This window comes from Marinobacter sp. OP 3.4, from assembly GCF_036224885.1.
Taxonomy (GTDB): Bacteria; Pseudomonadota; Gammaproteobacteria; order Pseudomonadales; family Oleiphilaceae; genus Marinobacter.
The window spans coordinates 1-56,592 of record NZ_JAVVLT010000077.1 but is presented as its reverse complement, the minus strand read 5'-3'; the positions used below and the strand labels follow the sequence as shown (position 1 = coordinate 56,592).

General features: G+C 62.0%; 55 protein-coding genes and 1 pseudogene (1 of these 56 only partly in view). 26 read left to right on the top strand and 30 right to left on the bottom strand.

Annotated elements, in window-relative coordinates:
• Both RO069_RS13305 and RO069_RS13300 read right to left on the bottom strand, forming a co-directional pair.
• A protein-coding gene (locus RO069_RS13305) for a MacB family efflux pump subunit (RefSeq protein ID WP_328188149.1) crosses the window boundary here: on the bottom strand, positions 1-825 show its 5' end (the start). Its footprint begins 1,110 nt before the window's first position; the window shows 825 of its 1,935 coding nt (coding positions 1-825); its start codon is at positions 823-825; its stop codon lies beyond the left edge, outside the window.
• 2 nt (positions 826-827) lie between these two features.
• A complete protein-coding gene (locus RO069_RS13300; protein WP_328188262.1) occupies positions 828-1,994 on the bottom strand; it encodes an efflux RND transporter periplasmic adaptor subunit in 1,167 nt (388 codons plus the stop codon).
• A 375-nt stretch (positions 1,995-2,369) separates the two neighbouring features.
• Between RO069_RS13300 and RO069_RS13295 the strand changes: the two genes are divergently transcribed.
• Complete coding sequence (locus RO069_RS13295; protein ID WP_328188147.1) at positions 2,370-3,818, top strand: catalase; 1,449 nt, start codon at positions 2,370-2,372, stop codon at positions 3,816-3,818.
• Positions 3,819-3,885: 67 nt separating this feature from the next.
• Here the strand turns inward: RO069_RS13295 and RO069_RS13290 are convergent, their stop codons facing one another.
• On the bottom strand, positions 3,886-4,998 hold the full coding sequence (locus tag RO069_RS13290; protein ID WP_328188146.1) for an NADH:flavin oxidoreductase: 1,113 nt from the start codon (positions 4,996-4,998) through the stop codon (positions 3,886-3,888).
• Between the two features lie 254 nt (positions 4,999-5,252).
• Here RO069_RS13290 and RO069_RS13285 point away from each other — a divergent pair, with 254 nt between their 5' ends.
• Together RO069_RS13285 and RO069_RS13280 are read left to right on the top strand one after the other, a co-directional pair.
• On the top strand, positions 5,253-5,729 hold the full coding sequence (locus tag RO069_RS13285) for a winged helix-turn-helix transcriptional regulator (protein ID WP_328188144.1): 477 nt from the start codon (positions 5,253-5,255) through the stop codon (positions 5,727-5,729).
• Between the two features lie 175 nt (positions 5,730-5,904).
• Positions 5,905-6,627: an OmpW/AlkL family protein gene (locus RO069_RS13280; protein WP_328188142.1), complete on the top strand. Its 723-nt coding sequence runs from the start codon at positions 5,905-5,907 to the stop codon at positions 6,625-6,627.
• A 152-nt stretch (positions 6,628-6,779) separates the two neighbouring features.
• Here the strand turns inward: RO069_RS13280 and RO069_RS13275 are convergent, their stop codons facing one another.
• A complete protein-coding gene (locus tag RO069_RS13275; RefSeq protein ID WP_328188141.1) occupies positions 6,780-8,108 on the bottom strand; it encodes a DEAD/DEAH box helicase in 1,329 nt (442 codons plus the stop codon).
• A gap of 331 nt (positions 8,109-8,439) precedes the next feature.
• Here RO069_RS13275 and proV point away from each other — a divergent pair, with 331 nt between their 5' ends.
• From proV to proX, 3 genes are read left to right on the top strand one after another with little or no spacing between them, the layout of a single operon-like run.
• On the top strand, positions 8,440-9,633 hold the full coding sequence (gene proV / locus RO069_RS13270) for a glycine betaine/L-proline ABC transporter ATP-binding protein ProV (protein ID WP_328188140.1): 1,194 nt from the start codon (positions 8,440-8,442) through the stop codon (positions 9,631-9,633).
• A complete protein-coding gene (gene proW / locus RO069_RS13265) occupies positions 9,630-10,778 on the top strand; it encodes a glycine betaine/L-proline ABC transporter permease ProW (RefSeq protein ID WP_328188138.1) in 1,149 nt (382 codons plus the stop codon). Before proV ends, proW begins: the two co-directional genes overlap by 4 nt.
• Positions 10,775-11,785, top strand: a complete 1,011-nt coding sequence (gene proX / locus RO069_RS13260; RefSeq protein ID WP_328188137.1) for a glycine betaine/L-proline ABC transporter substrate-binding protein ProX — start codon at positions 10,775-10,777, stop codon at positions 11,783-11,785. Before proW ends, proX begins: the two co-directional genes overlap by 4 nt.
• A gap of 69 nt (positions 11,786-11,854) precedes the next feature.
• On the opposite strand, the gene RO069_RS13255 is transcribed toward proX, so the two are convergent.
• From RO069_RS13255 to RO069_RS13230, 6 genes are all read right to left on the bottom strand, one after another.
• Positions 11,855-13,207, bottom strand: coding sequence for a hypothetical protein (locus tag RO069_RS13255; protein ID WP_328188136.1), 1,353 nt, complete (start codon positions 13,205-13,207; stop codon positions 11,855-11,857).
• A 73-nt stretch (positions 13,208-13,280) separates the two neighbouring features.
• On the bottom strand, positions 13,281-13,925 hold the full coding sequence (locus RO069_RS13250) for a 3-oxoacid CoA-transferase subunit B (RefSeq protein ID WP_328188134.1): 645 nt from the start codon (positions 13,923-13,925) through the stop codon (positions 13,281-13,283).
• Entirely contained in the window at positions 13,912-14,595 is a 684-nt protein-coding gene (locus RO069_RS13245) for a 3-oxoacid CoA-transferase subunit A (protein ID WP_328188132.1), read from the bottom strand. Before RO069_RS13245 ends, RO069_RS13250 begins: the two co-directional genes overlap by 14 nt.
• Positions 14,596-14,625: 30 nt before the next feature.
• Positions 14,626-16,572: a TRAP transporter permease gene (locus RO069_RS13240; protein WP_328188130.1), complete on the bottom strand. Its 1,947-nt coding sequence runs from the start codon at positions 16,570-16,572 to the stop codon at positions 14,626-14,628.
• Between the two features lie 68 nt (positions 16,573-16,640).
• A complete protein-coding gene (locus RO069_RS13235) occupies positions 16,641-17,783 on the bottom strand; it encodes a TAXI family TRAP transporter solute-binding subunit (RefSeq protein ID WP_328188128.1) in 1,143 nt (380 codons plus the stop codon).
• 150 nt (positions 17,784-17,933) lie between these two features.
• Entirely contained in the window at positions 17,934-18,737 is an 804-nt protein-coding gene (locus RO069_RS13230) for an IclR family transcriptional regulator (RefSeq protein WP_328188127.1), read from the bottom strand.
• Positions 18,738-18,812: 75 nt separating this feature from the next.
• Between RO069_RS13230 and RO069_RS13225 the strand changes: the two genes are divergently transcribed.
• The 10 genes from RO069_RS13225 to RO069_RS13180 all read left to right on the top strand — a co-directional run bounded on the left by RO069_RS13225 (position 18,813) and on the right by RO069_RS13180 (position 30,525).
• The gene (locus RO069_RS13225) at positions 18,813-20,591 is read left to right on the top strand and encodes a sensor histidine kinase (RefSeq protein WP_328188126.1); all 1,779 of its coding nucleotides are present in this window, start codon (positions 18,813-18,815) and stop codon (positions 20,589-20,591) included.
• Positions 20,557-21,912 (top strand): sigma-54-dependent transcriptional regulator, encoded by a 1,356-nt coding sequence (locus RO069_RS13220; RefSeq protein ID WP_328188125.1) that lies wholly within the window; start codon positions 20,557-20,559, stop codon positions 21,910-21,912. The genes RO069_RS13225 and RO069_RS13220 overlap by 35 nt, the downstream gene beginning before the upstream one ends.
• Before the next feature lie 203 nt (positions 21,913-22,115).
• Positions 22,116-23,474, top strand: coding sequence for an ABC transporter substrate-binding protein (locus RO069_RS13215; protein ID WP_328188123.1), 1,359 nt, complete (start codon positions 22,116-22,118; stop codon positions 23,472-23,474).
• 62 nt (positions 23,475-23,536) lie between these two features.
• Positions 23,537-24,844 carry an ABC transporter substrate-binding protein gene (locus tag RO069_RS13210; protein WP_328188121.1) on the top strand — a complete coding sequence of 436 codons (1,308 nt, stop codon included), beginning with the start codon at positions 23,537-23,539 and terminating at the stop codon, positions 24,842-24,844.
• Between the two features lie 68 nt (positions 24,845-24,912).
• Complete coding sequence (locus RO069_RS13205) at positions 24,913-25,812, top strand: branched-chain amino acid ABC transporter permease (protein WP_328188119.1); 900 nt, start codon at positions 24,913-24,915, stop codon at positions 25,810-25,812.
• Positions 25,812-26,753: a branched-chain amino acid ABC transporter permease gene (locus RO069_RS13200; protein WP_328188117.1), complete on the top strand. Its 942-nt coding sequence runs from the start codon at positions 25,812-25,814 to the stop codon at positions 26,751-26,753. Before RO069_RS13205 ends, RO069_RS13200 begins: the two co-directional genes overlap by 1 nt.
• A complete protein-coding gene (locus tag RO069_RS13195) occupies positions 26,750-27,526 on the top strand; it encodes an ABC transporter ATP-binding protein (RefSeq protein ID WP_328188115.1) in 777 nt (258 codons plus the stop codon). Before RO069_RS13200 ends, RO069_RS13195 begins: the two co-directional genes overlap by 4 nt.
• A gap of 1 nt (position 27,527) precedes the next feature.
• The gene (locus RO069_RS13190) at positions 27,528-28,205 is read left to right on the top strand and encodes an ATP-binding cassette domain-containing protein (RefSeq protein WP_328188114.1); all 678 of its coding nucleotides are present in this window, start codon (positions 27,528-27,530) and stop codon (positions 28,203-28,205) included.
• A gap of 25 nt (positions 28,206-28,230) precedes the next feature.
• Entirely contained in the window at positions 28,231-29,361 is a 1,131-nt protein-coding gene (locus RO069_RS13185) for a zinc-dependent alcohol dehydrogenase family protein (RefSeq protein WP_328188112.1), read from the top strand.
• A 126-nt stretch (positions 29,362-29,487) separates the two neighbouring features.
• Positions 29,488-30,525, top strand: coding sequence for a cyclase family protein (locus RO069_RS13180; RefSeq protein ID WP_328188111.1), 1,038 nt, complete (start codon positions 29,488-29,490; stop codon positions 30,523-30,525).
• A 58-nt stretch (positions 30,526-30,583) separates the two neighbouring features.
• Here the strand turns inward: RO069_RS13180 and RO069_RS13175 are convergent, their stop codons facing one another.
• From RO069_RS13175 to RO069_RS13155, 5 genes are all read right to left on the bottom strand, one after another.
• Positions 30,584-30,886 carry a hypothetical protein gene (locus RO069_RS13175; RefSeq protein WP_328188109.1) on the bottom strand — a complete coding sequence of 101 codons (303 nt, stop codon included), beginning with the start codon at positions 30,884-30,886 and terminating at the stop codon, positions 30,584-30,586.
• 153 nt (positions 30,887-31,039) lie between these two features.
• On the bottom strand, positions 31,040-31,393 hold the full coding sequence (locus tag RO069_RS13170) for a DUF1428 domain-containing protein (protein ID WP_328188107.1): 354 nt from the start codon (positions 31,391-31,393) through the stop codon (positions 31,040-31,042).
• 10 nt (positions 31,394-31,403) lie between these two features.
• The gene (locus RO069_RS13165) at positions 31,404-31,766 is read right to left on the bottom strand and encodes a YciI family protein (RefSeq protein WP_328188106.1); all 363 of its coding nucleotides are present in this window, start codon (positions 31,764-31,766) and stop codon (positions 31,404-31,406) included.
• Positions 31,763-32,212: a VOC family protein gene (locus RO069_RS13160; RefSeq protein WP_328188104.1), complete on the bottom strand. Its 450-nt coding sequence runs from the start codon at positions 32,210-32,212 to the stop codon at positions 31,763-31,765. Before RO069_RS13160 ends, RO069_RS13165 begins: the two co-directional genes overlap by 4 nt.
• A gap of 126 nt (positions 32,213-32,338) precedes the next feature.
• On the bottom strand, positions 32,339-33,553 hold the full coding sequence (locus RO069_RS13155) for an RNA polymerase sigma factor (RefSeq protein WP_328188103.1): 1,215 nt from the start codon (positions 33,551-33,553) through the stop codon (positions 32,339-32,341).
• A 210-nt stretch (positions 33,554-33,763) separates the two neighbouring features.
• Here RO069_RS13155 and RO069_RS13150 point away from each other — a divergent pair, with 210 nt between their 5' ends.
• Positions 33,764-34,852: a sensor domain-containing diguanylate cyclase gene (locus RO069_RS13150; protein ID WP_328188101.1), complete on the top strand. Its 1,089-nt coding sequence runs from the start codon at positions 33,764-33,766 to the stop codon at positions 34,850-34,852.
• A gap of 15 nt (positions 34,853-34,867) precedes the next feature.
• On the opposite strand, the gene RO069_RS13145 is transcribed toward RO069_RS13150, so the two are convergent.
• The 5 genes from RO069_RS13145 to RO069_RS13125 all read right to left on the bottom strand — a co-directional run bounded on the left by RO069_RS13145 (position 34,868) and on the right by RO069_RS13125 (position 39,673).
• Entirely contained in the window at positions 34,868-36,088 is a 1,221-nt protein-coding gene (locus RO069_RS13145) for an MFS transporter (protein ID WP_328188099.1), read from the bottom strand.
• Positions 36,089-36,177: 89 nt separating this feature from the next.
• Positions 36,178-36,708: an Mpo1 family 2-hydroxy fatty acid dioxygenase gene (locus RO069_RS13140; protein WP_328188098.1), complete on the bottom strand. Its 531-nt coding sequence runs from the start codon at positions 36,706-36,708 to the stop codon at positions 36,178-36,180.
• 103 nt (positions 36,709-36,811) lie between these two features.
• Positions 36,812-37,159 (bottom strand): YdbL family protein, encoded by a 348-nt coding sequence (locus tag RO069_RS13135; RefSeq protein ID WP_328188097.1) that lies wholly within the window; start codon positions 37,157-37,159, stop codon positions 36,812-36,814.
• 29 nt (positions 37,160-37,188) lie between these two features.
• A complete protein-coding gene (locus RO069_RS13130) occupies positions 37,189-37,386 on the bottom strand; it encodes a YnbE family lipoprotein (protein ID WP_328188095.1) in 198 nt (65 codons plus the stop codon).
• Positions 37,387-37,438: 52 nt separating this feature from the next.
• Positions 37,439-39,673, bottom strand: a complete 2,235-nt coding sequence (locus RO069_RS13125; protein ID WP_328188093.1) for a YdbH domain-containing protein — start codon at positions 39,671-39,673, stop codon at positions 37,439-37,441.
• Between the two features lie 109 nt (positions 39,674-39,782).
• Here RO069_RS13125 and RO069_RS13120 point away from each other — a divergent pair, with 109 nt between their 5' ends.
• Entirely contained in the window at positions 39,783-40,190 is a 408-nt protein-coding gene (locus RO069_RS13120; RefSeq protein ID WP_328188091.1) for a TM2 domain-containing protein, read from the top strand.
• A 40-nt stretch (positions 40,191-40,230) separates the two neighbouring features.
• Here RO069_RS13120 and RO069_RS13115 read toward each other — a convergent pair whose 3' ends face one another.
• Positions 40,231-41,169 carry a glutathione S-transferase family protein gene (locus RO069_RS13115; protein ID WP_328188090.1) on the bottom strand — a complete coding sequence of 313 codons (939 nt, stop codon included), beginning with the start codon at positions 41,167-41,169 and terminating at the stop codon, positions 40,231-40,233.
• A 296-nt stretch (positions 41,170-41,465) separates the two neighbouring features.
• Between RO069_RS13115 and RO069_RS13110 the strand changes: the two genes are divergently transcribed.
• On the top strand, positions 41,466-42,002 hold the full coding sequence (locus RO069_RS13110) for a fasciclin domain-containing protein (RefSeq protein ID WP_328188089.1): 537 nt from the start codon (positions 41,466-41,468) through the stop codon (positions 42,000-42,002).
• Between the two features lie 166 nt (positions 42,003-42,168).
• Here RO069_RS13110 and RO069_RS13105 read toward each other — a convergent pair whose 3' ends face one another.
• Positions 42,169-42,729 carry a TIGR00730 family Rossman fold protein gene (locus RO069_RS13105; RefSeq protein ID WP_328188087.1) on the bottom strand — a complete coding sequence of 187 codons (561 nt, stop codon included), beginning with the start codon at positions 42,727-42,729 and terminating at the stop codon, positions 42,169-42,171.
• 59 nt (positions 42,730-42,788) lie between these two features.
• Positions 42,789-44,216 (bottom strand): aminotransferase-like domain-containing protein, encoded by a 1,428-nt coding sequence (locus tag RO069_RS13100; RefSeq protein ID WP_328188085.1) that lies wholly within the window; start codon positions 44,214-44,216, stop codon positions 42,789-42,791.
• Between the two features lie 179 nt (positions 44,217-44,395).
• On the opposite strand from RO069_RS13100, the gene RO069_RS13095 reads away from it, so the two are divergent.
• Both RO069_RS13095 and RO069_RS13090 read left to right on the top strand, forming a co-directional pair.
• Positions 44,396-44,686, top strand: coding sequence for a hypothetical protein (locus tag RO069_RS13095; protein WP_328188083.1), 291 nt, complete (start codon positions 44,396-44,398; stop codon positions 44,684-44,686).
• Entirely contained in the window at positions 44,658-45,473 is an 816-nt protein-coding gene (locus tag RO069_RS13090; RefSeq protein WP_328188082.1) for a PhzF family phenazine biosynthesis protein, read from the top strand. The genes RO069_RS13095 and RO069_RS13090 overlap by 29 nt, the downstream gene beginning before the upstream one ends.
• Positions 45,474-45,629: 156 nt before the next feature.
• Here the strand turns inward: RO069_RS13090 and RO069_RS13085 are convergent, their stop codons facing one another.
• The 5 genes from RO069_RS13085 to RO069_RS13065 all read right to left on the bottom strand — a co-directional run bounded on the left by RO069_RS13085 (position 45,630) and on the right by RO069_RS13065 (position 48,727).
• Positions 45,630-46,247 carry a TPM domain-containing protein gene (locus tag RO069_RS13085; RefSeq protein ID WP_328188080.1) on the bottom strand — a complete coding sequence of 206 codons (618 nt, stop codon included), beginning with the start codon at positions 46,245-46,247 and terminating at the stop codon, positions 45,630-45,632.
• A gap of 39 nt (positions 46,248-46,286) precedes the next feature.
• Entirely contained in the window at positions 46,287-47,000 is a 714-nt protein-coding gene (locus tag RO069_RS13080) for a TPM domain-containing protein (protein WP_328188079.1), read from the bottom strand.
• Positions 47,001-47,044: 44 nt separating this feature from the next.
• Positions 47,045-47,662, bottom strand: a complete 618-nt coding sequence (locus RO069_RS13075) for a LemA family protein (RefSeq protein ID WP_328188078.1) — start codon at positions 47,660-47,662, stop codon at positions 47,045-47,047.
• 150 nt (positions 47,663-47,812) lie between these two features.
• A complete protein-coding gene (locus RO069_RS13070) occupies positions 47,813-48,028 on the bottom strand; it encodes an acetyltransferase (protein ID WP_328188076.1) in 216 nt (71 codons plus the stop codon).
• A gap of 84 nt (positions 48,029-48,112) precedes the next feature.
• A complete protein-coding gene (locus RO069_RS13065) occupies positions 48,113-48,727 on the bottom strand; it encodes a YgjV family protein (protein ID WP_328188075.1) in 615 nt (204 codons plus the stop codon).
• 227 nt (positions 48,728-48,954) lie between these two features.
• On the opposite strand from RO069_RS13065, the gene RO069_RS13060 reads away from it, so the two are divergent.
• Complete coding sequence (locus tag RO069_RS13060) at positions 48,955-49,317, top strand: DUF4398 domain-containing protein (RefSeq protein WP_328188074.1); 363 nt, start codon at positions 48,955-48,957, stop codon at positions 49,315-49,317.
• A 41-nt stretch (positions 49,318-49,358) separates the two neighbouring features.
• Entirely contained in the window at positions 49,359-50,168 is an 810-nt protein-coding gene (locus tag RO069_RS13055; RefSeq protein WP_328188072.1) for an OmpA family protein, read from the top strand.
• A gap of 66 nt (positions 50,169-50,234) precedes the next feature.
• Here RO069_RS13055 and ahpF read toward each other — a convergent pair whose 3' ends face one another.
• A complete protein-coding gene (gene ahpF, locus RO069_RS13050; protein ID WP_328188070.1) occupies positions 50,235-51,824 on the bottom strand; it encodes an alkyl hydroperoxide reductase subunit F in 1,590 nt (529 codons plus the stop codon).
• Between the two features lie 252 nt (positions 51,825-52,076).
• Complete coding sequence (ahpC, locus tag RO069_RS13045; protein WP_328188069.1) at positions 52,077-52,643, bottom strand: alkyl hydroperoxide reductase subunit C; 567 nt, start codon at positions 52,641-52,643, stop codon at positions 52,077-52,079.
• A 315-nt stretch (positions 52,644-52,958) separates the two neighbouring features.
• On the opposite strand from ahpC, the pseudogene RO069_RS13040 reads away from it, so the two are divergent.
• The 3 genes and pseudogenes from RO069_RS13040 to RO069_RS13030 form a co-directional block, all read left to right on the top strand.
• Positions 52,959-53,075, top strand: a pseudogene (locus tag RO069_RS13040) (radical SAM protein); the annotation flags it as partial.
• A 130-nt stretch (positions 53,076-53,205) separates the two neighbouring features.
• Positions 53,206-54,585 (top strand): gamma-mobile-trio recombinase GmtY, encoded by a 1,380-nt coding sequence (gene gmtY / locus RO069_RS13035; RefSeq protein WP_091854772.1) that lies wholly within the window; start codon positions 53,206-53,208, stop codon positions 54,583-54,585.
• Positions 54,575-56,557: a VPA1269 family protein gene (locus RO069_RS13030; RefSeq protein ID WP_328188067.1), complete on the top strand. Its 1,983-nt coding sequence runs from the start codon at positions 54,575-54,577 to the stop codon at positions 56,555-56,557. The genes gmtY and RO069_RS13030 overlap by 11 nt, the downstream gene beginning before the upstream one ends.
• The last annotated feature ends 35 nt before the right edge of the window (positions 56,558-56,592 follow it).

The window sequence follows — 56,592 nt, the reverse complement described above, 5'->3', positions numbered from 1 at the left end:
CAGCAGCGTGAGGGCGGTGCGGAACAGGTTGCCGGTCATCGACCGCAATGCCGTGCGCCAGCCCTGGAACAGCTCCCGGACCACCGACGGCGCATGGGTCAGCGGCTGCCGCTCCAGCGCACCGGGGCTCGCCGGTACCGACGGCCCCGGGTCGCTGACAATCCGACCATCAGCGATCTCGATTTGCCGGTGGGCGTGCTCCGCCACCTTGGCATCATGGGTGATCAGGATGATGGTGTAGCCTTCCTCCGACAGCGCCTGCAGCAGCTTCATCACCTCACGGCCGCTGTGGCTGTCCAGGGCCCCGGTGGGTTCGTCCGCCAGGATGATCTCGCCACCATTCATCAGCGCCCGGGCGATGGACACCCGCTGCTGCTGACCTCCCGAAAGCTGCCCGGGGCGGTGGTCCATGCGCTCCTCCAGGCCCAGCCGAGCCAGCAGGTCACGGGCCCGCTGCTGACGCTCCCGGGCCTTCAGGCTGGCGTAGCTGGCGGGCATCTCCACGTTTTCGCGGGCGGAAATGCCGGGCAACAGGTTGTAGCTCTGGAACACGAACCCGAAGGATTCCCGGCGCAGGCGGGCCAGGCTGTCGCTGTCGAAACGGGACACATCCTGGCCATCGAAGCGGTATTCACCGGTACTGGGGCGGTCCAGACAGCCGAGGATGTTCATCAGGGTGGACTTGCCGGACCCCGAGGCTCCCATGATGGCCACAAACTCGCCCCGGTGGATGGTCAGGTCGATACCCCGCAGCACGGGCACGGACAGCTCGCCGTTGTGGTAGGTGCGGGTGATGTTCCGCAGTTCGATCAGTGGCGGCGTCATGGTCAGAATCTCATGCCCACCATCGGACGACGACCGCCCTCGCCTGGCCCACCGGCGCGGGCCGGGCTGCTGACGATACGATCCCCCTCCTCGAGCCCTTCAATGATTTCCGCCTGAACCCGGTTGCTGACGCCCACGGTCACCTCCCGGGTATGCGGCAGGCCATTGCTGTCCACCAACTGGACGGTGGTGGTGTCACCGTTCCTTTGCAGTGCGGTCACCGGCACCAGCAGCGCGTCCCGGGCCTCGGCGTTGATGAAGAATACCTGGGCGGTCATCTGGGTCATCAGCCGGCCTTCCGGGTTGGGCACCTCAAATACAGCGTTGTAGAGCACCACGTTGTTCTCCACCACCGGGGTTGGCTCCAGCCGGTCCAGGGTGCTTTCCCAGCGCCGGTCCTGGTTGCCCAGGGTGGTGAAGTACACGGGCATGCCATGGCTCAGCTTGCCGATGTCCGCCTCGGACACCTGGGCTTCCACGGTCATGGTGGACAGGTCGGCGATGCGCATCAGCACCGGCGCCTGCTGGTTGGTGTTCAGGGTCTGGCCCTGGCGGGCGTCGATGGACACCACGGTGCCGTCCATCGGTGCATAGATTTTCGCATATGCGAGGTTGGCCTCTTCCGCCCGCAGGGTGGACTCGGTCTGCTGGATCTGGGCGCTGATGGCCTCGATCTGGGCCCGGGCGGAACGCAGGTTGGCTTCCGCCACCTGGGCGGATTCGCGACTGGTGGCTTCCTCCGCCAGCAGGTTCTGCTGACGCTGGTGCTGGATCTCCGCCAGGGTGAGCTGGGCTTCCCGTTCCATCAGTTGCGCTTTCTGGTTACGCAACTCGGCACGGGTGGCGTCCACACGGGCGAGATAAACGGTGGGGTCGATCTCCGCCAGCAGATCACCGGCCCTGACCTCATCGCCGGTTTCCACATGGATCACATCCAGCTGGCCGGACACCTGCGCGCCCACATCCACGTAGTCCCGTGGCTGCAGGGAGCCGGTAGCAGTCACCAGGTCCTCAAGGTCGTCCCGCTGTACCATGGTGGTTAGCAGGTCGGGGCGGGTGTCGCCCTGGCTTTGCGTCCACCAGCCCACGGACAGACCCGCCACCACAAGCACCAGTATCAGGAGCCCGCCAAATCGCCGGGAGGAAGCCCTTCTAGCCGGGGAAACCATGGTCACCTCATATCGAATCCATTGATGACAACCGCCGAGTTGCCGGCGATGGCAATGGATTATCGGTAATGCGGATGACGGGGAACAGACCCGTATGGCGGGTTTACACAGCTTTTACACCCTACTGACAGATGCCCTGCCGACCCGCAGCCGGAAACCCGGTCAGGATACGAAATTACCATGTCTTCACCCAGCGGCGATTCGCCGTCCTCACCTCTGGCAAGACACGTGACGATCTCCTATAGCTGAAGCTTGGTGTCCCAGACACCGGCTCACGCCCAGGTACCACGTTTCTACAACGACAACCTGCCGATACAACACGGGACGTGGCAGGTGGAGCAATTGAACACCCCCATCGAATGAGGAGACCAGACCATGGCAAACGACAAGCCGACCACGACGGATGCGGGCATTCCCGTCGCCAGCGATGAACATTCCCTGTCGGTGGGACCTGATGGCCCGCTGCTGTTGCACGACCACTACCTGATCGAACAGATGGCCCAGTTCAACCGGGAGCGCATCCCGGAACGCCAGCCCCACGCCAAGGGCGGTGGCGCCTTCGGTCACTTCGAGACCACCGAGGACATGAGCCCCTACACCAGGGCGGCCGTGTTCCAGAAGGGTACGAAGACGGACGTGGTCATCCGTTTTTCCACCGTGGCCGGGGAACGGGGCAGCCCGGATACCTGGCGCGACCCACGGGGGTTCGCCCTGAAGTTCTATACCAGCGAGGGCAACTACGACATGGTGGGCAACAATACCCCGGTGTTCTTCGTCCGTGACCCGATGAAGTTCCAGCACTTCATCCGTTCCCAGAAACGCCGGGCCGACAACGACCTGCGGGACCATGACATGCAGTGGGATTTCTGGACCCTGTCACCGGAATCCGCCCACCAGGTCACCTGGTTGATGGGGGACCGGGGCATTCCCAAGTCCTGGCGCCATATGAATGGCTACTCCAGTCATACCTACCTGTGGGTGAATGCCCAGGGAGAAAAATTCTGGGTGAAGTATCACTTCAAGACTGACCAGGGCATCGACTACCTGACTCAGGAAGAGTCGGACCGGATCGCCGGCACCGATGTGGACTACCATCGCCGGGACCTGTTCGACACCATTGCCAAGGGTGACCACCCCAGCTGGACCCTGTACATGCAGATCATGCCGTTCAGGGAAGCGGAAACCTACCGGCTCAATCCCTTCGACCTGACCAAGGTGTGGCCCCACGGCGACTATCCTCTGATCAAGGTGGGCAAGCTGACCCTGAACCGGAACCCCACCGACTTCCACACCGAGATCGAACAGGCCGCCTTCGAGCCCAATAACCTGGTGCCGGGCATCGGCATCAGTCCCGACAAGATGCTGATCAGCCGGGTGTTCTCCTACGCCGACGCCCACCGCGCACGGCTGGGGGTGAACTACAAGCAGATACCCGTGAATTCACCCAGGGCACCGGTCCACAGCTACAGCAAGGATGGCGCCATGCGGGTACAGAACGTGTCCGATCCGGTCTATGCCCCCAACTCCAAGGGTGGCCCCAGCGCCGACGGCGAACGCTACCCCACCGATTCCACCTGGGAGACCAGCGGCGATATGGTCCGGGCCGCGTACACGCTGCGCAGGGATGACGACGACTACGGCCAGGCCAATGACCTGATCAACAAGGTGATGGACGATGCCGCCCGCGACCGGCTGGTCAACAACGTGGTTGGCCACGTGAAAGGGGGCGTGAAGGAGCCGGTGCTGTCCCGGGTGTTCGAGTACTGGAAGAACATCGACCAGACCATCGGGGAACGCATCGAGAAAGGCGTCCGGGAAGGCTGACCGCTGCCGTAATGAAAAAGGCCGGTCGCCATCCGACGACCGGCCTTTTCAGATTACGCCGACTGGATCAGTAGAGTTCTTTCAGAGACGCCTTGGCAAAAGGCTGGAACTCACCGGTGCGGCCTTCCTTCACCTTCACCAGCCACTCCGGGTCCTGCAGCAGGGCACGACCCACGGCGATGAAATCGAACTCGTCGTTGTTCATGCGCTCAACCAGCTCATCGATACCAGACTGGTCAACGGCTTCCTGCTTGCTGGCGAAGGTGCCGCTGATGAAGTCCTCGGTCAGGCCGACACTGCCCACGGACATGGTGGGTACGCCGGTCAGCTTCTTCACCCAGCCCGCCAGGTTGAGGCTGGAACCCTCGAATTCCGGCTCCCAGAAGCGACGGGTGGAGGCATGGAAGATGTCCACCCCGGCGTCCGCCAAGGGCTTGAGGAAGGCTTCCAGCTCTTCCGGGGTCTGGCATAGCCTGGCGTCGTAGTCCTGCATCTTCCACTGGGAGAACCGTAGCATGATGGGGAAGTCCGGCCCCACCCGCTCGCGGATGGCCTGGATGATCTCGATGGCGAAGCGCTGGCGGTTGGCCATACTGCCGCCGTACTCATCGTCCCGCTGGTTGGTGCCCTCCCAGAAGAACTGATCGATCAGGTAGCCGTGGGCACCGTGTACCTCAACCCCGTCAAAACCGATGGCCTTGGCGTCCGCGGCGGCATCGGCGAAGGCCTTGACCACGTCCTGGATGTCCTGCTTTGTCATCACATGGCAGACCACCTTGCCCGGCCTGTTCATACCGGACGGGGCATAGCCCGGTACGCTCGGGTCCGGCTCCATGCCTTCCTTGCGAACCGCGCCCACATGCCAGAGCTGCGGGAAGATCTTGCCGCCGGCTCCATGCACCGCGTCCACCACCTTCTTCCAGCCCGCCAGGGCCTCTTCACCGTGGAAGAACGGCACATTCTCGTAACCGTTGGCCGCCGGGTGGTTCACCGTGGTGCCCTCGGTGATCAGCAGCCCGACGCCGCCTTCCGCCCGGCGCTTGTAGTACGCCACCACGTCATCGTTGGGCACATTGCCCGGCGAGAAGTTACGGGTCATGGGCGCCATGGCCACCCGGTTGGCGAGCTTTAGGGACTTCATCTCAAAGGGTTCGAAGATGGGGCCAAGGTTCATGGTCATCTGGGATTCTCCTGACGCATTCGTGTGTTCGGCGAGCGTCACGGCATGCCGGGTCGGCCTGACCGCAGGTTGGGGGTAACGTTTATGCTTGCCGAAATCTGGTTTCGTTACGAAACTCTATTGGATCGAATGGGTGGATGCAAGCCATAAAAGAGCGTTCGCTCTATTTTTGGGGCGGTCCGGAAATCACTACCGGCATCCCGGTTCCGGCATCTGCGTTTCCTTCGGCGGCCCACGTTGGGTACACTTTGACCATGGCCAGAAAACGTTTTGATGATTCAAGCTGTTCCGTTGCCCGGGCCCTGAACGAAGTCGGGGACTGGTGGTCGTTGCTGATCGTGCTCCAGGCCATGTACGGCACCCGCCGCTTTGTCGACTTCCAGCAGGAGCTGGGCATCGCCCGCAATATCCTGGGGGACCGCCTGTGCCGGCTGGTGGACAACGACGTACTGCGCAAGGTGGATGTGGGCGAACACGGCCCCCGTCACGAATACCGCCTGACCGACAAGGGTCGCGACCTGTTCCCGGTGGTGATTGCCCTGCGCCAGTGGGGCGACCGCTACAACCCCTGCCCCGACCAACCGACCCTGGACCTGCGCGACCGGCGCACCGGGCGACCGATCCGCCAGCTGGAAGTCCAGGACGCGGAAGGCAACCCGCTCTCCGTGCGGGATGTGTTCGTGCCGGAAGAATCCGACGATGAGGCCCCGCTGGACGAGCACCGGGCCTGACAGTATCGGACCGACTGCCGGCACCTGATCGGTCAGTATTGAACCTTTTGAGCTGAATCAATCCGGTGGTCATACCGCCATTACCGCCGGACCACCCTTGTCATGGATCAATTTCCCCTGCCACCACCGTTGTAGCCTTTAACCGTCAACAACGTGTGGTTAGGAGTTCTGATCTATGTCCTTGAAATTCAAACTGGGTGTACTGGCAATCGGTGTCATGGCGGCGACTTCCGCCCAGGCCTACCAGGCAGGCGATGTGATCGTCCGGGCCGGTGCCGTCACCGTGGACCCGAACGAATCCAGCGACCCTGTCGGCCTGGCCGGCACCAGCCTGGCCGATGAAGGCTGGGAAGTGGGGGTCGACTCCGACACCCAACTGGGCCTGGCGGGCACGTGGATGATGACGGATCACTTCGGTCTCAGCCTGCTGGCCGCCACCCCCTTCCAGCATGACCTCTACGGTGCAGGCAGCCTGCCCGGGGGGGCCGACCTGGGCAGCACCAGGCACCTGCCTCCCACGCTCACCCTGCAGTACTACCCACTGCACAGCGACGCCATGATCCAGCCTTACCTGGGCCTGGGTGTGAACTACACGATCTTCTTCGAGGAAAAGACCAGTGACACCCTGACCGGGGCTGTGGATAACTACCTGGGTGGTGGTGTGGTGAGTTCGACGGACATGGACCTGGATGACAGCTTCGGTGTCGCTGCTGAAATCGGTGTGGATATCCGTCTGGACGATCACTTCGGCATAAACGCCGGCATCTGGTGGGCCGACATCGATACCACCGCGGACATCAATGCCTACGATGCCGCCGGCAACAAGCTGGGCACCGCCAGGGTAGATGTGGAAATCGATCCCATGGTCTACATGGTGGGCTTCACCTATCGTTTCTGATATGGCCGTGCCTCGGACTGAAGGTGTCGGGGCACATCCTCCCTTGCGGGGCCCTCGGGTCCCGCTTTTTTGGAAGCGGCCCACAACGAAAAAACCGCCACCGGGATATCCGGAAGCGGTTCTTCTATCGCTGCGATGTTCGGCAGATTACATCAGGCAGACTGACGCTGCCCTGAACGACCCTGCCCGCGCCCACGTCCGCGACCGCCGCCAGGACTGGCCTGACTCCGGCCACCAGGACGGCCACCGCCGTTGCGTGGGTTACCACCATTACCACCATTACCACCACCGCCATTATGGCTCCTGGCACGGCTGGGATCAGCCTTGGCCTTCGGCTTCAGCGGCAGGTTGTTGGTTGGCTCGAAGCCTTCCACCTCTTCCCGCGGCAGCTGCTTCTTGATCAGCTTCTCGATACCCGCCAGCAACTTACCTTCGTCAGCGCTGACCAGCGACAGGGCATGGCCACTCTCACCGGCACGGCCAGTACGACCGATACGATGCACATAGTCCTCCGCAACTTGCGGCAGTTCGAAATTCACCACCTGGGGCAGTTGTTTGATGTCGAGCCCGCGGGCGGCGATGTCGGTGGCTACCAGCACCCGGATATCACCCTGCTTGAACTCGGCCAGCGCCCGGGTGCGGGCACCCTGCGACTTGTTGCCGTGGATAGCGGCGGCGGTAATGCCGTCACCTTCCAGCTTCTTGGTCAGCCGATTGGCACCGTGCTTGGTGCGGGTGAATACCAGCACCTGGTCCCAGTCGTTATCCCGCACCAGCTTGCTCAGCAGCGCGGTCTTGCGGCTCTGGTCCACCGGGTAGACGGTCTGTTCCACCCGCTCGGCAGTCTTGTTGCGGGCGGCCACTTCCACCAGTACCGGGTTGTCCAGCAGGCCCTGGGTCAGCTTGCGGATCTCATTAGAGAAGGTGGCGGAGAACAGCAGGTTCTGACGCTTCTCCGGCAGCAACGCCAGGATCTTGCGAATGTCACGGATAAAGCCCATGTCCAGCATGCGGTCAGCTTCGTCCAGCACCAGGATCTCAATCTCGTTGAACTTCACCGCGCCCTGCTGGTACAGATCCAGCAGACGGCCCGGTGTTGCCACCAGCACATCCAGCCCCCTGGCGAGTTTCTGCATCTGGGGATTGATCTTGACACCCCCAAACACCACCGCTGCCTTGGTGGGCACATACTTGCTGTAGAGGTTGACGCTGTCATGAACCTGCGCCGCCAGCTCCCGGGTAGGCGCCAGGATTAGGGCGCGGGGACCCTTGCCACTGCGTTTGCTGGCGCTCAGGCGCTGCAGCAGAGGCAGGGTAAAACCAGCGGTCTTACCGGTGCCGGTCTGCGCGGCGGCCATGACGTCCCGGCCGGACAGGACTGCGGGAATTGCCTGGGCCTGGATGGGGGACGGGGTGTCATAACCCTGGTCGGAAGTGGCACGCACCAGTTGCTCGGAAAGGCCGAGGGAAGAAAAACTCATAGATAATAACTCTTGATTGGTCTGCCTCCACGAACGCCGGAAAAACATCAGCGAAAGCGGGCAGGGTCCATGCACGGCATGGAAATAATGACGACTACGGTCGCTCACCGGTATCGGGAGGACGTCCTCTGGCGGGTCGTATGAAGTGTTCGCACGATGGCCCTGATGGCCGAAAACTGCGGATCCTTAGAGGCAGGACGCAGGCAAGATAACAGAGCACCTGCGAAATAGCCATAAGTGTTTACCATGGCCACTGGAATATTACGGGTTTGACATATATACCTGAAATAGGGAGCCTACAAAGGCGCTGAATAGCCATCGAGAGTCATACATGACCCCCAAACTATCGATCAAGAACGTATTCAAGATCTTCGGGGACTCCCCGGAAGATGCCTTTCGCTTCCTGGAGAAAGGCTACGAAAAGGATGTCATTTTCGAGAAAACCGGCCAGACCATCGGGGTGCACGACGCCTCCTTCGACATCCAGGAAGGCGAGATTTTCGTGATCATGGGCCTGTCCGGTTCCGGCAAGTCCACCATGGTGCGCCTGCTTAACCGCCTGATCGAGCCCACCTCGGGCCAGATCCTGTTCAACGGCAAGGACATCGCCCGCATGTCCGCCGAGGATCTGCGCGAGGTGCGCCGCAAACAGATCAGCATGGTATTCCAATCCTTCGCCCTGATGCCCCACATGACGGTCATGCAGAACGCCGCCTTCGGGTTGGAACTGGCCGGCCTGGAAGAGACCGACCGTGAACAGCGTGCCCGTGCCGCCCTGGCCCAGGTGGGGCTGGAGCATGTGGCCAACAGCTATCCGGATGAATTGTCCGGCGGCATGCAGCAACGGGTCGGTCTGGCCCGCGCCCTGGCCAACGACCCGGAAGTGATGCTGATGGACGAGGCCTTCTCCGCCCTGGACCCGCTGATTCGCGCCGAGATGCAGGACGAACTGCTCAAGCTGCAGGCGGAAGCCAAGCGCACCGTGGTGTTTATCTCCCATGACCTGGACGAGGCCATGCGCATCGGTGACCGCATTGCTATCATGGAGGGCGGCAAGGTGGTCCAGGTGGGTGCTCCGGACGAAATCCTGAAGAACCCGGCCAACGACTACGTGAAGTCCTTCTTCCGCAACGTGGATGTGACCACCATTCTCACCGCCGGCGACATCGCCCGCAAGAAGACCGTCACCATGATTGAACGGGAAGGCGCCGGTCTGGCCTCCGCCCTGGAGCGCCTGCGCAGTAACGACGAGGATTACGGCTACGTGGTCACGTCCGATCAGCATTTCCGGGGCGTGGTGTCCATGGAGTCCCTGATCCGGACGGAGAAGCAAGGCGGTGGTATCAGTGATGCCTTTATCGATGCAACGCCGCTGAACGGCAACACACCGCTCAGTGAACTGATCGGCCAGGTGGCCGCATCGGGCTTCTACCTGCCCGTGGTGGATGACGACGGCCATTATCTGGGTGTCATCTCCAGAGCCATCCTCCTCCAGGCAATCGACAAAGACAGCGAGGCCGCATGACTGATTCATCCAACCCATGGGCCGACAACGGCTCCGACGCGCCGGAGAACGAATCCGGTTCTGGCGAGAGCGCCAATCCCTGGGGAAGCTCGGGCAGCACCGAAACCCAGGATGAATCCGGCAGTAACCCCTGGGGCGGTGGTTCCGGATCTTCCGAATCCACCGGCGGCGGCAGTGGCTGGCTGCAGAGCGGGGAACCGGTGCCGGAAGAGAGCTTTGACATATTCCACCCGTTTGCGGATGCCTGGATTCCCCTGGGAAGCTGGGTGGACACCGGCCTGGACTGGCTGGTGGGCAATTTCCGCCCCGTATTCCAGGCCATCCGCTGGCCGGTGGATGCGGTACTCACTGGTATGGAATCCGCCCTGCTGGCGGCCCCTTCCATCCTGGTGGTTATTATCTTCGGACTTATTGCCTGGCAGGTCGCCAGTCGCAAGCTGGCCATCGGCACCATTATCTCGTTGATCGTGGTGGGCGCCATCGGCGCCTGGGAAGAAGCCATGGTGACCCTGGCCCTTGTACTGACATCCGTATTTTTCTGTGTGCTGATCGGTCTGCCTACCGGGGTCTGGCTGGCCCGCAATGACCGCGTGGCCGCCACCATGCGCCCGGTGCTGGACGCCATGCAGACCACGCCGGCCTTTGTCTACCTGGTACCCATCGTGATGCTGTTCGGTATCGGCAACGTGCCGGGGGTGGTGGTCACCATCATCTTCGCCCTGCCACCACTGATCCGCCTCACCAACCTGGGTATACGACAGGTACCACCCGACCTGGTAGAGGCCTCGCGCTCCTTCGGCGCCAGCCCCCGCCAGTTGCTGTTCAAGGTACAACTCCCCCTGGCCATGCCCACCATCATGGCCGGGGTCAACCAGACCCTGATGCTGGCCCTGTCCATGGTGGTCATCGCCTCCATGATCGCCGTGGGCGGTCTGGGTCAGATGGTACTGCGGGGCATCGGACGCCTGGATATGGGCCTGGCCACCATCGGTGGGCTGGGCATTGTCCTGCTGGCCATTATCCTTGACCGCCTCACCCAGTCACTGGGCCAGGATTCACGCAGTCGCGGCACCCGTCGCTGGTATGACCACGGGCCCGCCGCACTTATCCGGAAAATCATCCCCAAAAGGAGAGAGTCGCAATGAAAACCTCCATAACGAAACGACTGGCAACGGCTGTCGCTGCCACCACCCTGACAGCGAGCTTTGCGCTGCAGGCCCAGGAAATGCCTGGCGAGGGTGTTGAGGTACAACCCCTGAAGAGTTCCATCGCCGAGGAAACCTTTCAGACCCTGCTGGTCTCCCGCGCCCTGGAAGAACTTGGCTATGAGGTCAAGGACATCAAGGAGATTGAATACGCGGCCGGCCACGTGGCGATCGCCAACGGTGATGGCACCTTCATGGCTGATCACTGGGACCCGCTGCACACCAACTTCTACAACCGCGCAGGCGGTGACGAAAAGATCTATCGTGAAGGTGTGTATTCCTCCGGCGCCCTGCAGGGTTACCTGATCGACAAGGAAACCGCCGAAGAGCACGACATCACCAACATCGAACAGTTCAAGGACCCGGAAATCGCGGCCCTGTTCGACACCAACGATGACGGCAAGGCCGACCTGACCGGTTGCACCCCGGGCTGGGGCTGCGAGGAAGTGATTGAGCATCATATGGACGCCTACGAGCTGCGGGACAGCATCACCCACAACCAGGGTTCCTACTCCGCCATCATCGCCGACACCATCGCCCGCTTTGAACAGGGCGACCCGGTGTTCTACTACACCTGGACCCCGTACTGGGTCAGCGGTGTGATGGTTCCCGGCGAAGACGTGGTTTGGCTGGAAGTGCCCTTCTCCTCCCTGCCCGGTGACCGGGAAGGTGTGGATACGTCGCTGGACGACGGCACCAACTACGGTTTCATGCCCAACGACCAGCGCATCATCGCCAACCAGGAGTTTGCCGATAACAACCCGGCGGCCGCCAAGCTGTTCTCCATCATGAAGCTGTCCGCCAACGACATCAGCGCCCAGAACCTGGCAATGCGTGATGGTGAAGACAGCGAGGAAGACATCGCGCGTCACACCGACCTGTGGATCGAAGCCAACCGCGACACCTTTGACGGCTGGCTGGAAGAAGCCCGCGCAGCGGCTGAATAAGCGTTAGCCTCCTGGCAGGTCCTGTTCATCCGTAGCAGGGCCTGCCGTTCTTTCCCCTCCCCCCTCAGATCAACTGGCCAGATACCAGGTCAGCGCCGCCGCCAGTATTCCCCCGACCAACAGGCTGACCACCGAGTGAGCCAGATTCCAGCGAAACGCCGCCACCTTGGCGGAATAGCCGGTAATCCGCTCCATCAACAGCGAATTGGCGGAATAGGGTGTACCTCCGGTGGTAATGCCCCACCCGGATACCATGCCGATACCCAGCCCCAGTACCGCCTCCGCAGGCCAGATCGGCCCCAGCACCCCGCCCGTCAGAGTGCCGATAACAATGGGGTTGAGCCCCACCATGCCACCGGCGAAGAACAGCCAGGGCACCAGCGCGGCCACCACCGGATAGCCCCACCCCGGCAGGCTGAAGCCGGCCCCCAGCCATTTCAGGGCAAAGCTGCTGATCAGTGCCCCGAGGAAGGCGGAACCACCGACAATCACCAGTTCGTTACTGACCGGGGCCATGGAGGGCAGTGGGTTACCTGTGCCCCGGGGTGGGCTGACCAGTCCGTGTGCGAACAGCACCACCACGGCACCCAGGCAACTGAGGGTCACGGCCTTGGAGTAGCTGAGCCCGCCGGGGCCGCTGAGCACGAACGCCCCCACGCAGATGGCCCCGATAATCGCCATGAATCGGAGCCACGGCAGGTATTTGCCCAGGCCGATATCAACCGCATCGCCCTGGGCAATTGCTTCGGTTTCCCGTTCCGTAAACAACAGGCCGCTGAGCAGGTACACCATGGCCAGCGGCAGGCTGACGGCAATCAGTTGCCAGCTGTGCAGTCCTGGCAGGAAGGTCACGGTCATGACCACCGAGATCGACAGCGGGGAACAGGTGGGTGAGGCGCCAAAACCCCGCAGGGTGCCTCGGGAGGCGTTGCGAGCCATGGCGGAATCCCCGTGCCGGCGTACCTGACCGGCAATCATCGACGAGACCACCCCCACCGAGCCGAAGTTCAGGGGCACCGACAGCACCGTGGTGCCGAAGGTAACGCTGAGGTAGCGTACGGTCGGACGGCCCGCGAACAGGGTGGCGGAAATCCGCTCCAGGTCGCTGGAGCGACCCAGCAGGGAGGACAGCAGCATGACCGTGAGGATCAGCGCCGTCAGCCGGGTCATGTTCACGGCCCCGTCCATCAGGGCCGAAGGCTCGTCCACCAGCGCCAGCAGCGACATGGCCACCAGCAGGCCGAAGATGATCCTGGCCACCAGGCGCAGGTCCCGCCACCCGAGCAGGATGGCGAGGACAATGGCGGAGGCCCCCACCACGGCCATGCCCGGAACCAGGGAAAGAACACCACAAAGCAATGCCAGGTAAGCCAGCGCCGACCGCGTCAGGGTCAGCGGACTGGAGGAGGAGGTCTGTGTCATCGAAGGCTCTTTGGAGGCCGGGGCGACCGCATGACCGCAGCGGCGACAGCCCGACTCACGATGTTGGTACGGGTCAGGATTCCGGGGGCAGCAGCCGGGCGCCGGTGACCGCCTGGACCTCTTCCAGGGTGTTGTCGCCCACCAGCTCCACCACCCGCAGGCCCTCATCGGTGACATCAAGCACCACCAGGTCGGTGTAGATCCGGTCTACCACGCCCTTACCGGTGAGCGGGTACTCACATTCGGGCAGGATCTTGGGGGCGCCGTCGCGGGTGCAATGCTTCATCAGCACGTAGAGCTTGCGGGCGCCCACCGCCAGGTCCATGGCACCACCCACGGCCGGTGGTTCACTGAGGTCATTGGTGGCCCAGCTGGCCAGGTCGCCGGTAGCCGACACCTGGAACGCGCCCAGTACGGCAATATCCAGATGGCCGCCCCGCATCATGGCGAAGGAATCCGCGTTGTCGAAGTAGCAGCCTCCGGGCAGCAGGGTCACGAACTGCTTGCCGGCGTTGATCAGGTCCGGGTTCTCTTCACCGGGTGCCGGTGCCGGCCCCACACCGAGGATGCCGTTCTCGCTATGGTATATCACATGCCGGTCGTCAGATACATAGTTTGCTACCTGCGTCGGCATGCCGATGCCCAGGTTTACGTAGGCGCCATCGGGAATATCCCGGGCGACACGACGGGCCATATCCTCTTTACTAAGCGATTGCATCGAGCAGCCCCTCCTGCAGTACCACGGAATCCACGAAAATGCCCGGTGTCACCACCGCCTCCGGGTCCAGGTCACCCACCTGGACGATCTGCTTCACCTCGGCGATGGTGGTTTTCGCCGCCATGGCCATGGACGGGTTGAAGTTACGACCGGCGGTGTTATAGGTCAGGTTGCCCCAGGCATCGCCCTTCTCGCCCCGGATCAGCGCCACATCCGCATGCAGGGCGGTTTCCAGCACATAGCCCTTGCCGTCGAACTCGCGAGTCTCCTTGCCCTCCGCCAGCAGCGTGCCGTAGGCGGTGGGGGTGTAGAAGGCGGCCAGGCCGGCGCCGGCAGCGCGGATCCGCTCGCCCAGGGTACCCTGGGGCACCAGTTCGAAATCGATGGAGCCTTCCTTGTAGCGCTTCTGCAGCCACACGGAGCCCTTGGAGCGGGGGAAGGAACACACCACCTTGCGCACCAGGTCATCCCGCAGCAGGGAGGCAATGCCCTCCTCCGCCACACCGGCATTGTTGGAAATAATGGTCAGATCCTTCGGCGCATGACGGCGCAGGGCCTCGATCAGTTCCAGCGGAATACCGGAACTGCCGAAGCCGCCGATCATCACGACATCGCCATCCTTGATCACGGAGACGGCCTCCGCCATGGAATTACAGACTTTGTTGATCACGATGCATTCACCAACTGCGTTGAAACGGGTTTATCGGGCGCCACCGACGGTGGCTGCCGGGAAGTTGAGGAACCGGCTGCTCAGGTAGATGGCGGCCACCAGGCCAAAGCCGATCAGGTCCGTCAGCAGATCCGGGTAGATCAGCACACCGCCGGCAACCAGCACCAGGATCCGCGCCGGCCAGGCCAGCACGCCGATGCGGTACAGGTAGCCCTCCATGGCGGAGGACAACAGCCAGATGGCCGTGATGGCCGTAAACGCCGAGGTCAGGATCTTGCTGATGTCACCCTGCAGGATCAGGGACGGATTGATTACGAACAGGAACGGCAGGATGAACAGGATGCCCCCCAGGCGCATGGCGTAGACACCGGTTCGCCCGGCCTTGGCACCGGCCACACCCGCGGCGGTGATGGCAGCCAGGGACACCGGCGGCGTAATGTACGACAGCATGCCCCAGTAGAGGATGAACAGGTGACTGGCCAGCGGGTTGAGGCCCGCGTTCACCAGCGCCGGCGCCAGCAGGATCGACAGGAAGATGTAGCAGGCACTCACGGTCATGCCCATGCCCAGAACGAAACTGGTGATGGCCCCGGCTGCCAGCATCAGCGGAATGCTGCCATCGGCGTAGAGCAGCAGCTCACGGGAGAAGGCGCCGGCCACCCCGGTATAGGACAGGCCACCGACCACCAGGCCGATACCGGCCAGGATGGCCACCAGGTTGGCGACGCTTGTGGTCAGGTCCTGCATGAAGGCCAGGGCCCGCTTCAGGTTCAGACGATGGTTGCGCTTGAACATCGAAATGCCCAGCAGGACCACCGTGGCATAGTAGGGGGCATAGGCCTCCAGGCGCATCACCAGCAGCATGTAGATCAGCATGAACAGGGCCAGCAGGTACGGCCAGCCGTCCTTGAGGGTCTCCCACAGGTTCGGGATCTCCGATTCCGGCAGGCCTTTCAGGCCCCGTCGCGCGGCATAGATATCCACCTGGAAGATCAGCGCCAGGTAGAACAGCAGCGCCGGCAGGAACGCGGCGATCATGATCTCCGCGTAGGGCACCCCGAGGAAGGATGCCATGATGAAGGCCACCGCCCCCATCACCGGCGGCATCAGGGTGCCACCGGTGGACGCGCAGGCTTCCACCGCACCGGCGTAATGGGCCGGGTAGCCGGTCTTTTTCATGGTGGGAATGGTAATGGGGCCGGTGGTCAGGATATTGGAGATCACACTGCCGGACAGGCTCCCCATGATACCGCTGGACAACACCGACACCTTGGCCGGACCGCCCCGGCTCTTGCCCATCAGGGCGGTGGCGAACTGCATGAAGAATTCGCCACCGCCGGTGGCAGTGAGGGCCGCGCCGAACACCACAAAACCGATCACCAGCTGCGCCACCACCTGCATGGGGATGCCGATCACGCTTTCCACACCGATGACATGGGCACGGATGATTTCCGGCAGGGTGTACTGGTTGCCCCACAGGAAGCCGGGCATGGAATCGGCGTACAGTGGGTAGGTGCCGAAGAACAGCGCCACGAACAGCAACGGCCAGCCACCACAGCGGCGCACACCCTCGAGGATCAGCACCAGCAGGATGCCGGACAGTACAGTAGCCTCGGTGGGCGCCTGGTACTCCCAGCCCATGTTGATCATGGTCAGGCCGTGATAGCCCAGGTAACCGGCGCACACCAGCGCCGTCGCCGCCAGCGGCCAGTCATACCAGGAGACCTTGCCCGACGCCCCTTTCCAGGCCGGAAAGGCAATATAGGCCGCCGCCAGGAAGATACCGATCAGGTAGTAGAGATAGGCGTTGCCCAGGGGTTTGAAACCCAGCAGCTCCAGGTTGAAGGTCTGGTTGATGGCCATCAGCAGGCCCAGGGTACCGAGCAGGATAATCGACCAGTACCCGGCACCCCGCAAACGACCGGAGGTCGGTTCAGCGGCGGGTGCCGCCTGCTCGGCGGACGTGGAAGCACTCATGACGTGGTTACTCCGAAAAGATCGACAGGCGCCCGGTCAGGCGCCTGTCATCACGGGGGTCTTGGATATCAGAGGGATTCCAGGGCCTGGGTGCGGTGGGCTTCCCAGATCTCCTCGAATTCCTCGTCACTCTTGCCTTCGCCTTCCGTCGTGGCTTCCTTCCAGGCGTCACGCAGGGCATTCAGGCGGGCCAGGCGCTGGTCGTTCCAGGCCTGATGCTCCTCGGTCCAGATACCCTTCTCCTCCAGGTAACGGATGGCGCCGGGATGGAAAGGAACATCGATAGGCGGTGTGCCGGCCTGTTCCAGATCCCAGCGACCCATGACCGCCGTGGCATCCTTGTACATGCCGTAGGTTTCATCCAGGGCCTTGATGTAGTTGTAGACAGCGTCCTCATCCATATCCGCACGTACCGTCAGCACCGGGTACCGGTAAGCAAAGATATCGACCGGGTTCTCTTCACTGATACCCGCCCCCTCTGTTTCCGTGTAGGGCTGGAAGAACGGCGCCACTTCACGCAGGCGCTCCCAGCCTTCTTCATCGTCCTTGGGTACGTTGAGCCAGCGGATGCCACGGGGGGATTCCGCCAGTTCGTAGACGTGGCTTGGCGTGGTGGTGGTGCAGGACGCGTCCGCCTCACCCCGGGCCAGGGAACTCATGGTATTGGCGTAGGTGGGGAACATAATGGCGTCAACATCGTCACGGGTCAGGCCCACAAACGCCAGGAAGGCATCACACTTCACGTTGATGGACGGGTTGCCGGCCACATAGGCGAAACGGGAGCCCTTCAGATCTTCCAGGGTTTTGATGTTGGCGTCCGCCGCCGTGAAGATACCGAACGAGGACGGGCGACCGGCCACGGCACGCAGGTCCTGCGGTCCCCAGCGACGGGTGGAGAAGTCATGGATGCCTTCCGCGGCGAAGAAGGTTTCGGTGGCCAGGAAAGCGTAGTCGGCACGGCCGCTGAGTAGCGGCTGCAGGCGACCGATGGCGGAACCGGAAGGCTGGATACGGATGCGGGTACCGTACTGCTTGCCGAAGGCGTCGGCGATGGCGGAGGCCTCGGCGTAACCGGCCGAACCGACATCGTAGGACGACCAGGTCATGGTGTCCGGCAGTTCCTGGGCGATCGCGGACCCGGCAAACAGCAGGGCCGTGCTGATGGCAGTGGCAGACAGGGTTCTGGTCAGGATATTGCTGGCATAGGGCATGGGAATCTCCAATCGCTTCTTATTGTTTGGTTAGATTTCAAACATAGTTCACATTTCAGATCCGGCGAACAAAGTAGCCCGAGGCGAATTCTTCGTCAAATTTTTTTCATTATGCTGAAAGCTTTTCTCGTATATTGATAAACTAATCCATCAAGCCTGCTCCAGGGACCATCGCCCGACCTCATCGCGGACAATCTCCAGCACCTTCCGGCGCCGCTCTTCGTTCATCCGCGACGCAACGGACGCCACGCTGATGGCGGCATGCTCACTGGAACCGGGCACCCGAAAGGCGATTCCGACCGCGGAAACTTCCGGTACGATGCGACCCTCGTTCACCGAATAGCCATGTTCCCGGGCCTGCTCCAGCCACTGCTCCACCTCGTCGCGGGTGATACCGGAATAACGGGGATAGCGGGGGGCATTCAGCTCCACCATGCGCCGGGCCTCCGGCTCCGGCAGCGCCGCCAGCAGGGCCATGGCGGCGGCCCCGATCCCCAGCGGACGGCGGGCGCCAGCCACCAGGGTGTTGGCGGTCACCGGGTAGGTCCCTTCGGCAACGTCAATACAGACGGCGTCGCGATTCGCACGGATACTCAGGTAGGTGTAATCTTCAGTACGGACGGCGATACGACCGAGCACCGGCTGCAGGGCGTGCCGCAACTGAAGATCCGGCGCCACCTCCTGGGCCGATTCCGCCATGCGCAGCAAGTCGAACCCCACATGGTAGGTCTTGGCATAGGGATCGAAGGTGAGCAGCCCCTCGCTGGCCAACCCGGTCAGCAGGCGGTGGGCGGTGGCGGTGTTCATGCCCACTTCACGGGCAATATGGGACAGGCTGCCACCGGTGGGGAAGACGGTGGCGACGGCCCGCAGCAGGGTGCAGGCCTTGGTGAGCGTGGTACTGCCGCCGGGGGATTTGCGGGATGTCGCCGGGGTATCTCCTGGGTTGGCCATGGATGCTTCCTTAGTGTTCTCGAAATGTAGGAAAATTTTATCGTATTTCAATAAAAATAACGACGAGACCCTTCCATGAACCCTCCCCTTAAACCCCGCTTCAGCCTGGTAGGACGATATTCGCTGTTGTCGCTGACCCTGATTGTCGGCGCCGTGGCCGTGCTCAGCAGTCTCTACGCCGCCGTGGCGGATTCCGTCACCGAGCGTCTGGCGGGGGAGCGCCTGGAGGCCCAGGTAGCCGGCACCGCCAACCGGCTGACCAACTTCATCGAAAACCGCATCTACCAGCTGGAAACCCTGTCCACCCACCCTTCCATGCCCCTGTACCTGAACTACACCGATGCGGTACCGGACGGGGTGCGGGAACTGGTGCGGGTGGAGGCGGATTCGCCGGACCTCTACGGCATCCTGTTCTTCAATGACGGCAACGAGCTGACCGAGGTGGTGCCGGGCCAGGCGGCCTCCGGCCAGCCCTACTGGGGCCGCAGCGGCTGGGGTATCCGGGGTCTGCCGCTGGTGATGATGGCCAACAGCGAGGTGATCGGCCCCCGCATTGGCGACGGTGCCAGCCCCGGCTGGCTGCTGATCCGACAGCCGCTGCGGGAGACGGGGGAACAGCCGGTGTCCGGGTCCATTGCCCTGCATGTGCGGCTGGCCTCCCTCACCGAGCTTATGCGCACCGAGAACCTGGCCGGCGTTCTGCGCCCCTACCTGAGGACGCCGGCGGGCGAACTGCTGGAACCCACGGGCAACCGCCTGGACACCGTTCCCGAGGAACTGCGCACGGGTCCGGAGGTGTTGCCGGGGTGGCGCATCGACTACCAGGTGGCCGCCAGCGATATCCTCAGCCCGCTGCGCAGTGCCCAGCTCGGCCTCTACGCCCTGGCCGGGGTGATGGCCCTGGGCACGGTGGCCCTGTTCTGGGCCCTGGCCCGCAGCCTGCGCCGCCGGGTAACCCGACTGGTGCAGGGGGCGGAAACCCTGGCCAGCGGTGACCTGAATTTCCGGCTGCAGGCGCCGAAGAACGACAAGGACGAGATCGACGTGCTGGCCCACGCCTTCAATGCCATGGCCGACCGCCTGCAGGAACTGATTGGCCGTACCGTGCAGGCGGAGAAGATGGCCGTGCTGGGGGAATTCGCCACCGGCGTGGCCCATGAGGTACGTAACCCCCTGGCCACCATCAAGCTGACGGTACAGGCCCTGGAAAAAGGGGAACCGGATGATGAACGGCGTGAACTGCTGGTGTCCGTGGAATCGGAAATCGACCGCCTGAACCGGGTGGTGGGGGACCTGCTGGACTACGGCCGGCCCGTGCCCGGTGAGCCCCAGCGAGTGGAGATCCGGCGGATCTTCCGTCATGCCACGGTGCTGACCTCCGGCCTGGCGGAACAGCGGCAGGTGACTGTGTCCGCCACCGGCGATTCCCGACTGGCCATCGTGGCCAGCCCCGACCAGGTCATCCAGTGCCTGGTGAACCTGCTGGCCAATGCCATCGAGGCCTGCGATGCGGGCGGCACGGTGCACCTGAGGGCCTTCCGCAATGGCGACCGCATCCACGTGGACATCACCGACAACGGCTGCGGCATGGAACCGGATACTCTGAGACAGGTCACCGAGCCCTTCTTCACCACCCGGCAGGAGGGCACCGGCCTGGGCCTGAGCATTACCCGCCAGCTGATCGAGCTGAACGGAGGTGACCTGCATATCCACAGCGTCGAGGGAGAAGGCACCACAGTGTCCGTCACCCTGCCCGCCGCAAACAGTGATAACCTAGACTCAACAACACCAGAACAACCACAAGAACCACTGCCTGACCATGACCGCCATGCGCTCACAGATCCTGATCGTTGACGACGAGAAGAGCTTTGTCCGCTCCATGGGCTTTGCCCTCAGCGAGGCCGGCTTCCGCACCCTCAACGCCCATACCGGTGAAGAGGCCCTGGAGTTGCTGGCGGAACACACCCCGGACCTGATGCTGCTGGACCTGCGCCTGCCGGGCATGGATGGCATGGACGTGCTGGCGGAATCCGTGCGTCTGCACCCGGACCTGCCGGTGGTGATGATCTCCGCCCATGGCGATACCCGGGCGGCGGTGCAGGCGGTCAAGGCCGGCGCCACCGACTACCTCACCAAGCCCTTCGCCCTGGATGAACTGCTGCACCTGATCCGCTCCATCACCGAACGCCGACAGATGCAGGACGAACTCACCTATCATCGCAGCCGCAGTGCCAACGCCTCCGGCCTGGTGGGGTCCAGCACCGCCATGAAGCGGCTGTGGGAGACCGTGCAGCGGGTGGCGGCCAGCAGTACCGGGCGCATCCTGCTACTGGGGGAATCCGGCACCGGCAAGGCGGTGGTGGCCCGGGCCATCCACCAGCAGAGCCCCCGGGCCGGGCGGGCCTTCGTGGAGATCAACTGCGCCGCCCTGCCGGAGCAACTGATCGAGGCCGAGCTGTTCGGTGCGGAGAAAGGGGCCTACACCGGCGCCCATCAGAAGCGGACCGGCCTGGTGAGCCTGGCCCACGGCGGCACCCTGTTCCTGGACGAGATCGGCGAGCTGCCTTTGGCCCTGCAGGCCAAGTTCCTGCATTTCCTGGAGAATGGCGACTACCGCCCGGTGGGGGCCACCACCAGCCAGACCTCGGACGTACGAGTGGTGGCGGCCACCAACCGCTCCCTGGAGGAGGAGGTCCGGGCGGGTCGCTTCCGGGAGGACCTGTTCTTCCGACTCAACGTGATCGAGCTGACCATTCCACCCCTGCGGGAACGGGGGGAAGACCTGGGGGAGCTGCTGGATGTGTTCATCGAGGCCCAGGCCCGGGAGGAAGGCTGTCGCCCCATCGCCGTGCCCCCGGAAACCCTGGAGCGTCTGTCCGCCTACAGCTGGCCCGGTAATGTGCGCGAGCTGCGCAACCTGGTGGAACGGCTGACCATCCTGCACCCGGGCCAGCGCATCCGCCCGGGCCAGCTTCCCGCCGAATTCCAGCCGGCCAGCGATGCCGCCCCGTCGCCCCGGGGGACCTCCCTGGAAGCACAACTCCAGGACACGGAGCGGGAGATGATCCAGCGGGCCCTGGAACAGACCGATGGCCACAAGGGCCGGGCCGCGGAACGGCTCGGCATGTCCCGCCACGCCTTCAAGCGCCGCCTGCAGCGACTGGGGCTCTCCTGACGCTCCTGAAATGAGCGATTTCCGCCCATAATCCATCACCATGTTGAGCGGATTCCGCTCATTCTGCGCCCCTGCGGATACCGATCAGCTCTTCGTCACCCGCGAAACGCCGGTGACAGGCGATCACCGGCGCGTTGGTCCCGGTTTTGCTACACATTCCCAGCGAAACAACAATAACCACCTGACCCGATCAGGAGACCGACGTGCGGAAACACCGAAGCCGTCATCGCCAGCCACATGCCATACAGCCACGGCCCCGTTCCGGTCGCCGGTTCCGGCGACTGTCCGTCGTCCTGTTGTATCTCTGCGTGGTGCCACTACTCCATGCCCTGCCAGACACCACACCGCCGGTAGGACGGGTGGAACTGGGCGCCGCCGAGGGCGAAGCCGACGCCACCATCGCCTGCATGTACCCCATGACCGGACGTTCCGCCAGCTATGGCCGCGACAGCATCGTGGGTATTCGCCTGGCGCTGGAGGAACTGGCGGCCACCCCGGATGCCCCCCGGCTGCGGGTGATCGTGGATGACTCCCGTTCCAAGGCCTCCTTTGCGGTGCGCATGGCCGAGGACTTCATCAGCCAGGATAACGCCAATATCCTCTGTGGCATGGTCAGCTCCGGCGTGGGCATGGCGGTAAGCCGGCTGGCCCGGGAAAAACAGGTCATCATGGTGGGCACCGACCATGCCTCGTCCCGGGCCACCCTGGAGGAAGGCCATGACTACTACTTCCGCGTGTCCAGCGATACCTGGACCTCCCACGCCGCCGGCGCCCGCTATCTCAAGGACCTGCAGGACGCCACTGGCTGGCGCAAGCTGGCCTTCCTGGGGCCGGACTACGAGTATGGCCGGGTGGCCTGGCGCGACCTGAAGCAGGCCCTGGCCCAGAACAATGTGAGCTTCGAGCAGACCGGCACCTACTGGCCCCGGCTGTATGAGCCGGACTACTCCCTCTATATCCAGTCGCTGCTGGAATCGCCGCCGGATGTGCTGGTGGTGGCCCTGTGGGGGGGCGACTTCACCGCCTTCCTGGAACAGGCCCGCACCACGAGGCTGTTCGACCAGATGCGAGTGGCCAACTTTGACACTGGGGGCGACTACGAGACCCTGGTGGCCCTGGGTGACAACCCGCCGCCGGGCCTGATCCTGTCCGCCCGTCATCATGTGAACTGGCCGGATACCGCGGCCAACCGGTCGTTCGTGGGGCGCTTCCACGAGCTGTCCGGCCGTTACCCCAGCTACTCCGCCCAGGGCGCCTATGCCGGCGTACTGGCCGTTGCCAACGCGATCCGCAAGGCCGGTGATGTCACTGACACCCCGGCCATGATCCACGCCCTGGAGGGCCTGGAGATCCCCCTGCCCAAGGACCCCTACGGCTTTACCTCCTATATCGACCCGGACACCCACCAGATTGTCCAGGCCCAGGCCATTGGCACACCGGTGGCCAGTGATCGCTTTCCGCCCGCCCGGATATTGCTGGGCAACTGGCGGATCTACGATGCCGAATCCCTCAAACCGTCCGCCGCCCTCATCCGGGAGCGACGCGGTGAAACCGGTGGCTGACCGCCACCCTGTCAATCCATGCAGCATCCGAACCGAGCACAACAACAAACAAGGAGCACGCCATGACAACCCAACAACCAAAAACACTGAAAAGAACCCTGCTGTCGGTGGCCCTGGCCTCCGTCGGCCTGATGGGCCTGGCCGGTAGCGCCAGTGCCCAGGACGACACCTTCAAGGTGGGCTTTGTCACCTTCCTGTCCGGCGGTGCCTCCGGGCCCTTCGGTGTTCCCGCCGCCCAGGGCGCGGAAATCGTGATCAAGGCCATCAACGAGGGTACCCTGCCGGCCCCCTACAACACCAAGGGGGTTAACGGCCTGACCCTGGAGTCCGTGGTGGTGGACGAGGCCGGCGGCCCCACCAAGCAGGTGGAGGAATACCGCAACCTGGTGCAGCGCCAGGACGTGAACGCGGTGATCGGCTACATCTCCTCCGGTGACTGCCTGGCGATCGGCCCGGTGGCGGAGGAAATGGAGATGTTCACCATCGCCTTCGACTGCGGCACGCCCCGCCTGTTCCAGGAAGTGGAGAACCCCACCTACCTGTTCCGTACCGGCCTGGACGCGGTGGCCGACAACGTGGGTGCGGCCCGCTACCTGGCGGAGACCCACCCCAATGCCAGTCGCATTGCCGGCATCCAGCAGAACTACGCCTGGGGCCAGGACTCCTGGCAGGACTTCACCCTGGCCATGGAACAGTTGATGCCGGAGGCGGAGATCGTCAATAACCAGACGCCGCAGATCTTCCAGGGCAGCTACGGCACCGAGATCTCGGCCCTGCAGACCCGCCGCCCGGATATCATCCACTCCTCCATGTGGGGCGGTGATATGGAATCCTTCGTGGCCCAGGCCAACGCCCGTGGCCTGCTGGCCCAGGCTACCGCCCTGCTGACCACCGGCGAATCCGGCCTGCACCGGTTCGAGGGCCAGGCGCCCAACGGCACCATCCTGGGTGGTCGTGGGCCCTTCGGCGGCTTCATGCCGGAGAATGAGCTGAGTGACTGGTTCAGCGAGGCCTACGAGGAAGAGCACGGCACCCCGCCCAGCTACCCGGCCTCCAAGGCGGCCCAGGCCATCCTGGCGCTGAAATACGCGGCGGACAATTCCGGGGCCGACGGAATACCCAGCCCGGAACAGCTGGCTGCCGCCCTCAAGGGGGCCGAGTTCCCGTCCGTCTCCGGTACCGTGCGCATGGCGCTGGCCGATGGCCATCAGGCACTCCAGCCCATGTACTACGGCGAATACCACTATGAAGACGGCGAGGCATCACTGCGCAATGTCCGCTCGTTCCCGGGTGAATGCGTCTCCGCCCCGGATGGCCAGAACCCCCAGGAATGGATCAAGGCCGGCTTCCCCGGCGCCGACTGCGACTGATCCATTCACCGACCTGACCGCCGGCGGCCCTGCGCCGCCGGCGCGTTCCAACCTGGGAGAAGTAACCGATGTTAACGGTCTGGGCGATCCTGATTGACGGATTTATCTATGCCTCCTGGCTGTTCCTGGTGGCGGCGGGGCTGACCGTCATCTACGGCGTCATGCGAATCCTGAACATGGCCCACGGCAGCCTCTATGCCCTGGGCGCCTACGCGGCGGCCTCGGCCCTGGGCTGGTACTACGCCGACGGTGGCGACCAGTTATGGATGGCCTTCGCGATCATTGCGGTGTCGGCCATCCTGATTGGCGCGGTCACCGGCCTGATTATCGAGCGGGGCCTGCTGCGGCTGATGTACGGTCGCGACGAAATCCTGATGCTGATCATCACCTTCGCGGTGCTGCTCATCCTCGAGGATGTGATGAAACTGATCTGGGGTACCACGCCCTATTTTGCCTACCAGCCCTATGCCGCCATGGGACGCATCAGCATTGATGTGCTCACGGTCTCCCTGTACGACATCTCATTGATGGGCCTGTCCGTGGTCATCGGCCTGGGACTCTGGTTCTGGCTCGAGCGTACCCACATGGGCAAGATCCTGCGATCCATCATCCATGATCGGGAGGTCTCCGAGGCCATGGGCGTGAACGTGCGCCGCATGTTCACCATCACCTTCATGATCGGCGCCACCCTCGGGGCCATTGCCGGCGGCGCCACCGCCCCGATCATCTCCGTGGTGCCCGGCATTGGTATCGAGGTGATCGTGCTGGCCTTCGCGGTGGTGGTCACCGGCGGCCTGGGCAGCATTACCGGGGCTGCTGTTGGCGCGGTGATCGTGGGGCTGGCCCGGGCCACCTCCATCCACACCATGCCGGAGCTGGAGCTGTTTATTATCTACGCGGTGATGGCCGCGGTGCTGATCTTCCGTCCCCATGGCCTCTTCGGCCAGGCTGTTGCGAGGAAAATCTGATGAAGCCGGAAAGAACCGAACTGTCACTGATCGGCGTTGCCATCGCCGTGGCTGTGCTGGCCCAGTTCAGTCCCAACTGGCTGGTGTTCACCCTGACCCTGGCCATTTCCACCGCGCTGGTGGTGATGGGTGTGGTTATGCTGATGCGGGCCGGCCTGGTGTCCTTCGGCCAGGGCCTGTTCTTCTGCCTGGGCGGCTATGCCGTGGGCCTGGGCGGTCGTTTCCTGGGCATTACCGATGCCCTGGTGCTGATCGGCCTGGGGGTAATGGTCACCGTCGGGGTCGCCATGGTCCTGGGGCTGCTGATGACCCGTTACCGGGAGATCTTCTTCGCCATGCTGTCGCTGGCCTTTTCCATGATCCTCTATGGCATCCTGGTGAAAAGCCATGGCCTGGGCAGCACCGACGGCTTCGGCGTGGTGGACTGGACCCTGCTGGGCATGGTGCCGGGTGAGGGCCAGACCAGCATCACCGCGCTGATGCTGGCCATTGTGCTGGCACTGGCGATTGCCCTGTTCCTCAACCGCTACTTCCGCTCCAGCATCGGCCTGGCCTGCGAAGCGATCCGGGAGAATGAGGTGCGGGTGGAGTACATGGGCATCTCCCACCGCAAGGTGCTGTATATCAATTACGTGCTGGCCGCCGCCGTGGGCTCGGTGGGTGGTTCCATGACCGCCCTCGCCGCCGGCCACGTGGACCCCACCATGGCCTACTGGACCGTGTCCGGGGAGTTCGTGTTCATCGCCATCCTCGGCGGTACCGGCCACGTGGCGGCGCCATTCATCGCCGCACTGATCTTCACCCTGGTGCGCACCTACGCCGTGGAACTGGCCCCGAATGCCTGGCAGATGATTCTGGGCATCGTACTGCTGCTCATTATCCTGTTCCTGCCCAAGGGCATCTGGAGTCTGTTCACCCGCAAGAAAGGGGCCGCCCAATGACCGAGATACTCAGGACCGAAGGGCTGTCCCGCTATTTCGGGGCGGTGACGGCCGCCGAAGACATCAACGTGACCATTTCCGAAGGGGAAATCGTTGGCGTGATCGGCTCCAACGGGGCCGGCAAGACCACCTTTATCAACATGGTCACCGGTTACCTGCCCCCGTCACAGGGCTCCATTGCCTTTGACGGAACGCCCATCAAGGGGCTGGGGCCCCGCAAGCTGATGCGCAAGGGCCTGACCCGATCGTTCCAGATTCCCCAGCTTTTCCTGGAGTTGCCGGTGATCGACAACCTGGCCATCGCCCTGGCGGCCGCCGAGCAGCGCCAGTTCCAGATGATTCGCCCGGTGCGGACACCGGAGCGCCTGAAAGCGGCGAATGACATCCTGGAACAGATGAACATCAGCCGCTACCGGGACGAGATGGTCACCGCCATGCCACAGGGGGCGCGCAAACTGCTGGACATTGCCATCGCCATGCTGGGCAACCCCCGCATGCTATTGCTGGACGAACCCACCAGCGGCGTCAGCATGGAGGAGAAATACACCCTGATGGACACGGTAATGGACGCCGTGCGCCAGCGGGGGCTCACCGTACTTTTCGTGGAACACGATATGGAGATCGTCCAGCGTTACGTGACGCGGGTACTGGCTTTTGCCAGCGGTGTCGTGATCAAGGACGGTCCGGTGGACGAGGTACTGGCCGATGCAAAAGTGCAGGAGCTGGTCACCGGCAAGCAACACAGGACACCAGAAAAAGAGGGAGATACCTGACATGAGCCTGGAAATCGCCAACCTGGATGTCTCCATTGAGGGCATCGGTATCCTCAGGGACGTGAACCTGACCATCCCCACCGGGGAGATGGCCGGCCTGATCGGCCTCAACGGTGCCGGCAAGACCACCCTGATCCGGGCCGTGATGGGGCTGCTGCCGTCAGACCGGGGCAGCATCGCCTTCAAGGGCGAGGACCTCACCCGCCAGCCTGCCTACCGCCGGGCGGACATGCGCATCAGCTACATGCCCGAGGACCGGCGGCTTATCCCGGAGCTGACGGTGACCGAAAACATGCTGATGCCCGCCTGGGCCAACAAGATCCGCGATGGCGAGCAGCGCCTGAAGTGGGTGTACGAGCTGATGCCGGAAATCGCCGACTTCGGCGAGCGCAAGGCCCTGCAACTGTCCGGCGGCCAGCAGAAGCTGGTGGCCCTAGGCCGGGCGCTGATTCCGGGCCGCGAAATGATCCTGCTGGACGAGCCCTTTGAAGGTGTCGCTCCGGTGCTGGCAAAGCGCCTGTCATCCGTGATCGGCGACCTGCGGGGCGAAGGCCTGACCGTACTGATCGCCGAATCCGACGACGCCCATTCCGCCGATCTGGTGGACAGCACCTGGCAGATCGAGCGGGGGGAAGTTTCACAGGGGCGCCGGGATCGTTCAGAATCATCCGATGACTGATCGATCCGCAACAAGGAGACTCACCATGAAAATCAGAGCCGCCGTATTACAGGCCATTGGCGCCGAACGGCCTTTTAACGAGACCCGGCCACTGGTCATCGAGGAACTGGAACTGGACCCGCCCGGGGACAACGAGGTGCTGGTGGAAATCAAGGCCGCCGGCCTGTGCCATTCCGACCTGTCGGTGATCGACGGCAACCGCCCGCGCCCGGTGCCCATGGCCCTGGGCCACGAAGCCGCCGGCATCGTCAAGGAAGTGGGCAACGGCGTTCGCGACCTCAAACCGGGTGACCATGTGGTGGCGGTATTCGTGCCCAGTTGCGGACACTGCGAACCCTGCGCCGAGGGCCGCCCTGCCCTCTGTGAGCCGGCCGCGAAAACCAACAACGCCGGTACCCTGGTGTGCGGCGAGCATCGCCTGCACCGGGCCGACGGCACTGCCGTCAACCATCACCTGGGCGTGTCCGCCTTTGCCGACCACGCGGTGGTGGCCCGGGATTCCCTGGTGAAAGTAGACCCGGAACTGCCCCTGCACCACGCCGCCCTGTTCGGCTGCGCGGTGCTGACCGGGGTCGGCGCCTCCATCAATTCCGCCGATATCAGGCCCGGCCAGACCGTGGCGGTGATCGGCCTGGGGGGCGTGGGTCTGAACAGCGTGCTGGGGGCCCTGGTGGCCGGCGCCGGCGAGGTGATCGCCGTGGACCTGGACGAGGGCAAGCTGGCCCTGGCGAAGGAACTGGGGGCCACCCATACTTTCAATTCCGCCGAGGAAGGCTGTGTCGACAAGATCAAGGCGCTGACCAACGGCGGCGTGCACTGCGCCATCGAGATGGCCGGTTCCGAGAAGGCCCTGGAGTTTGCCTACCAGATCACCCGTCGCGGCGGTACCACGGTGACCGGCGGCCTGGCCCATCCGGAGAAGAAGGTGGCCATCCAGCAGGTCAGCATCGTGGCGGAGGAACGCACCCTCAAGGGCAGCTATGTGGGTAGCTGCGTGCCGGTGCGGGATGTGGCCCGTTACGTCAGCCTGTTCCGCCAGGGCAAGCTGCCGGTGGACAAGCTACTCACCGACACTCTGACCCTGGACCAGATCAACGAAGGCTTTGAAAAACTCGCCGCCGGCAAGGCAGTCCGGCAGGTGATTCTGTTTGACTGAAGATTTGTAATTAAGGACTACACTTAGACCAGATTTTTTCTCCCTTGCACCACCCCACCGGCGTCGCGCCCGAGCGTCGCCGGTGATCGAACACAACAACAATCAATGCAAACAAGGAGAACAACCATGCCCTTCAAACCCTCTATCCTTGCCCTGTGCACCGGCACACTGATTGCCGGCCTCTCGGCCACCGCCATGGCCCAGCAAACCCCCATGGAAACCCTGCAGAGCGATGCCCCCACTAACTGGGGAAAATGGGGTGAGGACGACCAGGTGGGCGCCCTCAATTACCTGGGACAGACGGAAGTCCAGAACGGCGCCGCCGCCATCCAGAGCGGCAAGACCTTCACCCTGCAGATCCCCATGACCTCCGGCTCCGGGCCGGTGTTCCCGGGACGGGTACCAACGCAGCACTTCATGGCCACCGATGCCGGCGTGTACATGGCCGGCAAGGCCGAACCGGCGGCGGGGGGCATGAAGTACTCCGATGATGTGGCCTTCATGTACCTGCAGGGCACCACCCACGTGGATGGCCTGGCCCATGCCTGGTACGGCGACCAGATCTATGGCGGCAAGAGCGAGGCCACCTCGGTACACGGCCACACCCACGCGGACGTGGGCGAGATCGGGGAAAAAGGCATTGTTGGCCGTGCGGTGCTGCTGGACGTGGGCCGGCATATGGGCAGCGATGATCTGCACCGCCTGCCCACCAACACCTGCATCAACCTGGACGACCTGCAGGCCACCGCCGAGGCCCAGGGCACCACCATCAACAAGCGGGATATCCTGGTGATCCGCACCGGCTCCATCGCCCGTTTCTGGGAGGAGGAACCGGACGAGGAATGGAACGCCATGAACGAACCCGGTCTGTGCCACAGCCAGGAGCTCCTGAGCTGGCTTGACCAGATGGAAACGCCGATGATCGCCACCGACAATATCGCCGTGGAAAAGGTGGTACAGGAAATCGACGGGGAGACCTACATCATCCCGTTACACGGTGCACTGATGCGGGACATGGGTGTGGTGCTGTCGGAGATCTGGTGGCTGGATGACCTGGCGGCGGACAGCGCCGACGACGGTCAGTACAGCTTCCTGCTGGTGGCTGCACCACTGAAGGTGGAACAGGGCACCGGCTCACCGGTGAATCCGGTGGCCATCAAGTAATCCGCTCCGGGCCCTCCGTGGCCCGGCACATCAGCGAATTACCCAAACGGCACACCCGCTACTCCCGGTTGTCGTCGGCCGTCCCTTCGTCCCCATCGCCGGCGGCTTCCGGGTTCTCATACTCGTCCAGACTTTCCTGCTCGACATCCCGCTCAATGTCCTGCTGCTCCTCGCGGTAATCTCCCTTGAGGCGTTCCTCGTCCATCGGCAGGGGATCATTCGGCTGATTCGCCTGTTCCGTGGGCGACGGATCCGGCTGGTTGTCGCCCATGGGCCGGATGCCCTGACTTTCCGGCGTCGCCCAGGCCGCCGAGGTCACCAGAAGCATGGTGGTAATGGCAGCGGATAGTGACTTGTTCATGGCTCCTCCTTTGCTGTCAGAAACGGAGCCAGGCAGGGGGCGTGGGCACAATACAGCCCGCCTGCCCGGACAAACCTTTAAGTCAGTATATGGCGCCGGGCGGACGGGTTATAAAGGTCGTACAATTACCAATTCGACAGGGTCAGTGTCCGATCAGTGACGGACCACCACCTCAAAGCCGCCATAGATCAGCCGCTTGCCATCGAACGGCATGGGGTTTACATCCGGATGCAGGCGCGGGTCCTCCATCACCTGTTGCATGCCCCGGTCCCGGGTGTCCTTGTCCGGCCAGACAATCCAGGAAAACACCACGGTTTCGTCCGGCTGGCACTTCACCGCCATGGGGAAGGAGGTCACCTCCCCTTCCGGCACGTCGTCGCCCCAGCATTCCACGAACTCCGTGGCGCCATAGTCCCGGAACACCACCCCGGCATCACTGGCATGCTGGATGTACCTTTCACGGTTGGCGGTGGGTACCGCCGCCACAAATCCGTCGATATAGCTCATGGCTCTCTTCCTATTCGTCTTTGGGGGGCAGTTCCCGCACGGGCCGAACCTCGATGCTGCCCAGCCGGGCCGGTGGAATATGGCTGGCCAGTTGCAGGGCCTCGTTCAGGTCCCTGGCTTCAAGCAGATAGAAGCCGGCCAGTTGTTCCTTGGTCTCGGCGAAGGGGCCATCGGACAGCATCACCTCGCCGTCGCGAACCTTCAGGGTGGTGGCGCTTGCCACCGGCTCCAGCGCCTGGCCTGCCAGGAAATGATCGCCTTCGGTGAGTTTCTCGACACACCCCAGGCACTCCTGGTTCAGGTCGTGCCAGGCCTGTTCCGTCATATCGTTAACGGTGCTTTCCTGGTAATAGACCAGGGCGACATATTTCATGGGTTTATCTCCATTTCCGGTTTTCCGACGTTGATCATCCAGCCTATGCCAAAACGATCCACCACGACCCCAAAGCGCACCGCCCAGAACGTCTCCTCGAACGGCATCTGGATCGTGCCGCCGTCGGACAACTGCCGGAACACCTGCTCCGCCTGCTCGACTTCCTCGTACTCGAGTTGCACGCAGGCACCGGCGGGCGGTGTGTAGCACTCCGCGTTCATGTCACACCCCATGAGCCGACGATCCCGGATATTGACCACGCTGTGGGCGATCCGGTCCCGGGACTCCTCCGGTACCTCGGTGGCCACCGGGGTGTCCGAGAACGGGATCATCGCCTCCACCTCACCGCCCAGCAGGTCGGCGTAGAAGGTCATGGCTTCCCGGCACTGGCCCTTGAATACCAGATGAGTATTGACCTGCTTTGGCTGCCTGGCCATCAACGTCATAATCTATCCTCCCCGTTGTCGACTATGATTGAACCGGTTCAACTCCCTGGCCATCACACTCAGGGCTCCGGTTACACATCCAGGTCGGATAGCGACGGCGATATTCGACACCACGGGACATTTTTTTCAGGCGTCGGGCAGTTGATCCAGGCGTTTCTGCAGGAAGCGTCGCTCCGGCTCCTGGCGGGCCAGGGTCAGCGCCTGCTGGTAGGCGATCCTGGCCTGACTGTTGTCGCCATTGCGACGCAGGAGGTCGGCCCGGGCGGCGTGGTACAGATGGTAGCCCTGCAGGGCCTTTTCGCCGGCAAGCTCGTCCAGCAGTTCCAGCCCCCGGGCGGGCGAATCCCGCATGGCGATGGCCACCGCCCGGTTGAGGGCCACCACCGGGGTGGGCCACTGCTGGTAGAGCAGGCCATAGAGGGCGACAATGTCGTCCCAGTCCGTCGCCGCCGGATCGACGGGGTCGGCATGAGCTGCGGCGATGGCCGCCTGCAGGGTGTAGGGCCCCGGTCCGGGATGGGCCATGGCCCGCAACAGCCATTGTCGCCCCTGTGCGATCTGGTCCTGGTCCCAGCGGCTCCGGTCCTGCTCGTCCAGGGGGACCAGGTTGCCTTCGGCATCCTGGCGGGCCTCCCGGCGGGCATCATGCAGCAGCATCAGCGCCAGCAGGCCGAACACTTCCGGTTGGGGCAACAGCCGCGACAACAACGCCGCCAACCGGATGGCCTCGCTTGACAGGCTGACGTCCACCAGGACCTGTCCATCGCTGGCGCTGTAGCCTTCATTGAACATCAGGTACACCACCCGGAGCACCGGTGGCAGGCGCTCCGGCAGTTCCCGCTGCTCCGGGACCTCGTAGGGAATATCCGCCTCGCGGAGACTGCGCTTGGCCCGCACGATACGCTGGGCCACGGTGGCGGGTTTCTGCAGCAGGGCGCTGGCCACCTGCTCGGTGGTGAGACCACACATCTCCCGCAGGGTCAGGGCCAGTTGCGACTCCGGTGGCAGCAGGGGATGACAGCAGGTGAAAATCAGGCGAAGCAGGTCGTCCTCATAGACATCGACCTCCGCCGGCGCTGATCCTTCAGACTGCCACGCCAACTGGTGACTGTAGTCACGGGCGGTCTGGCGCCGGCGGATCTGGTCGATGGCCTTGTGGTGCCCGGTGCGCACCAGCCAGGCCACCGGGTTGTCCGGCACCGCCTGTTGCGGCCACTGGTGGAGCGCGGCGGCAAAGGCTTCCTGCAGGCACTCCTCGGCCAGCTCGAAGTCACCGGTCAGGCGTATCAGGCTGGCCAGGACCTGCCGTGAGTGCTGCTGGTAAAGGCGTTCCAGTTCCATGGTCTCTTTTCCTCGCCCACTTCAAGGGTAATTGTCGCCCCGGAATGGATATTTTTGCTCACAAAATCATCAGGGTTGGCCTATACTGTAGAGCTTCAGTACAGGCATCCACGGAACCCGATGTTATCGGGATTGTAAAGGAATCAGGCCAGAATACTCATGTCCGTCTCTCCTTCCAGACCCACGCCGCAACCCCACTGGGTTGTCCACATGAACCGGCGCAACCGGAGCTGGTCGTTTGTCGCCGTTTTCCTGACGCTGGCCAGCCATGTCTGGCTGGAGCAGCTGTCCCCGTGGCTCTACCCGGCCCTGGCCCTGAGTTTTCTGCTGTGGCCCCAGCTTGCCTACCTGCGGGCCCGCCAGTCGGAAAACTCCATGCATTCGGAGATCAATAACCTGGTCATCGATTCCGTGATCTTCGGACTGTGGATTGCCGGCCTGGGTTTCCCGGTGTGGATCACCTTTATCCTTGCCATCAGCACCACAATAAACCTGATGGTGTTCCGGGGACCACCGGGGGTGTTGCACGCCCTCGGGGGTCTGGTGGCAGGTATCGTATTCGGCGGCCTCTATGCCGGTTTCCGGTTCCTGCCGGATATCCACTGGTTCACCACCGTGCTGGCGGTAACCAGCATATCCCTGTATCTGTTGCTGGTGGGTTATGTCTCCTTCAGCCGCAACCAGGTGCTCTATCACGCCCGGGAACAACAACGTCTGACGGAACGGGAACTCAAGCAGCAGATTGAGGAAAACCGCCAGCTCCAGGAGAAGCTCCAGGACCAGGCCAACCGGGACCCGCTGACCGGCCTATACAACCGCCGTTACCTGGACGACAGTCTGCAGCGGGAAATCAGCCGCTGCCTGCGTCAGGGAGATCCGCTCAGCCTGGTGCTTATCGACCTGGACCACTTCAAGGCGGTCAATGACGACCATGGCCACAACGCCGGGGACCTGGTGATCAGCCAACTGGCCCTGGCGTTGACTACCCTGTCCCGGGCCAGCGACATTGTCTGCCGTTTCGGTGGCGAGGAGTTCCTGGTGGTGCTGCCGGGGACCGGACTGGAGGCCGCCGAGGCCCGGGCGGAGGAGTACCGACGCGTATTCGAGGGCACCCCGGTACCGGTGGATAATGCCAGCCTGTCGGTGACACTGTCGGCGGGAGTTGCCTGTAGCTACCGGGAAATCGCGCCGGACGAGCTGATCCGGTATGCGGACCAGGCCCTCTACCAGGCCAAGGAAACGGGCCGCAACCGAGTAGTCAGCCAGGCCCCCCTGACCGACGAACCCCAGATGGCCTGAAGACCGGGGCCCTGATCAGTCCCCCGGTGATTCACCCACCGCCCACTGTCTGGGAAAGCGCCGGATCCTAAGGGTCAGGAACACCCCCAGCAACAACACCAGGAAGGTGAACCCGAAGGCCACCCGGAAGCCGCCGCCCTCCTCGATCAGCCAGCCGGAGACCGCCGGGCCGATCAACTGCCCGGTGGCGAAGAACACCGTGACAAAACTGAAGGCGATGGGAATGTAGCGGGGCGCCACCTGATCCGTGGCACTGGCCTGAATCAGGGCGAACATGCCATTGACTGACAGGCCCATGACCAGAAAATGCAGGAAGAAGGTCACCAGGGACTGGTCCACCAGCGGCAGCCCCATGGCCAGGGTAACCAGCGCCAGGGAGCTGGTGAGTGCATTGCCCCGCCCCCAGTAATCCGACAGCCAGCCCCACAACGGACCCGCCGCAATGGACAGCAGGCCCATCATGGCCATGAAGGCGCCGGCCGTGGCCTCACTATGCCCTTCCGACACCATGAAACTGACCATGAAAATGGCCTGCACGATGTAGGTCACCCCGATGATGCCGTACACCGTGGCCACCGTGATCACCCGGCCATTGCGGTAGATCAGCCACTTGTCGGCGGAGGGGGGAGGCTCGGTGTCGCTGGTGGCCAGCCGTGGCGGGTCCTTGGCAAACACCGTGACCAGCACGGCTACAACCAGGGCCACAACGCCGAAGATGCCCCAGCTGACCCGCCAGCCGTTATTCCCGAACCAGTCGGTCATCAGTGGCACCAGGGCCCCGACCAGCAGCATGCCCAGGCCCACGCCACTGGTCATCAGGCCGATCACCAGGCCCCGCTTTTCCGGGAACCAGGTGGCCAGCAACGACACCATGGGTGCGAAGCTGAATGCGGTGCCAAACCCCAGCAGGGCCATCAGCGCCAGCAGCCAGCCATAGTGGGAGGCCAGCGTCAGCCCCGCGAAACCCACGGCAACGGTGACCAGGCCGAAGACGATGGTGAGCCTGGCGCCGAACCGGGCGGCGGCAATCCCGCCCGCCAGTACGAACGCCAGGTAGCCCAGGGCGGTAATGGTGCCAAGGATGCCCGCCTGCTGGTAGCTGAGGCCAAGATCCGCCTGCATCGGCGGCAGTATCAGGCCATAGGCCATGCGGGCAAAGGCGATCACCACGAGGCTGGTCAGCAGCCCGCAGATCACCATGATCAGCAGGTGGGGGCGTTCCGGGTTTGGAGACATCTGGACTTCCGTCGGCAAATTAGGGTGGGAGGCACCCCGCCATCACGGTGATGGGGCGCGGTGGATCAGCCATGGTTCCGGACGATTCGCTAGTGGCTGGCAGCCGTCCGGTCGTGACCGTTGTGCACTGGGCCGGCGCGGCGGTCGATGTCCTGTTGCAGGGACTTGCACAGTCCAAACCCGAAGGCCGCCTCGGCCACCACAAACAGTGGGCCGATCAACAGGCCCACGAGGTCATCCACGAAGGCGGGTTTGCGGCCCTCGTAGTAGTGTCCGATGAACTGGGCCACCCAGCCCACCACGAACAGGCCGATGCCCCAGGCCAGCCAGGCGGTGGTGGACAGCGCCGCCGCCTGCATGCCGGCCCACACCGCCAGGGCCATGAGCACGGCCATCACCAGGCCGAACCTCAGGTCCAGCACCAGGTAGTAAACCACGCTGGCCAGGGCAATGAACCAGATCGGCGCCATGGTGATACCCGCCACCTCGAAGCCCGGACGGGCCAGCAGGACGGCGATGGCCACCACGATCATGGGGATACCGATGAAATGGGTGATGATGTTGCGACGGTCGCGATGATAGCTGGCATAGTTGGCCAGCTGGTCGGTTATTGTTTTCATTGGGGGCACTCCTGATCAGGGGCCGGCCGGAACCTTTCCGACCGGCGCAGCCATTGATCAAGATAGCTGCCTACAGGAATAAATACCAGCCCCTGTGCCGATGCTATTTGCGTACCCAGCGACCATCCACCTGGATGTATTCCCCGCTGGGCGTCTTCTCGATCGCCTTCTTGCCGGCAACCGCTTCCACCTCACTGACGGCGATACCATGTTTCTCCGCAATACGGGCGTATTCCGCCCGGCGTGCGTCGTTGATGGCCTCCACGATCTCGGCGGCATCGCCACCCGGTGAAACCACCCCCAGATAACCGGTGGGCATTTCCCCCACCAAACCCTGGCTCTTGGCCTCATCCAGCCGGCCCTTGGCCTCATCCAGCGACATCGCCATGGCCGGCAGGGCAAGCGCCATGGCCATGAGCAGTGCGGTCGCGTATCTCAGCAGTGTCATCATGCAGCTCCTTGAAACCGTTAGGACCAGGCTCAGAACAGGCCCTGGTCAGTGAAGAGTTCATCCACTTCCCGGTCCACCTTGACGTAGATCTCATGCTGGATCTTGACGTTCAGGTTCACCGTGATCGGCTCCTTGGGAGCCGCCATCTGGACGGTCGGGGTACAGGCCGCCATCAGGGCGGCCAGCATCACCGTGACCATCGCCGCTCCCGCGCACGATCTGACCATAGAAACATCTCCTTTGTGGGATTTGGCCCGATTTCAACGGGCCCATCATTGATTATTCAGGGGCTCCCTGGGTTTCGACACCTTCCTGCATCAACCGTTCACGGACCCGTTCCTTCACCGCTTCGTTGACCCGACCGCTCAGTTGCAGGCTGGTCAGCAGTGCTGGTATGTCCTCCTGCAGGTTGATATTGAGCACGACCGGACGGTCGCTGTCCACCTCCGGACTGGACCCCCTGAGCTTCAGGTCCAGCAGCAGCGTGCCATCCTCATCATAGTTGATGCCACTTTCCAGTATCCGGTAGTGGAAGTTCTCCATGGCCCGGGCCACCAGCGCCATGGCGGCGTTCCCCTGTGCCATGCCCCGGAGCTTGTCCGCCGGCAGTTGCAGGCGCCCACCTGGCGGCAGGGCGGTAATCCGGCCATCGTCGATGCGCACACCTTCCGGCCCCACCACCACCGGCAGCCGGCCTTCCAGGGTGCCCTCACCGGCCAGGCCCTCGGTGGGGTAGAGGTTCATCAGGGCAGACAGGCGCATGCCCCGGACATCCACCGGCACGTGCAGGGGCATCTCCCCCAGGTTCCAGGTGGTTTGCGGGACACTCAGGCTGCCATCGGCAAAACCGGCCGACGCCTCGGTCAGGGTCAGGCGGCCCTGGCCCGGTGCGCCGGTAGCCGCCTCATAGTCGCCCCCGAGGCGGATGGGGCCGATGGGAACACCCGGATTGAGGCTCGCCAGTTCGAGGGATTCCGTGCCAACCGACAGACGGTCCCCCCGCCACCAGCCCCGGACCTCTCCGGACAGCCCCTGCCAGGCCATCGTCCTGTGCAGACCCGATGCCTGGTCGAAGCGGATCTCACCGGAGATATCAGGGCTCCTCTCCGGTGGCATGGCCAGGTTTGCGGTAACCTCCACGCGGCCCTTGTCCAGGGTCAGGGATTCCGGCCAGGTGGCAAGCGTCCCCGCCAGATGGTTGGCGTCATTGTCCGGCGTGAGCGCCATGGACAGGGCCGCCTCCAGTGCCCCGCCGGCGCTCCGCTCCACCTGGAACGGCATGACCGCCCCGGCGGCATTGCCCAGTTCGCCGTCGGCGGTCAGCGCCTGTTGCCAGCGCACGTCCGCCGTCATCTCCCAGGCCTGGGTAACCAGTCCCGGATAACGCAACTCATCTGCCGAGAGCGCCAGGGGGCCCTCGGCGCTGATCTGGCCATCCTCGAGCCTGACCACCAGGCCACCGGCCGAGAGGGCCACCCCGTCCAGCCACATCAGCGTGTCCCAGCCGAAGGCGTCCATATGGCGTACCCGGACCCTGGCGCCGGAAGCCAGGGTCAGGCGGGCGTCGGATGGAGCGACCACACCGGTGACCGGCAGCTCCGCCCGCAGGTCATTCAACAGCCATCCGGACTGCGACCAACGCTCCAGGGCGGCCGTCAGCCGCCCCCGGGTAATGTCCAGGCGCCAGGGGTCTCCGGTATGCAACACCACCTCGCCCTCGAACGCCGGCCCCGCCCCGCCCTCGGAGGTGAGCGACACCTTCATGGGCCACTGGCCGGGGGCCGGCTCTCCCCCGGGGGAAAACCGCAGGCTGGCGCTGGCGGGCACCAGCCGCTCCAGTTCCACCGCCATGGACCCGGGCAGCCACGGCCGGATACCGCTGACATGTACCTCACCACCGGTGATAGCGCTCGCCTGTACCCCGGACCCGAGGCGGACATCCCCCTGGATAGCCAGGGTCTGGCCATCCCGGGCCAGGGTGGCATCCACCTGCGCCCGGGCCTGTTCATCCTCCCGGTGGAACTCAAGCTGCCCCTGGAAACGACACTGGGAACCCTGACAGGGAAAGGACGCCTGCAACGACTCGATCTCCAGGTGCCGGGGCAACCAGAAGGGCATGGTATCCGGCAGAGTCAGTTCCAGGGCGCTGGCACCGCGATCGGTGGACGCCATCAGGGCCGGGGATGGAGAGGACGATGATGGCGGCTGGAGGCTGCCGGCCTGGGCGATACGGGTCGGGCCGGTCACCAGGGTATCCAGTTGCCAGTCCAGCCAATCCAGCGTGAGGCGGGGATCGGCAGCTTGCAGGGACAGCGAGCGGCCATTGCCGGACCAGACCATCTCCACGGAGCGGAAGGCAATCCGGTTCCAGCCAAGGTCGGTGCCGGAAAATTCGATACGCTCGATGCCCAGGTCCGCCAGCCGGGTCTGGACCAGTGACCAGCCACCCCAGGCAATACCGGCCAGCACAAGCAGGATAATCAGCAGGACGCGCAGGCTGCGATGGATGGTCAAGTCAAGGAGCCTCCCTCACACAAAACAGCATCCTACCAGCATAGCGATAGCGGTATCGCCCTGAAAATGATTATGATGATCCGAACTTTCGGACGCACCAGGAGCACCCATGGACATACAACGTACCGGCAATACCCACAGTGTTGTGATCGGCTACCTGCTCTGGATCTTCGGTTTCCTCGGCTCCCATCGTTTCTATTACGGTAAGCCGATCACCGGCACCATCTGGTTCTTCACCCTGGGGTTGCTGTTTATCGGCTGGATTATCGACCTGTTCCTGATCCCCGGCATGGACCGGGAGGCGGATCTGCGTTACCAGAGTGGCGAGACCAGCTATAACGTGAGCTGGATCCTGCTGACATTCCTGGGGGTATTCGGTGTCCACCGGATGTACATGGGCAAGTGGATCACCGGGATTATCTACCTGTTCACCGGTGGCCTCTTCTTTATCGGGGTACTGTACGACTTCTGGACCCTGAACGAGCAGGTCACCCTGAAGAACAGCGAAGGGTGGTAGCCACCACCCTGGCTGCCGTCCTCATCAAACTTCGTCCGGGTTATTTCTCAGGACTGATGCGGAACCCGTAGCGGGGGAAATGCACATGGACCTCGCCGGCCCGCTCATCCTCGCGGCGGATAACGATCTCCTCCGCATCCTGGTAGACCAGGGTTCCGGCTACCGGATCCACACCGTAATCCACCGCTGAGACCGTAACTTGTGCCCCTACCTGCGCACCGGCCAGGTCTTCGAAGCCGGTCTCCGACAATGGTTCAGGATCGGCATTGCGGGCAATCTCGACGGCATCGGCTGAATCCAGCACGGAAGCCTCGCCATGGCCACAGGCGGCCACCGCGTCCATCCAGGACAGAACCTGGGGATAGGGGTCAAGCAGCTCCGCGATGGCCCGGTTGCCACGGACAAACCACAGGGCGTGGTAGTAGGCGAAATCAGCGACACAGGGCTCCTCACCCAGCAGGAAGGTACCGCTGTCCGCCAGTTGCTGCTCCAGCCGGCCCAGCAGCGTCGGCCACTGGGACAGCGCCTGGGCCGGATGCAACGGCGTGGCACTGCCACCCTCGAACAGCTTCTTGCGATCCGCCTGGAACGCTTTCTTCACCTCATCCGGCGCGCCCTTGAAACGCTCGGCCACGGCGTGGGGCTGGAAATTCAGCGCCACCCCATGCTGGAACATCACCTGGTCGGCAAAGTGCGCGGTGCTGGCCGCCACGGCCTCCCTGCCTTCCGGATACAGCGCCGGTAATGGCTGGATACGGTCCAGCTGGCGGGCGATCATGGCGGTATCGCAATAGATATCCGCCCCCACCTGCATCACCGGAGTCCTGCGGTAACCGCCGGTCAGGGCCATCAGGTCCGGTTTCGGCATGATTCTCGGGATCTCCACCGACCGCCAGGCCAGCCCCTTGAAGCCCAGCATCATGCGGGCCTTCTCGGCAAAGGGGGAAGCGTCGTAGTGGTGCAGGATGATATCGCTCATTAGGGGCTCCTGGTTGGTACTGGGCACACTGGCCGGTTGCGTTATGCAACCACTTTAACGGGATAACACCTTAACAGCCAGACCGGGTAACCGGATCGGGGCCATCTCCGTTCCGACAACTGATAGCCCAACTGCTATTACAGTTTGTCAATGTCAGGTATCTCATTCTGGCGATCCGCCGTATATCTCCTAGCATGGATAATGTGAATAACGTGAAACATGCGTAATTCAATGATCAGGATAAATGCCGTACTAGATCAGGGTAAATGCCGTACTAAATGGAGAAAGGAGCAAACATGAACATTCGAGGACTTTCTGCAGCAATTATTGCCTGTACTGTGTTTTCCATCCCTGCCTATGCTGATAACCATGGAATGGACGACAAGAAAACCGTTGCTGAACTTGTGGCAACATCCGATGAGCACACCGTGCTGGAAACCGCGATTGAGGAATCCGGGTTGTCGGCAAAACTGAACGGTAAAGGCCCGTTCACCCTGCTTGCACCGACCGACGAAGCGTTTGACGCATTGCCGGAGGGAACCCTGGATTCTCTGCTTATGTCGGAAAACAGCGACAAACTCGAATCCGTCGTTGGCTATCACGTTGTGGAAGGCCAGCTGATCCCTGGCTCAATGATCCTGATGCTCATTGAGGCTGGCGACACCCGTGGCTCCGTGACCATGCTGAACGGAGAACAACTGTTCATCAACAAGGAAAGCGATGGCAGTGTCACGCTTGAGGATGCCGAAGGTAACAAGACGAGCGTGATCAAAGCGGACCTGAAGGCCAGCAACGGTGTCGTGCACGTTATCGATCACGTCCTGATGCCCTGAGCACCAGGGTATTGGAGAAAGCCATCGCACACTACCGACCCGCCTCACCCAAGCATTGGGGCGGGACGGTTCACGTCACATACCGACCCTGTTTTACACGCCAGTTGACGTGTAATCATGGCAGCATCCCAATAGAACGCATTGATGGCTGGACCAGGTAACCGGATCAGACCCATTTCCGTTCCGGCGGCTGATAGCGCATCAGTGCCTGAAGCAGCGGTGCCGGCTGGTCTTCCACCACCAGCATCTGGCGATGGTGGGGTTTGAGGAAGCCGGAATCCGCCATGGTGTTAAGGAACGACAGCAACTGGTCGTAGTAACCAAAGGCGTTATAGATGGCACAGGGTTTGTCGTGGTAGCCAAGCTGCGCCCAGGTCCAGGCCTCGAACAGTTCATCCATGGTGCCGGGGCCGCCGGGCATGGCCACAAAGGCATCCGCCAGTTCCGCCATCTTCGCCTTGCGTTCGTGCATGCCGGAGACCACCTGCAGATCGGTCAGCCCGGGGTGAGCCAGTTCCCGGTTCTTCAGCGATTCCGGGATCACGCCGTATACCTTGCCGCCGCCAGCCAGTACTGCATCGGCCACTTCTCCCATCAGGCCGACCTTACCGCCGCCAAACACCAGGTCGATACCCTGGCCGGCCATATAGCTGCCAAGCTCCCGGGCACTGTGGGCAAAACGCTCGTGGTTACCGTGGCTTGATCCGCAAAACACTGCAATTTTCATGGTGGCGACTCCGAAAGCTGACAGCGACAAGCGGCCATACTGCCACGGCGCCGGGGCCTTCACAATCGGGCGGCGGCACCCTCCCGCCGGGTTTCCGTCGCCAGTTGGCCCAGGGTACGGATGGCTTCCTCGATCCGTGGTGTCCAGGGATTGGCGGCGTTCAGCCGAAGGCAGTTCTCGAACTTGCCGGTGGTGGAGAACATGATGCCGGGCGCCACATTGATGCCCCGCTCCCGCGCCAGGCGATAGACGGTGGTACCGGAACAGCCGTCCGGCAGTTGCACCCAGACCACGAAGCCACCACTGGGACGGGTAACGGCGGTACCCTCGGGGAAATACCGAGCCACCGCCGAGCGCAGCCGAGCGGTGGCATCCCGGTAGACCCGGCGCACCCCCCGCAGGTGTCGGTCGTAGCCACCCTGCTCCAGGAAATGGGCCACGGCCATCTGCGGCAGGCTGGCGGTGGCCAGGTTGGTGAAGTATTTCTGCTGGCGCACCGCCGAAAAGTACCGGCCCGGTGCAATCCAGCCCAGACGCAGGCCCGGGGAGATGGTCTTGGAGAAGGAACTGCAATAGATGACATTGCCGCTGCGGTCGAAACTCCTGGCCGGCCGTGGCCGCTCACCGGAATGGGCCAGGTCTCCGTAGATATCGTCCTCGATCAGGGGCACGCCGGCGTCCGCCAGCAGCGCCACCAGCTTGCGCTTGTGATCGTCGGACAGGCGCATGCCCATGGGATTACTATGGTTGGTCACCGCCACGCAGGCCTTGATGGGCCACTGCTCCATGGCCAGTTGCAGACCTTCCAGGCTGAGGCCCTCGGAGGGATGGGCAGGAATCTCGATCACCTTCAGGCCCACGATCTCCAGGGCCTGGAGGATACCGGGGAACGACGGCGACTCCACCGCCACGATATCCCCCGGTTCGGTCACCGCCCGCAGGGCCAGGATAATGGCTTCCTGGGCCCCGTTGGTGGCCAGGATCTCGTCCGGTGATACCGCCACGCCCAGGGCCGCCATGCGCTGGGCCACCTGCCGACGGAAGTCACTCTTGCCGGGGAAGGCGTAGTCCAGGGTATCCAGGCCATGGCGGGCGGCCCAGATGGACGCCTGCTGGATCTGGCGGATGGGCAGGTAGTCCGGGTGCGGCACCGCGGTAGCCAGGGGCACCAGGCGCCGCTCCTCATCGGAGCACAGGTCCATGGTCATCTCCCGGGCACTGACCGGCGATGGCCCGGCGTCATGGCTGGACATGGCGGGCTCCGGCGCATCCACCGGAGGCACTCGCACGAAGTAGCCGCTGCGCTCCCGGGGTTCCAGCAGACCCCGCCCCTCCAGGGTCTGGTGGGCCTGCAGTACGGTGGCAATGCTGACCCCAAGCTGCCGGCTGAGCACGCGCACGCCCGGCAGGCGTTCGCCATCCCGATAGACGCCGTCGCGGATCAGGTTTTCCACCTGGTCCGCCACCTGATGATAGAGAGTATCCATGGCACTATCTTTCCACAGTCCGGGGGCAAGGACGCAGCACAGTTACTGGCCGGAACGACCGGTACAGTTCGTATGGCCGATTGCCCTGTACCGGTTCAATATCAGTTTAGCTGATTCTGTTACGGCAGGCTCGATGGCGGGACACTGGGTATCCAAACCACAGGAAAGGAAGCTGTCCCATGAAACCGTCATCAATAGCGCCCCGCCCCCATCGCGGGGATCTGCTGCAGGTACAATCCGGACCCAGCGTCGTGCCCGCCAACCCGGAATCCATACTGGAAAAGATGGGGTTCCGGGTTTCAAAGCAAACCGGCGAACACTGGATCGTGACCGGCGCCGATCCCTTGCCGGAGTTCCACTTCTACAGCAGGATTGAGCTGGGACGCTTTACCCTCAATCAGGCAACCCACTATCAGGAATGGCTTAACTGGAGACACCAGCATGACATCACTACCCCTCTATCAGGTTGATGCCTTTACCAACCAGGTCTTCCGGGGCAACCCCGCAGCGGTAATGCCGCTGGAGCAATGGCTGCCGGAGGATACCCTGCAGGCCCTGGCGCTGGAGAACCACCTGTCGGAAACCGCCTTCCTGGTACCGGAACCGGAAGGCAGCGAGGCGGATTTCCACATCCGCTGGTTCACTCCCGGCGCCGAGGTCCCCCTGTGTGGCCATGCCACCCTGGCCAGCGCCTGGGTGCTGTTCAATCGCCTGGACTGGCCCCGGGAGCAGATCCGATTCCGCTCCCGCAGCGGGCCATTGTCGGTGTCCAGTCAGTCAGGAGACTGGCTGGAACTGGATTTCCCGGCCCTGGAGTACCAGTCGGTGCCCATGCCGGACATCCTCAGCCGTGCACTTCCGGGACTGCCTGAACCAGTCCATGAAGTGCCCCGGGACACCAACCTGCTGGTGATCCTGGAGAATGAAACCGCCGTGCGTAACGTCACCCCGGACCTGACCATCCTCAAGAAACTGGGCAACCAGGGGCTTATCGTCACCGCACCGGGGGACGACTGCGATTTTGTCAGCCGCTATTTCGCCCCAGGCATAGGCATCGACGAGGACCCGGTCACCGGCTCCATTCACAGCGTGCTGACGCCCTACTGGTCGGAACGCCTGGGCAAGCAGCAACTGCTGGCCCGCCAGCTGTCTGCCCGGGGCGGGGAGTTACGCTGTGAACTGGCCGGCGACCGGGTGAAGATTGCCGGGCAGGCAGCGTTCTATATGGAAGGAACCGTTCATCTACCGGGCCGGTAACCCGTTCGCCTGTCGGGAGCCCGGTTTCTCGGAGTAGACGCCCCGTTTCGCTGACTCCTCACCGGGAGTCAGCGTATGCCAGGTCGTGATTGGCTGGGTGTGGGCACCTCTTCAAATGACGACTTACGTATTTAAGAGGTATTCTGCCTGGCCTGGTCAGGGCAAGACCACCAGATGGTTGGGGAGCTGATTGCGTTCGTGGGTAGCCGGTACCTGTGCTTTCAGGTGCTCGCCACAGGCCTCGATGCAATCAAGAAATCCCCGGCAGGTGTTTCCCTCGCGGACCTGGTGGGTGAAGTTCTCCACAATACCCTCCCAGACCTTGTTATCCACCCGGGAAGAGATGCCCTGGTCCACCAGGATTTCCACATAGCGCTCCGCTTCCGAAACGAAGATCAGTACACCGGTGCTGTCCTTCGTATGGTGCAGGTTCTGCTCCAGGAAATGGCGACGGGCGAGATTGGAGGCACGCCAATACCGAACATGACGCGGTATCAGCTTGGTGTTGATCTTCGGGATGCGGAACACCGCACCCAGCACCAGAAAGACACCCCACAGCACCAACAGTAGCGCGTGGACGTCAAACCACTCGGTGAAATAGTTAACCAGCCCGGGTATCAGCAGGGCCACGATCCCGGCCCATACCAGTGGGATATAGGCGTAATTATCGGCCTGACGGGCCAACACGGTAACCAGTTCGGCGTCGGTCTCCCGCTCGACCGCGTTGATGGCGGCCGCCACCTGGTCCTGTTCAGTCCTGGTTAATAGGGTCATGAATCGCTCTTGCTCTCAGGATAATGTGTCAACACAGGGCTACCATCCACCGGAAGCACCGCCGCCGCCGAAGCCGCCTCCACCGCCTCCGAAACCACCGCCACCAAAGCCGCCGCCACGACCGCCCATACCGGATCCCAGCAGCGCACCGGCTAACAGTGCGCCCCTGCCGCGACCGCCACGGCCGCCGCCTCCACCGACGATGGAGATGAACGAGACGATGATGACAAAGAAGAAAACCACCGCCAGCAGGTTCGGCTTTTCACCTTTAACGCCTTGCCCCTGACCTTCTGGCACGGCCAGTGGTTCGCCGCCCAGCACCTGGATCATGGCTTCGGCGCCCGCAACAATGCCCTGGGAGAATTCCCCCTGGCGAAAAGCCGGAGTGATGATCTGGCTGATAATGGTGGACGAGGTGGCATCCGTCAGTTGGCCTTCAAGGCCGTAGCCCACTTCGATGCGGATCGCACGTTCTTCCTCGGCCACAATCAGCAGCGCGCCGTTGTCCTCGCCCTCCTGACCAATACCCCAGTGGCGACCGAGCTGGTACCCGAAATCTTCAATGGCATAACCCTGCAGGTCTGGCAGGGTAACCACAACCACCTGATTGGTAGTGGCTTCCTCGTGGGCTGCCAGCATGTTGGTCAGTCTGGACTCAGCGTCCCGGGACAGCATCCCCGCCTGATCCACCACGCGCCCACTCAGTTCCGAAAAGTCCGGCGTGGATTGCCCCCAGGCGGGGGACTGAAGCATCAGTAGTGCAACAAACACCATACAAGGGCGCAGCAAAACCATCATCAGAACTCAACCTGTGGCGCGTCTTCAGCGTTTTCCGTGGTGGCTTCAAAGTTCTCCCGCAGTTCCATGTCGTCGTAGAGAAGGCTGTGCCAGATACGCCCGGGAAAGGTGCGAATCTCGGTATTGTACCGCTCGACCGCCTGGATAAAGTCACGTCGCGCAACCGCAATACGGTTTTCGGTGCCCTCCAGTTGTGACTGAAGCGCCAGGAAGTTCTGGTTGGATTTCAGGTCAGGATAGCGTTCGGAAACCGCCATCAAGCGGCTCAGTGCGCTGGTCAGCTCGCCCTGGGCCTGCTGGAACTGCTGGAGCTTCTGGGGGTTGTTGAGGATGCTCTCATCCACCTGGATGGAGGTCGCCTTTGACCGAGCCTCGATCACGGCCGTGAGAGTCTCCTGTTCCTGGGCGGCAAACCCCTTGACGGTCTCCACCAGATTCGGCACCAGGTCGGCACGACGCTGGTACTGGTTTTCCACCTGGGACCACGCGGACTTTACCTGTTCATCGTAGGTGGGAATGTTATTGATCCCGCAACCGGTCAACAGTGACACAAGGGCCACCAGTGAGGTCAGTTGCCAGAAGGTCCATGAACCGGACCGTCTTTTCAGGTTTGTCATGGTTCAGCGCATCCTGTTCATAGCGAAAGGCACAGGCTGGCTCAGGCCAGCCTGATCTACCGTGAGGGTTTCTTACCATAACACCTCATATCCTCCGGGTCGCGAACCACTTGTTAAATCAGAAAATTCATCAGATAGGACGCTAGTGTACTAGGATTGCTTCCGCCGATAATCCGGATCCGTCCAGCATTGGGGCAGAGGTTCGCCGGAGGGAAAGACCAATGCGGTCTTGGCGATGGGCTCGGGATCCTGGGCCTCTTCACCGTAGTGCACGCTACCGGTGACCTCGGGCTCATTGGGGTCGAAAAGGGTCTTGATATCACTGATTTCCACCAGATGTCCGGTGGATTTCTCTGCCAGGAGCATACAGGTTCTCCTCTGTGAGAGGCGGGATGGCGAGTGGTGTTCCTATCACTTTGGTTCCGAAGCACCGATTCTGCAACCCGCTGATCAGCCGCCGTAATCCCGGCGATCGGAAATGCTAGCGGAAGGGGATGGGTCAGCGGTCGTGCTCGGGCCGACCTCATCCACCGGCACCTCCGGGTAGCGTTTCCGGGCCCGGACCATGCGAATGATGGTGATGATGTTGGTGACAAAGATCAGCCCCTCCGCAAGGCTGCCGCCGATGGAGCCGATGATCAGGTTATTGAGCATCCAGGCGAACGCCGCCAGCCCCAGCACGACACGCATGGCAATGCCCCGCAACAGGAACATGGCCACGGTGCCCAGGGTCGCGGCGGTCAGCGGAAACACGTCAACCCAGCTGCGCCAGGTCAGGGCCGCCGCCACCAGGTTGGCCGCCAGTACCGCCCACATGACCCACTGGCTTCCGGTGAATCGCCGTGCCAGCACGATGCGTACGATCACCAGCACCGTCAGCGCGGCCGCGGTCCAACTACTGAAGAAGACAAACTGGAGGGCGAAGGCAACGTTGGCGGATATCAGCAGCACCAGCAGTCGGTCATCGTTCCTGCTGGAGAAGGCAATCAGGCAGATGGCCAGGGCGACCAGTCCGAAGAACTGACCGGCCAGGAGGGCGGGTGACAGGCTTTCCAGGTTGGGCATAACGCTCTCCGCAGTATAGGGCCGAAGGGTGGGTTGAGGCCCCGGCATGCCCACGGGTAACCCCCTCCGGCCAGCCAAACCCCAGTATCGCTTACCCGGGAACATTACCAGATCCGTCAACTCCCCGTGATCATTGCACAACTGTCATGGTCCGGCAGGACGATTTCGGGTCGATTACTGCTACGCTTTTCGCCAGTCCGGCAACCTTCAACACAAGGAGATTGTGCATGCGTTCCCGTGTTATTTCCCTTCTGCTTTTCGGTGCCCTCCTCACCGGCTGCGCCACGGACCCCGGCCCCAAGCCGGAACAGGAAATAGAAGCAGCCCACAGCGCCATTGAATCCGCTGACAATGCCGGTGCTCAGGATATCGAACCCGCCCTGATGACCGAAGCCCGGGAAAAACTGGAAGCCGCCGAGGCGCTGATCGGGGAACAGCGCAATACCAGGGCCCGCCATTTGCTGGAACAGGCCGCCCTGGATGCCCGGCTCGCGGAAGCCCGTGCCGACACCCAACAGGTGAGGGACGCCCTGGGCGACCTGCAGGCCAGCATCGATTCGCTGCGCCGCAACCTGGAAAACCAGCAGTAACCCGCCGCCATGTGTACGGTTCAGACTCACAGGGAGACAACATGAACAAGCGATGTCTTACCGCAGGCTCGATGATAACGTTAGCGGCACTGCTGTCCGCCTGTGCCGGCACGCCAGAGCCGCATCCGGGGCTGGTGGAGGCGCGGGCCGCCTACGACAGCGCCGTGGATAACGAACAGGTCGCCCGCAACGGCCTGTCACACCTGAGGGACGCGGACCAGGCCCTGGACCGGGCCGAGAAACTGTTCCGTGAAGGTGCCGACACCGAGGCCATCGACCACCAGGTGTACCTGGCCAGCCGCCATATCGACATTGCCCGGGAGAACGCCCTGCGGGCCGGACTGGAAGAGGAACTGGCGGAAGCCCAGCGGCAGCGGGATGACCTGCGTATCCGCATTGGCGAACGCCGGGCCCAGGTGGCGGAAATGGAAGCACGGATGCTGCGGGAACAGATGGATCGCCTGCAGGCCGAGCACACCGAGCGGGGCATGGTAATGACCCTGGGGGATGTGCTGTTCGATATTGACGAAGCGGAACTCAAGCCCGCCGGCGAGCAGACGGTGCAGAAACTGTCCGACTTCATGCAGGAGTTCGGCAACTACCGTGTCCGTGTCGAGGGATACACCGACAGCATCGGTGAGGCCGACTACAACCAGGCCCTGTCGCTGCGGCGCGCGGAGTCGGTCCGCGATGAACTGCTGGCGGATGGTATCGCCCCCGACCGGGTCGAGGTGGAAGGACTGGGCGAGCAGTACCCCAAGGCCTCCAACCAGACCGCCGCCGGGCGCCAGGAAAATCGCCGGGTGGAAATCGTTATCTCCGACCGGGACGGCAATATCGGTTCCCGCTGACCCGGTCGCCATAAAAAACCCCGCCACCCTTCCGGGCGCGGGGTTCTCTCATCAGGAGCCGTCCGATCAGGCCGCGGCTTCTTCTTCGCCTTCCGGCACCTCGTTGCGGATCAGGAAATCGAAGGCGCTCAGTGCCGCCTTGGATCCCTCACCCATGGAGATGACGATCTGCTTGTAGGGCACGGTGGTGGCATCGCCCGCCGCGAACACGCCCGGGATGGACGTCTCGCCACGCTCGTCGACAATGATCTCGCCGTGCTGGCTCAGTTCGATGTCGCCCTTGAGCCATTCGGTGTTCGGCACCAGGCCGATCTGCACGAACACACCTTCCAGGGCCACGTGGTGGTCCTCGCCGGTATTCCGGTCCTTGTAGGTCAAGCCGTTGACCTTGCCACCCTCGCCGGTCACCTCGGTGGTCTGGGCGGACGTCAGGATCTCCACGTTCTTCAGGCTGCGGAGCTTCTTCTGCAGCACGTCGTCCGCCTTCATGTCATCAGCGAATTCCAGCAGCGTCACGTGGCCGACAATGCCGGCCAGGTCGATGGCCGCCTCGACACCGGAGTTACCGCCGCCGATAACCGCCACGCGCTTGCCCTTGAACAGCGGGCCGTCACAGTGCGGGCAGTAGGCCACGCCCTTGTTGCGATACTCTTCCTCGCCGGGAACGCCCAGCTGGCGCCAGCGGGCACCGGTGGACAGCACCAGGCTGCGGGCCTTCAGGGAGGCGCCGTTCTCCAGGCGAATCTCGTGATAGCCGCCGGTCTGTGAGGCCGGGATCAGCTTTTCGGCCCGCTGCATGTTCATGATGTCCACGTCGTATTCCTTGACGTGCTGTTCCATGGCCGCCACCAGCTTGGGGCCTTCGGTGTAGGGCACGGAAATCAGGTTCTCGATGCCCATGGTGTCCGCCACCTGGCCACCGAAGCGCTCGGCGGCGATACCGGTGCGGATACCCTTACGGGCGGCGTAGATGGCGGCGGACGAGCCGGCCGGGCCGCCACCGATCACCAGCACCTCGAACGGGTCCTTCTGGTTGATCTTCTCGGCCTCTTTGGCACCGGCATTACTATCCAGTTTCGCCACGATCTCTTCCAGGGTCATGCGACCCTGGCCCCAGGGTTCGCCGTTCAGGAACACCGCCGGTACGGCCATGATTTCCTTGCGCTCAACCTCATCCTGGAACAGGGCACCGTCAATGGAGGTGTGCTTGATCTTCGGGTTGAGGATGCTCAGCAGGTTCAGGGCCTGCACCACGTCCGGACAGTTCTGGCAGGACAGGGAGAAGAAGGTCTCGAATTCGAAATCACCGTCCAGTGACTGGATCTGCTCGATCACCTCCTGGGATGCCTTGGACGGATGGCCGCCCACCTGCAGCAGGGCCAGCACCAGGGAGGTAAACTCGTGCCCCATGGGAATACCGGCGAAGCGTACGCCAATGTCGGAATTGACCCGGTTAATGGCGAACGACGGACGGCGAACGTCCGGGTCGTCCTCGGTGCGCAGGGCGATCTTGTCGGACAGCGGTTCGATTTCCTCCAGCAGCTCTTTCAGCTCCTGGGACTTGTTACTGTCATCATAGGCGGCCACAAGCTCGATCGGCTCTCTGACGTTTTCCAGGTAGGCCTTGAGCTGGTCCTTGAGATTGGCATCCAACATAGTGTGTTTCCCCTTCAAAAACAGAATGACTGAACTGAATATCGCGTTCTAAGGAATAAGATGGTGATAACAATAAGGCCGGGGCCTCGAATGCTCAAATTAATTGACCTTAAACAATCAATAGGCTATTGCTATAGATGACGTCAAACCCGGAAGAACGGACCGCCAGATACAACAAACCCCGGCCAGGCCGGGGTTTGCGGAAAGCATGGGGGCCTGCCTGAACAGGTCCCCAACCAGCAGACTGGCTGCTTAGATCTTGCCAACCAGGTCCAGGGACGGAGACAGGGTCTCTTCGCCTTCCTTCCACTTGGCCGGGCATACTTCACCCGGATGGTTGCGAACGTACTGGGCCGCCTTGACCTTACGCAGCAGGTCATCGGCGTCACGGCCGATGCCTTCGGCAGTGATTTCCATGGCCTGGATAACGCCATCCGGATCCACCAGGAAGGTAGCGCGGTCGGCCAGGCCCTGGCCTTCACGCATCACACCGAAGTTGTTGGTGATGGTGCCGGTCTGGTCGCCTACCATGTAGTACTGGATCTTGCCGATGGTCTCGGAGCTGTCGTGCCATGCCTTGTGGGTGAAGTGGGTGTCGGTGGACACGGAGAACACTTCAACGCCCAGCTTCTGCAGCTCGTCGTACTTGTCGGCAACGTCGCCCAGCTCGGTCGGGCAAACGAAAGTGAAGTCGGCCGGGTAGAAGAAGAAGATGGCCCACTTGCCCTTCACGTCGGCGTCGGAAATTTCAACGAACTCGCCCTGCTTGAACGCGGTGGCGTTGAACGGTTTGATCTCGGTATTTACCAGAGTCGTCATTGATTTACTCTCCTTCAAGTTGATTGAGGTGCGTAAGGTAAACGCTCTACCCTAATTCCTCAAATTGATTGGCTTTAATTGACCAATAGGGTTTATCTATAAAGTATTTGGTCCGGAGCATACCGCCATGGCGTCCGGCTCCCGAAGAGGTTTACTGCACCCTATACATTGGGCGGCTAACCGCGGAATTCAATACGTTCGAGTTAACAAGCTGTTAGGTGTCAGGTGACCTGAAGCCAGATCCCCGGATTCACTGTCGCCTCCATATTCGCTAACCTGTATGACCGTTTTTAGACACCTCCGGAGTTGTCCGCGATGCATTCTTTCCCCATCCAATACGTTGAACCGGTCTTCCGCCCGCCCAGCGAGGCCAACTCGCTGATCCTGCCGGTGACCAACGGCTGTTCGTGGAACAAATGCACTTTCTGCGATTAGTGGAATAGAAAAAACATCCTAAAATACGGAAAAAGTGGGACCAAAGGTCAAGTTCTGGTTTTTTTTATGCCCGCAGAAGTATATAGTTGAATTCGAAATGTACTATTAATACCATTTTGGGGATCGTGTGCTAAGTAGCGTCTGCATAGAGGCACGCGTCAAAGTGGACAACACAGGGACCAAGATAAGTCTCCCGGTGATCGTCACCCATGATGGTTTGCTGAAAAGTTATCTGGACTATCTGATTGTACATCGGAACAAATCTCGGAGCTGGAAAGACAGAAGTGCTTTTGCTGTTCGACTTCTCATTGATTACACGAATCAGAACAAAGACTGCTTCGCAAACCCTCACCAACTTTTTCGAGAGTTCTCAAACAGCCTTTACACGGGAACGATTGGCGAGGACGGTAGCGACCCGAGTTGGTTGCGTTGGCGGCCACGCAGCGATAAAGACGCCGCTTTTCTGATCAGCCTCATAACCAATTACACAGACTGGCTCTCTGAACAGTCTGAAGAGAAAAAGCTTCAGATAAATCCAAAGGTTAGACCCAATCGTTATGAAGAATGGATGGGCCTAGCAGCCTTCTACCAGAAGAAACGGCGGGCTTTTCTGTCACATCTATGGGCCAGCAAGCCAGACCCCTCTCATTTTCGGAAAGTCATGCCCAGGAAGGTTTCACGTTCTAGCGGAAACGAGGGCAAGAAAAGCTTTCCGGAAGGACGCATTGACGATCTCTTATGGAACGGCTTTACGAGATACGGTTTCGAAACCAGCGACACTGTTCATGAGCGTCTCGACCTAAAAAATGTGCTGATCACGATGCTGATGCACTACGGCGGACTCCGGCTCAGCGAATGCTTTCACCTTTGGGTAGAGGATGTCGCGCCATGGGAGGATGGAACCGCACTGGTTAAGGTTTTTCACCCGGACAAAGGACGAACCCGTCCAAACGGCCCCAGCAGGCGTGAAGAGCTGATCCAAAAGTATGGGATGCAGCCACGATTTGAGTATTCGAAATCCCATACGTTGCACGCAGGCTGGAAGGCACCAAAAGAGGACAACGAAAGTCGCCACTTTCTGCGGGTTTGGTGGTTTCCGCAAAGTGCCGGCGAGACCTTCAACGACTTGTGGCGACTTTACCTGACGTACCAGCGGCACCCAGACGACGATAAACACCCGTTTGCATTCACAACGCAATCGGGCGCTCCGCACTCGATTAAAGGGTATAACCAATCGCTTAAGAGGGCCGTTGAAAGAATTGGTTTACTGTTTTCAAAAGAAGCGGGTACGACCGCACACGCGCACCGCCACTCCTACGGGCAAGCACTCGCCGATGCAAAGGCCAGCCCGTTTATAATCAAAAACGCCCTGCACCACAAATCGATAGAAAGTCAGCAGGTCTACACCGAACTCACTGATAAGCAGATGCGTGCGCATTTGAACAGTTTGTCACCCGAGCACGGCTTAATATCTCCAAGCAAGCAGGGACTCACTCATGAGGATTAAATACGCCACTGTCGCTGAGGCGTCTGAAGCCGCTAAGCGCTTGGGGTTCAAATCACGTTCTGAATATAAAAAGGGCTACCAACAAGACCCAAAGCTGCCGTCGAATCCCAATAACGCTTACGCCAAGGATTGGGACGATTGGTACGAGTTCCTTGGCACTGATCGTCCCGGTGAGAACAGGTACGCCACCCTCGCTGAAGCGTCAGAAGCCGCTCAGCGCCTCGGATTCAAAACATTTCCTGAATACCAGAAGGAATATAAGCTGGATCTCAAATTACCGGCGGCACCCAACGTTTACTATGCTGCTGACTGGATAGACACATATGATTTTTTAGGCGTAAAGCGCCCTCCTGAAAAATACGCCACCCTCGCCGAAGCGTACGAGGCCTCTCGGCGCCTGGGATTCAAATCATCGAAAGAATACCTAAAGGGCTACCAACAAGATCCTAGACTGCCGATCAGACCCGACACATTCTATTCGGATGAGTGGGTGGATTGGTACGACTTTTTCGGTAGAGAGCGGAACTATGCCACTTATGCCGAAGCGTCTGAGGCCGCGAAGCGATTGGGGTTCGCAAAACGAGCTCAATACTTAAAGGGCTTTAGCAAAGATCCTAAATTGCCCTACAGTCCGGAGAATGCCTATGCAGAGAATTGGAAGGACTGGCACGCTTTTTTGGGTACGCAGCGGAACTATGCCACTTACGCCGAAGCGTCTGAGGCCGCTAAGCGGTTAGGATTGAAGACGCTAAAGGGATATCAAGTGGGCTATAAAAAAGATCTGAAACTGCCCTACAACCCGGAGAACGTCTATGCAGAGAACTGGGAGGACTGGCACGCTTTTCTGGGTACGCAGCGGAACTATGCCACTTACGCCGAAGCATCTGAGGCCGCACAGGCCCTAGGTTTGAAAAAGTCTGAAGAATATTTTAAAGGTTACCGGCAAGATCCAAGACTGCCGAGCGCTCCGAACCAAACCTATACTGCGGACTGGGTGGACTGGCACGCTTTTCTAGGTACAGACCGCCGCGGTGAAGCATTCTATCCCACCTACGTCGAGGCGTCCGAGGCCGCTCAACGACTGGGATTTACATCAAGCGTCGAATACCATGAAAGCTGCCATCGAGACCCTAGGCTAGCTGTTCATCCTAACGTTTTTTACGCTCAGGATTGGGTGGATTGGTTCGAGTTCTTGGGTAGTGCCCGCTCCGGTGAGAAATGGTACGCCACCTACGCCGAAGCGTCTGCGGCGGCGCAAGCCTTAGCCATTAAAAGCTCCAAGCAATATAAAAATTTGTACCGGAATGACGTAGGGTTGCCAAGCCTTCCCAATGAAATTTATTCAGATGACTGGGTCGACTGGTTCGATTTTTTGGGTATCGCCCGCCCTCCAAAGAAATACGCTACCTATGCCGAAGCGTCTGAGGTCGCTCAGAGACTAGGCTTCAAATCGCTCGTTGAGTATACAAAGGGCTATCATCAAGATCCCAGACTGCCAGTCAATCCTCACGTTCGCTACTCCGAGCACTGGCCTGGTTGGCCCAAGTTTCTAGGTAATGAAAACGCATTTGATCCCAATTTGCTGACCGCTTATCCAAGGTTTTGGAAAGCCATTCAGCGTTTTGTGTATTCTGGCGTTAATCAGAATGCGAAATACACGCATTTGAGGGGCTTTCTCAAAGACTATGTTGCAACGCAAAAGTTAATCGACGATCCAGGGGTCATGCTGTCGAGGGACATTCCGTTCAATGACCGAGTTTACGAGGCCTTTGTTCACGCCACGGGGGAGACTCAAAAAAAAGCACGGCACAAAATATGCTCCAATTTCTTTGAATGGGTTTTGGAAACTTATTGCTCTGACGAGGATGATGATGGCGAGCTGGCAGTCTTGCCTGGTTATCGCAACCCTCTGCGAACCGTCCTAAAGGGCTTGCTAGACCAGTTACCCAGCGCTAGCCCGGATTTCTCATGAGAAGGCAGTAAAAGGAAGGAAGAAGCGGCTTAAAG

What these genes read in the sequence shown, in the direction of transcription:
- RO069_RS13095 (WP_328188083.1), top strand. Translation starts at nt 44,396, where the DNA reads ATGAAACCGTCATCAATAGCGCCCCGCCCCCATCGCGGGGATCTGCTG.
- RO069_RS13120 (WP_328188091.1), top strand. Translation starts at nt 39,783, where the DNA reads ATGGACATACAACGTACCGGCAATACCCACAGTGTTGTGATCGGCTAC.
- RO069_RS13060 (WP_328188074.1), top strand. Translation starts at nt 48,955, where the DNA reads ATGCGTTCCCGTGTTATTTCCCTTCTGCTTTTCGGTGCCCTCCTCACC.
- RO069_RS13140 (WP_328188098.1), bottom strand. Translation starts at nt 36,708, where the DNA reads ATGAAAACAATAACCGACCAGCTGGCCAACTATGCCAGCTATCATCGC.
- RO069_RS13145 (WP_328188099.1), bottom strand. Translation starts at nt 36,088, where the DNA reads ATGTCTCCAAACCCGGAACGCCCCCACCTGCTGATCATGGTGATCTGC.
- RO069_RS13085 (WP_328188080.1), bottom strand. Translation starts at nt 46,247, where the DNA reads ATGACCCTATTAACCAGGACTGAACAGGACCAGGTGGCGGCCGCCATC.
- RO069_RS13255 (WP_328188136.1), bottom strand. Translation starts at nt 13,207, where the DNA reads ATGACACAGACCTCCTCCTCCAGTCCGCTGACCCTGACGCGGTCGGCG.
- RO069_RS13080 (WP_328188079.1), bottom strand. Translation starts at nt 47,000, where the DNA reads ATGCTTCAGTCCCCCGCCTGGGGGCAATCCACGCCGGACTTTTCGGAA.
- RO069_RS13075 (WP_328188078.1), bottom strand. Translation starts at nt 47,662, where the DNA reads ATGACAAACCTGAAAAGACGGTCCGGTTCATGGACCTTCTGGCAACTG.
- RO069_RS13170 (WP_328188107.1), bottom strand. Translation starts at nt 31,393, where the DNA reads ATGAGCTATATCGACGGATTTGTGGCGGCGGTACCCACCGCCAACCGT.
- RO069_RS13275 (WP_328188141.1), bottom strand. Translation starts at nt 8,108, where the DNA reads ATGAGTTTTTCTTCCCTCGGCCTTTCCGAGCAACTGGTGCGTGCCACT.
- RO069_RS13205 (WP_328188119.1), top strand. Translation starts at nt 24,913, where the DNA reads ATGTTAACGGTCTGGGCGATCCTGATTGACGGATTTATCTATGCCTCC.
- RO069_RS13155 (WP_328188103.1), bottom strand. Translation starts at nt 33,553, where the DNA reads ATGGAACTGGAACGCCTTTACCAGCAGCACTCACGGCAGGTCCTGGCC.
- proV (WP_328188140.1), top strand. Translation starts at nt 8,440, where the DNA reads ATGACCCCCAAACTATCGATCAAGAACGTATTCAAGATCTTCGGGGAC.
- RO069_RS13115 (WP_328188090.1), bottom strand. Translation starts at nt 41,169, where the DNA reads ATGAGCGATATCATCCTGCACCACTACGACGCTTCCCCCTTTGCCGAG.
- RO069_RS13165 (WP_328188106.1), bottom strand. Translation starts at nt 31,766, where the DNA reads ATGAAATATGTCGCCCTGGTCTATTACCAGGAAAGCACCGTTAACGAT.
- RO069_RS13105 (WP_328188087.1), bottom strand. Translation starts at nt 42,729, where the DNA reads ATGAAAATTGCAGTGTTTTGCGGATCAAGCCACGGTAACCACGAGCGT.
- RO069_RS13235 (WP_328188128.1), bottom strand. Translation starts at nt 17,783, where the DNA reads ATGCCCTATGCCAGCAATATCCTGACCAGAACCCTGTCTGCCACTGCC.
- RO069_RS13090 (WP_328188082.1), top strand. Translation starts at nt 44,658, where the DNA reads ATGACATCACTACCCCTCTATCAGGTTGATGCCTTTACCAACCAGGTC.
- RO069_RS13110 (WP_328188089.1), top strand. Translation starts at nt 41,466, where the DNA reads ATGAACATTCGAGGACTTTCTGCAGCAATTATTGCCTGTACTGTGTTT.
- proX (WP_328188137.1), top strand. Translation starts at nt 10,775, where the DNA reads ATGAAAACCTCCATAACGAAACGACTGGCAACGGCTGTCGCTGCCACC.
- RO069_RS13160 (WP_328188104.1), bottom strand. Translation starts at nt 32,212, where the DNA reads ATGACGTTGATGGCCAGGCAGCCAAAGCAGGTCAATACTCATCTGGTA.
- RO069_RS13225 (WP_328188126.1), top strand. Translation starts at nt 18,813, where the DNA reads ATGAACCCTCCCCTTAAACCCCGCTTCAGCCTGGTAGGACGATATTCG.
- RO069_RS13250 (WP_328188134.1), bottom strand. Translation starts at nt 13,925, where the DNA reads ATGCAATCGCTTAGTAAAGAGGATATGGCCCGTCGTGTCGCCCGGGAT.
- RO069_RS13055 (WP_328188072.1), top strand. Translation starts at nt 49,359, where the DNA reads ATGAACAAGCGATGTCTTACCGCAGGCTCGATGATAACGTTAGCGGCA.
- RO069_RS13150 (WP_328188101.1), top strand. Translation starts at nt 33,764, where the DNA reads ATGAACCGGCGCAACCGGAGCTGGTCGTTTGTCGCCGTTTTCCTGACG.
- RO069_RS13210 (WP_328188121.1), top strand. Translation starts at nt 23,537, where the DNA reads ATGACAACCCAACAACCAAAAACACTGAAAAGAACCCTGCTGTCGGTG.
- RO069_RS13290 (WP_328188146.1), bottom strand. Translation starts at nt 4,998, where the DNA reads ATGACCATGAACCTTGGCCCCATCTTCGAACCCTTTGAGATGAAGTCC.
- RO069_RS13280 (WP_328188142.1), top strand. Translation starts at nt 5,905, where the DNA reads ATGTCCTTGAAATTCAAACTGGGTGTACTGGCAATCGGTGTCATGGCG.
- RO069_RS13195 (WP_328188115.1), top strand. Translation starts at nt 26,750, where the DNA reads ATGACCGAGATACTCAGGACCGAAGGGCTGTCCCGCTATTTCGGGGCG.
- RO069_RS13295 (WP_328188147.1), top strand. Translation starts at nt 2,370, where the DNA reads ATGGCAAACGACAAGCCGACCACGACGGATGCGGGCATTCCCGTCGCC.
- RO069_RS13240 (WP_328188130.1), bottom strand. Translation starts at nt 16,572, where the DNA reads ATGAGTGCTTCCACGTCCGCCGAGCAGGCGGCACCCGCCGCTGAACCG.
- RO069_RS13180 (WP_328188111.1), top strand. Translation starts at nt 29,488, where the DNA reads ATGCCCTTCAAACCCTCTATCCTTGCCCTGTGCACCGGCACACTGATT.
- RO069_RS13200 (WP_328188117.1), top strand. Translation starts at nt 25,812, where the DNA reads ATGAAGCCGGAAAGAACCGAACTGTCACTGATCGGCGTTGCCATCGCC.
- RO069_RS13100 (WP_328188085.1), bottom strand. Translation starts at nt 44,216, where the DNA reads ATGGATACTCTCTATCATCAGGTGGCGGACCAGGTGGAAAACCTGATC.
- proW (WP_328188138.1), top strand. Translation starts at nt 9,630, where the DNA reads ATGACTGATTCATCCAACCCATGGGCCGACAACGGCTCCGACGCGCCG.
- RO069_RS13030 (WP_328188067.1), top strand. Translation starts at nt 54,575, where the DNA reads ATGAGGATTAAATACGCCACTGTCGCTGAGGCGTCTGAAGCCGCTAAG.
- RO069_RS13230 (WP_328188127.1), bottom strand. Translation starts at nt 18,737, where the DNA reads ATGGCCAACCCAGGAGATACCCCGGCGACATCCCGCAAATCCCCCGGC.
- RO069_RS13070 (WP_328188076.1), bottom strand. Translation starts at nt 48,028, where the DNA reads ATGCTCCTGGCAGAGAAATCCACCGGACATCTGGTGGAAATCAGTGAT.
- ahpC (WP_328188069.1), bottom strand. Translation starts at nt 52,643, where the DNA reads ATGACGACTCTGGTAAATACCGAGATCAAACCGTTCAACGCCACCGCG.
- RO069_RS13065 (WP_328188075.1), bottom strand. Translation starts at nt 48,727, where the DNA reads ATGCCCAACCTGGAAAGCCTGTCACCCGCCCTCCTGGCCGGTCAGTTC.
- RO069_RS13130 (WP_328188095.1), bottom strand. Translation starts at nt 37,386, where the DNA reads ATGGTCAGATCGTGCGCGGGAGCGGCGATGGTCACGGTGATGCTGGCC.
- RO069_RS13185 (WP_328188112.1), top strand. Translation starts at nt 28,231, where the DNA reads ATGAAAATCAGAGCCGCCGTATTACAGGCCATTGGCGCCGAACGGCCT.
- RO069_RS13190 (WP_328188114.1), top strand. Translation starts at nt 27,528, where the DNA reads ATGAGCCTGGAAATCGCCAACCTGGATGTCTCCATTGAGGGCATCGGT.
- RO069_RS13135 (WP_328188097.1), bottom strand. Translation starts at nt 37,159, where the DNA reads ATGATGACACTGCTGAGATACGCGACCGCACTGCTCATGGCCATGGCG.
- RO069_RS13220 (WP_328188125.1), top strand. Translation starts at nt 20,557, where the DNA reads ATGACCGCCATGCGCTCACAGATCCTGATCGTTGACGACGAGAAGAGC.
- RO069_RS13175 (WP_328188109.1), bottom strand. Translation starts at nt 30,886, where the DNA reads ATGAACAAGTCACTATCCGCTGCCATTACCACCATGCTTCTGGTGACC.
- RO069_RS13300 (WP_328188262.1), bottom strand. Translation starts at nt 1,994, where the DNA reads ATGGTTTCCCCGGCTAGAAGGGCTTCCTCCCGGCGATTTGGCGGGCTC.
- RO069_RS13285 (WP_328188144.1), top strand. Translation starts at nt 5,253, where the DNA reads ATGGCCAGAAAACGTTTTGATGATTCAAGCTGTTCCGTTGCCCGGGCC.
- ahpF (WP_328188070.1), bottom strand. Translation starts at nt 51,824, where the DNA reads ATGTTGGATGCCAATCTCAAGGACCAGCTCAAGGCCTACCTGGAAAAC.